Annotated in this window: 49 protein-coding genes and 1 pseudogene (2 of these 50 running past the window's edge); 30 read left to right on the top strand and 20 right to left on the bottom strand. The window is 70.0% G+C overall.

Annotated features, from left to right (window positions below):
* Together ABZU69_RS20135 and ABZU69_RS20130 are read left to right on the top strand one after the other, a co-directional pair.
* Positions 1 to 764: the 3' portion of a DUF427 domain-containing protein gene (locus ABZU69_RS20135; RefSeq protein ID WP_354965857.1), read on the top strand. Its footprint begins 1 nt before the window's first position; 764 of the gene's 765 nt are visible here — the last part of the coding sequence; the start codon is cut by the window's left edge — 2 of its three bases fall inside, at positions 1 to 2; its stop codon occupies positions 762 to 764.
* Positions 765 to 890: 126 nt separating this feature from the next.
* Entirely contained in the window at positions 891 to 1238 is a 348-nt protein-coding gene (locus tag ABZU69_RS20130) for a hypothetical protein (protein WP_354965856.1), read from the top strand.
* A gap of 86 nt (positions 1239 to 1324) precedes the next feature.
* Here ABZU69_RS20130 and ABZU69_RS20125 read toward each other — a convergent pair whose 3' ends face one another.
* Entirely contained in the window at positions 1325 to 2404 is a 1080-nt protein-coding gene (locus tag ABZU69_RS20125) for a hypothetical protein (RefSeq protein ID WP_354965855.1), read from the bottom strand.
* A 107-nt stretch (positions 2405 to 2511) separates the two neighbouring features.
* Between ABZU69_RS20125 and ABZU69_RS20120 the strand changes: the two genes are divergently transcribed.
* Positions 2512 to 3729 (top strand): low temperature requirement protein A, encoded by a 1218-nt coding sequence (locus ABZU69_RS20120; protein ID WP_354965854.1) that lies wholly within the window; start codon positions 2512 to 2514, stop codon positions 3727 to 3729.
* 29 nt (positions 3730 to 3758) lie between these two features.
* Here the strand turns inward: ABZU69_RS20120 and ABZU69_RS20115 are convergent, their stop codons facing one another.
* Entirely contained in the window at positions 3759 to 4418 is a 660-nt protein-coding gene (locus ABZU69_RS20115; protein WP_354965853.1) for a TetR family transcriptional regulator, read from the bottom strand.
* A 99-nt stretch (positions 4419 to 4517) separates the two neighbouring features.
* Between ABZU69_RS20115 and ABZU69_RS20110 the strand changes: the two genes are divergently transcribed.
* Positions 4518 to 5681 carry an FAD-dependent monooxygenase gene (locus ABZU69_RS20110; RefSeq protein ID WP_354965852.1) on the top strand — a complete coding sequence of 388 codons (1164 nt, stop codon included), beginning with the start codon at positions 4518 to 4520 and terminating at the stop codon, positions 5679 to 5681.
* Between the two features lie 167 nt (positions 5682 to 5848).
* On the opposite strand, the gene ABZU69_RS20105 is transcribed toward ABZU69_RS20110, so the two are convergent.
* On the bottom strand, positions 5849 to 8086 hold the full coding sequence (locus tag ABZU69_RS20105; RefSeq protein ID WP_354965851.1) for a hypothetical protein: 2238 nt from the start codon (positions 8084 to 8086) through the stop codon (positions 5849 to 5851).
* A 168-nt stretch (positions 8087 to 8254) separates the two neighbouring features.
* Between ABZU69_RS20105 and ABZU69_RS20100 the strand changes: the two genes are divergently transcribed.
* Together ABZU69_RS20100 and ABZU69_RS20095 are read left to right on the top strand one after the other, a co-directional pair.
* Positions 8255 to 8743 (top strand): hypothetical protein, encoded by a 489-nt coding sequence (locus tag ABZU69_RS20100; protein WP_354965850.1) that lies wholly within the window; start codon positions 8255 to 8257, stop codon positions 8741 to 8743.
* A gap of 39 nt (positions 8744 to 8782) precedes the next feature.
* On the top strand, positions 8783 to 8974 hold the full coding sequence (locus tag ABZU69_RS20095; protein WP_354965910.1) for a GNAT family N-acetyltransferase: 192 nt from the start codon (positions 8783 to 8785) through the stop codon (positions 8972 to 8974).
* Here the strand turns inward: ABZU69_RS20095 and ABZU69_RS20090 are convergent.
* Positions 8971 to 10239, bottom strand: a complete 1269-nt coding sequence (locus ABZU69_RS20090) for an MFS transporter (protein WP_354965849.1) — start codon at positions 10237 to 10239, stop codon at positions 8971 to 8973. The genes ABZU69_RS20095 and ABZU69_RS20090 overlap by 4 nt on opposite strands.
* A gap of 167 nt (positions 10240 to 10406) precedes the next feature.
* On the opposite strand from ABZU69_RS20090, the gene ABZU69_RS20085 reads away from it, so the two are divergent.
* Positions 10407 to 11642, top strand: coding sequence for a low temperature requirement protein A (locus ABZU69_RS20085; protein WP_354965848.1), 1236 nt, complete (start codon positions 10407 to 10409; stop codon positions 11640 to 11642).
* 103 nt (positions 11643 to 11745) lie between these two features.
* Positions 11746 to 12924, top strand: a complete 1179-nt coding sequence (locus ABZU69_RS20080; protein ID WP_354965847.1) for an aminotransferase class I/II-fold pyridoxal phosphate-dependent enzyme — start codon at positions 11746 to 11748, stop codon at positions 12922 to 12924.
* A 65-nt stretch (positions 12925 to 12989) separates the two neighbouring features.
* Here the strand turns inward: ABZU69_RS20080 and ABZU69_RS20075 are convergent, their stop codons facing one another.
* The gene (locus ABZU69_RS20075; RefSeq protein ID WP_354965846.1) at positions 12990 to 13652 is read right to left on the bottom strand and encodes a response regulator transcription factor; all 663 of its coding nucleotides are present in this window, start codon (positions 13650 to 13652) and stop codon (positions 12990 to 12992) included.
* On the bottom strand, positions 13640 to 14800 hold the full coding sequence (locus ABZU69_RS20070; protein WP_354965845.1) for a histidine kinase: 1161 nt from the start codon (positions 14798 to 14800) through the stop codon (positions 13640 to 13642). The genes ABZU69_RS20075 and ABZU69_RS20070 overlap by 13 nt, the downstream gene beginning before the upstream one ends.
* Before the next feature lie 130 nt (positions 14801 to 14930).
* Between ABZU69_RS20070 and ABZU69_RS20065 the strand changes: the two genes are divergently transcribed.
* The gene (locus tag ABZU69_RS20065; RefSeq protein ID WP_354965844.1) at positions 14931 to 15332 is read left to right on the top strand and encodes a DUF6069 family protein; all 402 of its coding nucleotides are present in this window, start codon (positions 14931 to 14933) and stop codon (positions 15330 to 15332) included.
* A complete protein-coding gene (locus tag ABZU69_RS20060) occupies positions 15329 to 15802 on the top strand; it encodes a hypothetical protein (RefSeq protein ID WP_354965843.1) in 474 nt (157 codons plus the stop codon). The genes ABZU69_RS20065 and ABZU69_RS20060 overlap by 4 nt, the downstream gene beginning before the upstream one ends.
* Before the next feature lie 6 nt (positions 15803 to 15808).
* Here the strand turns inward: ABZU69_RS20060 and ABZU69_RS20055 are convergent, their stop codons facing one another.
* Positions 15809 to 17656, bottom strand: coding sequence for a glycoside hydrolase family 15 protein (locus tag ABZU69_RS20055; protein WP_354965842.1), 1848 nt, complete (start codon positions 17654 to 17656; stop codon positions 15809 to 15811).
* 131 nt (positions 17657 to 17787) lie between these two features.
* Between ABZU69_RS20055 and ABZU69_RS20050 the strand changes: the two genes are divergently transcribed.
* The 4 genes from ABZU69_RS20050 to ABZU69_RS20035 all read left to right on the top strand — a co-directional run bounded on the left by ABZU69_RS20050 (position 17788) and on the right by ABZU69_RS20035 (position 22065).
* On the top strand, positions 17788 to 18222 hold the full coding sequence (locus ABZU69_RS20050) for a glutaredoxin domain-containing protein (protein WP_354965841.1): 435 nt from the start codon (positions 17788 to 17790) through the stop codon (positions 18220 to 18222).
* A gap of 144 nt (positions 18223 to 18366) precedes the next feature.
* On the top strand, positions 18367 to 19806 hold the full coding sequence (locus ABZU69_RS20045) for an APC family permease (RefSeq protein ID WP_354965840.1): 1440 nt from the start codon (positions 18367 to 18369) through the stop codon (positions 19804 to 19806).
* Positions 19803 to 20819: an acetamidase/formamidase family protein gene (locus ABZU69_RS20040; protein WP_354965839.1), complete on the top strand. Its 1017-nt coding sequence runs from the start codon at positions 19803 to 19805 to the stop codon at positions 20817 to 20819. Before ABZU69_RS20045 ends, ABZU69_RS20040 begins: the two co-directional genes overlap by 4 nt.
* A 73-nt stretch (positions 20820 to 20892) precedes the next feature.
* On the top strand, positions 20893 to 22065 hold the full coding sequence (locus ABZU69_RS20035; protein WP_354965838.1) for a hypothetical protein: 1173 nt from the start codon (positions 20893 to 20895) through the stop codon (positions 22063 to 22065).
* A gap of 28 nt (positions 22066 to 22093) precedes the next feature.
* Here the strand turns inward: ABZU69_RS20035 and ABZU69_RS20030 are convergent, their stop codons facing one another.
* Positions 22094 to 22939 (bottom strand): methyltransferase domain-containing protein, encoded by an 846-nt coding sequence (locus tag ABZU69_RS20030; RefSeq protein WP_354965837.1) that lies wholly within the window; start codon positions 22937 to 22939, stop codon positions 22094 to 22096.
* 125 nt (positions 22940 to 23064) lie between these two features.
* Between ABZU69_RS20030 and ABZU69_RS20025 the strand changes: the two genes are divergently transcribed.
* Positions 23065 to 24087: a S66 peptidase family protein gene (locus tag ABZU69_RS20025; RefSeq protein ID WP_354965836.1), complete on the top strand. Its 1023-nt coding sequence runs from the start codon at positions 23065 to 23067 to the stop codon at positions 24085 to 24087.
* 88 nt (positions 24088 to 24175) lie between these two features.
* On the opposite strand, the gene ABZU69_RS20020 is transcribed toward ABZU69_RS20025, so the two are convergent.
* Positions 24176 to 26014 (bottom strand): hypothetical protein, encoded by a 1839-nt coding sequence (locus ABZU69_RS20020; RefSeq protein ID WP_354965835.1) that lies wholly within the window; start codon positions 26012 to 26014, stop codon positions 24176 to 24178.
* Between the two features lie 211 nt (positions 26015 to 26225).
* Between ABZU69_RS20020 and ABZU69_RS20015 the strand changes: the two genes are divergently transcribed.
* Positions 26226 to 26597 carry a hypothetical protein gene (locus tag ABZU69_RS20015; RefSeq protein WP_354965834.1) on the top strand — a complete coding sequence of 124 codons (372 nt, stop codon included), beginning with the start codon at positions 26226 to 26228 and terminating at the stop codon, positions 26595 to 26597.
* 2 nt (positions 26598 to 26599) lie between these two features.
* Entirely contained in the window at positions 26600 to 29104 is a 2505-nt protein-coding gene (locus tag ABZU69_RS20010; protein WP_354965909.1) for a DUF4132 domain-containing protein, read from the top strand.
* A gap of 72 nt (positions 29105 to 29176) precedes the next feature.
* Here ABZU69_RS20010 and ABZU69_RS20005 read toward each other — a convergent pair whose 3' ends face one another.
* The 4 genes from ABZU69_RS20005 to ABZU69_RS19990 all read right to left on the bottom strand — a co-directional run bounded on the left by ABZU69_RS20005 (position 29177) and on the right by ABZU69_RS19990 (position 33100).
* Positions 29177 to 30103 carry a peptidase inhibitor family I36 protein gene (locus ABZU69_RS20005; RefSeq protein WP_354965833.1) on the bottom strand — a complete coding sequence of 309 codons (927 nt, stop codon included), beginning with the start codon at positions 30101 to 30103 and terminating at the stop codon, positions 29177 to 29179.
* A 36-nt stretch (positions 30104 to 30139) separates the two neighbouring features.
* Entirely contained in the window at positions 30140 to 30919 is a 780-nt protein-coding gene (locus ABZU69_RS20000) for a peptidase inhibitor family I36 protein (protein ID WP_354965832.1), read from the bottom strand.
* A 53-nt stretch (positions 30920 to 30972) separates the two neighbouring features.
* Positions 30973 to 31731 carry a peptidoglycan-binding protein gene (locus ABZU69_RS19995; RefSeq protein WP_354965831.1) on the bottom strand — a complete coding sequence of 253 codons (759 nt, stop codon included), beginning with the start codon at positions 31729 to 31731 and terminating at the stop codon, positions 30973 to 30975.
* 325 nt (positions 31732 to 32056) lie between these two features.
* Positions 32057 to 33100 (bottom strand): NBR1-Ig-like domain-containing protein, encoded by a 1044-nt coding sequence (locus ABZU69_RS19990; RefSeq protein WP_354965830.1) that lies wholly within the window; start codon positions 33098 to 33100, stop codon positions 32057 to 32059.
* 136 nt (positions 33101 to 33236) lie between these two features.
* On the opposite strand from ABZU69_RS19990, the gene ABZU69_RS19985 reads away from it, so the two are divergent.
* On the top strand, positions 33237 to 33653 hold the full coding sequence (locus ABZU69_RS19985) for a hypothetical protein (RefSeq protein WP_354965829.1): 417 nt from the start codon (positions 33237 to 33239) through the stop codon (positions 33651 to 33653).
* Positions 33654 to 33765: 112 nt separating this feature from the next.
* On the opposite strand, the gene ABZU69_RS19980 is transcribed toward ABZU69_RS19985, so the two are convergent.
* A complete protein-coding gene (locus ABZU69_RS19980; RefSeq protein WP_354965828.1) occupies positions 33766 to 35067 on the bottom strand; it encodes a vanadium-dependent haloperoxidase in 1302 nt (433 codons plus the stop codon).
* Positions 35068 to 35087: 20 nt separating this feature from the next.
* Here ABZU69_RS19980 and ABZU69_RS19975 point away from each other — a divergent pair, with 20 nt between their 5' ends.
* Entirely contained in the window at positions 35088 to 35483 is a 396-nt protein-coding gene (locus ABZU69_RS19975) for a TetR-like C-terminal domain-containing protein (RefSeq protein WP_354965827.1), read from the top strand.
* 532 nt (positions 35484 to 36015) lie between these two features.
* Here ABZU69_RS19975 and ABZU69_RS19970 read toward each other — a convergent pair.
* The 4 genes and pseudogenes from ABZU69_RS19970 to ABZU69_RS19955 form a co-directional block, all read right to left on the bottom strand.
* A pseudogene (locus ABZU69_RS19970) lies at positions 36016 to 36794 on the bottom strand (SDR family oxidoreductase).
* A gap of 88 nt (positions 36795 to 36882) precedes the next feature.
* Positions 36883 to 38676, bottom strand: coding sequence for a glycoside hydrolase family 15 protein (locus ABZU69_RS19965; RefSeq protein WP_354965826.1), 1794 nt, complete (start codon positions 38674 to 38676; stop codon positions 36883 to 36885).
* Positions 38677 to 38704: 28 nt separating this feature from the next.
* The gene (locus ABZU69_RS19960; RefSeq protein ID WP_354965908.1) at positions 38705 to 39082 is read right to left on the bottom strand and encodes a hypothetical protein; all 378 of its coding nucleotides are present in this window, start codon (positions 39080 to 39082) and stop codon (positions 38705 to 38707) included.
* Between the two features lie 44 nt (positions 39083 to 39126).
* Entirely contained in the window at positions 39127 to 39729 is a 603-nt protein-coding gene (locus tag ABZU69_RS19955) for a TetR/AcrR family transcriptional regulator (RefSeq protein WP_354965825.1), read from the bottom strand.
* A gap of 344 nt (positions 39730 to 40073) precedes the next feature.
* On the opposite strand from ABZU69_RS19955, the gene ABZU69_RS19950 reads away from it, so the two are divergent.
* The 4 genes from ABZU69_RS19950 (at position 40074) to ABZU69_RS19935 (ending at position 43394) form a co-directional block, all read left to right on the top strand.
* Positions 40074 to 40634 carry a hypothetical protein gene (locus ABZU69_RS19950; protein ID WP_354965824.1) on the top strand — a complete coding sequence of 187 codons (561 nt, stop codon included), beginning with the start codon at positions 40074 to 40076 and terminating at the stop codon, positions 40632 to 40634.
* A 1-nt stretch (position 40635) separates the two neighbouring features.
* The gene (locus tag ABZU69_RS19945) at positions 40636 to 42057 is read left to right on the top strand and encodes an NAD(P)/FAD-dependent oxidoreductase (RefSeq protein ID WP_354965823.1); all 1422 of its coding nucleotides are present in this window, start codon (positions 40636 to 40638) and stop codon (positions 42055 to 42057) included.
* A gap of 171 nt (positions 42058 to 42228) precedes the next feature.
* Positions 42229 to 42585, top strand: coding sequence for a DNA polymerase ligase N-terminal domain-containing protein (locus ABZU69_RS19940; protein ID WP_354965822.1), 357 nt, complete (start codon positions 42229 to 42231; stop codon positions 42583 to 42585).
* A 92-nt stretch (positions 42586 to 42677) separates the two neighbouring features.
* Positions 42678 to 43394: an alpha/beta hydrolase gene (locus ABZU69_RS19935; protein ID WP_354965821.1), complete on the top strand. Its 717-nt coding sequence runs from the start codon at positions 42678 to 42680 to the stop codon at positions 43392 to 43394.
* A 33-nt stretch (positions 43395 to 43427) separates the two neighbouring features.
* Here the strand turns inward: ABZU69_RS19935 and ABZU69_RS19930 are convergent, their stop codons facing one another.
* Positions 43428 to 43604, bottom strand: coding sequence for a hypothetical protein (locus ABZU69_RS19930; RefSeq protein WP_354965820.1), 177 nt, complete (start codon positions 43602 to 43604; stop codon positions 43428 to 43430).
* Positions 43605 to 44327: 723 nt separating this feature from the next.
* On the opposite strand from ABZU69_RS19930, the gene ABZU69_RS19925 reads away from it, so the two are divergent.
* The 3 genes from ABZU69_RS19925 (at position 44328) to ABZU69_RS19915 (ending at position 48908) form a co-directional block, all read left to right on the top strand.
* Entirely contained in the window at positions 44328 to 45566 is a 1239-nt protein-coding gene (locus tag ABZU69_RS19925) for an MFS transporter (protein ID WP_354965819.1), read from the top strand.
* A 172-nt stretch (positions 45567 to 45738) separates the two neighbouring features.
* A complete protein-coding gene (locus tag ABZU69_RS19920) occupies positions 45739 to 47277 on the top strand; it encodes an FGGY-family carbohydrate kinase (RefSeq protein ID WP_354965818.1) in 1539 nt (512 codons plus the stop codon).
* Positions 47274 to 48908: a fucose isomerase gene (locus ABZU69_RS19915; RefSeq protein ID WP_354965817.1), complete on the top strand. Its 1635-nt coding sequence runs from the start codon at positions 47274 to 47276 to the stop codon at positions 48906 to 48908. The genes ABZU69_RS19920 and ABZU69_RS19915 overlap by 4 nt, the downstream gene beginning before the upstream one ends.
* A 124-nt stretch (positions 48909 to 49032) precedes the next feature.
* Here the strand turns inward: ABZU69_RS19915 and ABZU69_RS19910 are convergent, their stop codons facing one another.
* Entirely contained in the window at positions 49033 to 50031 is a 999-nt protein-coding gene (locus ABZU69_RS19910) for a LacI family DNA-binding transcriptional regulator (RefSeq protein ID WP_354965816.1), read from the bottom strand.
* Positions 50032 to 50449: 418 nt separating this feature from the next.
* On the opposite strand from ABZU69_RS19910, the gene ABZU69_RS19905 reads away from it, so the two are divergent.
* The 4 genes from ABZU69_RS19905 to ABZU69_RS19890 form a co-directional block, all read left to right on the top strand.
* Positions 50450 to 53704 carry a DUF2961 domain-containing protein gene (locus tag ABZU69_RS19905; protein WP_354965815.1) on the top strand — a complete coding sequence of 1085 codons (3255 nt, stop codon included), beginning with the start codon at positions 50450 to 50452 and terminating at the stop codon, positions 53702 to 53704.
* Between the two features lie 80 nt (positions 53705 to 53784).
* The gene (locus ABZU69_RS19900) at positions 53785 to 55323 is read left to right on the top strand and encodes a sugar ABC transporter ATP-binding protein (protein WP_354965814.1); all 1539 of its coding nucleotides are present in this window, start codon (positions 53785 to 53787) and stop codon (positions 55321 to 55323) included.
* Complete coding sequence (locus tag ABZU69_RS19895; protein ID WP_354965813.1) at positions 55320 to 56384, top strand: ABC transporter permease; 1065 nt, start codon at positions 55320 to 55322, stop codon at positions 56382 to 56384. Before ABZU69_RS19900 ends, ABZU69_RS19895 begins: the two co-directional genes overlap by 4 nt.
* Positions 56385 to 56407: 23 nt before the next feature.
* Positions 56408 to 57249, top strand: partial view of a substrate-binding domain-containing protein gene (locus ABZU69_RS19890; protein ID WP_354965812.1) — the 5' portion only. The gene runs 163 nt beyond the window's last position; 842 of the gene's 1005 nt are visible here — the first part of the coding sequence; the start codon lies at positions 56408 to 56410; the stop codon falls past the right edge of the window.

Raw genomic sequence — 57249 nt, 5'->3', positions numbered from 1 at the left:
TGCCGGACTACCCGAAGGCGATCGCCCCGGACGACCGCGTTGAGCCGGTGCCCCGCCGCATCCGCGCCTACCTCGCCGGCGAACTGGTGCTGGACACCAGACAGGCGCGGTACGTGTGGGAGTGGCCCCTTTACCCCCACTACTACATCCCGGCCGCCGACGTGAACCGCAACCTCCTGATCGATGAGCACCGCACGGAGCAGGTCCGCTGTGGGACCGGACAGGTGCATGGGCTGCGGAGCGGCGAGACGATCCGTCCTTCGTCCGCCCGGTGGTACGGGGACGACGCGCTACCCGGGTTGGCGGACACCGTTCGGTTCGACTGGGCCGCCATGGACAGCTGGTTTGAAGAGGACGAAGAGATCTTCGTACACCCTCGGAACCCGTATGCCCGGGTGGACGCGATACGGTCCACCCGCCGCGTACGGGTGGAACTCGACGGGGTCGTGCTGGCCGAGTCGGCGTCGCCGGTGCTGGTCTTCGAGACCGGTCTGCCGACTCGCTACTACCTCAACCAGACCGAGGTGAACTTCGAGCACCTCGTGCCGTCAGAGACGACGAGCTCCTGCCCGTACAAGGGCCGGACCAGCCGCTACTGGTCCGTGCGTGTCGCGGGCACGGTCCACCCGGACCTGGCCTGGTCGTACACCTTCCCCACAAGCGCGCTCCTGCCGATCGCCGGGCTGATCGCCTTCTACAACGAGAAGGTCGACCTGATCATCGATGGGGAGCGAATGACCCGGCCGAAGACGCACTTCTCCTGATCGGGTCTGTCGACCACCGCCGACGGCCCCGACTCGCCACGTTCGCCTGATGGATCCCGCAGGTCTCCGTACGCTTGCTGTGAACTCAGAGCTGTACTCCTGAAGGGCCGTGGAAGGGGGATTGGCATGACCGACGACCAGGTCACCCGCAATCTGAAGGGCATGGATGAACTCGACTTCGTGGGATGGAACTCGGCCGACTGGCACGGAGTGTTCGCCCACCACCACACGGATGACGTTCTCGTGGACCTGAAAGGGCAACCGAAGACCCACGGCATCCAGGAGCACATCGACGCCATGGAGGCGTTCGCCGAGAGCACCGGTGGCACGCCAATCCAGATCAAGTCGCACCCCATCGGTTTCGGGTCGGGAGAGTGGACCTGCGTGGTGGGCGAGTTGGAAGACGGCAGCCGGATGGTGACGGTGGCGAAATGGCGCGACGGCGCCATCGCTGAGGAGTACATCTGGATGTAGCGGCCCCGTCACCAAGCTGCATTCCTGGTGACGCTCAACGTTCGGCGGTCCGCACCCACCACGAACTCACACTCTTTGTTGCGAGGTCAGCGGGTCTCGCCGGAACTGCGACTCACCATCAGTCCGGTGGCGTCGACAACCTCGAAGTCGCTGCCGCGCAGAGTGCCCAGCGTGTGCAGCGCGTCATTGTCCCATCGCCTGTCGGGCGTGCCGGAGATGAACCACGCCGAGCCGTGATCGGCGACGATGACGCCGTACCGCCGCATCGCCTCGGCGACGATCCTGGCCTGCCGGGGTAGCCGGGAGACGTCGACAGAGCGCTTGAGTCGCAGTCGCTGACCCAGCTGAGGCAACGAGGGCTCCTTGTTGACGGATGCGGAGTGCGACGCTGGCCAGGTCCAACCGCTGCGGGTGCGTGGCACGGTGACCCGGATCGCGTGGTCGATCCGTCCGGCGGCCACCTCGTCGTAGCGGACCAGACCGGCGAGGATCGAGAGTCCGGCGGCGTCGGCGGACGTCCAACCGGCCGGCCGCATGCGGTTGGAGCGCAGGTCGAAGACCGCCCCGGACCCTGCTCGCCAGCCTTCTCCGGCCGGGTGGGCGTCGAAGAGCTCGTAAACGCGGCACGCGTCGCGGTCCCAGACGATGACGTGCCGGTCACCGGCGCCGCGCGGCCCGCCCTCGACCGCTGCGTTCGGCGGGATCGGATAGGGCCCGGCGTCGCTCTCGTCGCCGTAGGAGAAGGTGACCGGCACCCGTCGCTGCCCGGCGCCGACGACGGTGACCGGGATGCCGATCGGTGCGCCCTGCCACGTGCCGGCGCCGAAGTCGGCGTGCACGGCGGCGGCCGGGCCGATGCTGCCGACGATGGCCGCGGAGCGGGAGTGCACGGGCAGCCGGGAGACGTCGGCGTGCCACACGTTGTCGGCGGGGAACACGGGGCACGCCGAGGCGGGCGGGCGCGGGCGGGCGCCGATGCCGGTCCGTGCGGACGGGCTCGCCGACGGTACGGTCGGCGCGGCGCTCTGCGCCGCCGCGGTGCCCGGGTCGGGAACGCTGGAGGTGGGTGCGGCCGTGGTCGTCCGCTGCGGGGTCCCACAACCAGCCATCAGGACGACGGACAGCGTTGCGACGACGCCGGCGCAGCGCGGGATCGGTGCGAGCATCTCGCGCATCCTGCCTCAACGGTGGTGACAGCGTCCATCGCGGTGCTCTCCGCGCCGCTGCCGTGGTACGACTGCTTCAGCGACATGCCGACGAAGCGGACGGGCCGGTGACGACGAACAGGGTGGCCAATCTGCTGCGTAGGCGTGAGAGTCCGCAGCGGCCGACGTTCCTGGAACTGTTCTTCGATCTGGTGTACGTATTCGCGCTCACCCGGATCGTGCACGAGTTGGTGCTGGACTACACCAGGGATCACGTCGCAGAGACGTTGACCACTTCCCTCGCGGAAAACGGCGAGACTCTGCTGCTGCTGTTGGCCGTCTGGTGGATCTGGACCCAGACGTCGTGGACGACCAGCAGATTCGACCCGTTCCAGCCGGCGATCCAGTTCGTTGTCCTCGCGACGATGCTCGGGAGTCTGTTTCTGGCGGTCGCGATATCCGGGGCTCTCGCCGAGACCGGCCTGCTCTTCGCGAGCACGTACGTCGCGATCCAGGTGGGCCGTACCCTCTTCTTCGTCGTCACCCTGCGGGGTGACGCCCTGCGCCGCGTCAACATGCTGGCGCTCGTCTGGTTCGGCGCGTCGGCGGTGCCGTGGATCGCCGGAGCCCTCGCACCGGGGGAGGTGACGCGCAATTCGCTGTGGACGCTGGCCCTGGCGATCGACTACCTGGGGGGCAGACTCGGCTGGCCGGTACCGGGGATGGGTCGCTCGCGGGTGTCCCCGTGGGCCGTCGCGGGCGAGCACCTGGCCGAACGCTACTGGCAGCTCGTCATCGTCGCACTTGGTGAGACGATCCTGACCTCCGGCTCGAGTCTTCTGCGCGGTCCGATCGTGGCGGAACGAACATTGGCCCTTACGTTGTCGTTCCTCACGACGGTGTTGCTGTGGCGGATCTACTTCTACCGAGCCGGCCAGATCCTGGGCGAGGCCATCGAAGCGTCCGCCGACCCCGGCCGGCTCGGTCGGTCGGCCGAGTTGTCCCACCTGCTCATGGTGGCCGGCATCCTCGCCACCTCGGCCGGTTCCGAGCTCGTCCTGATGGATCCATTCGACCACACCAGACCCGCCTGGGTCGGCGCCATCCTCGGCGGGCCCGCGCTCTTCCTAGCCGGGCGCTCACTATTCGAGTACGTGGCCTTCGCCCGCGTGTCCCGGCCACGGCCGATCGGGATCGTCGCCCTCGCGGCCATGGCGCCGGTGATGGTCGGCCTGCCGCCACTCTGGGTCGCTGCAGCAGCTGCCTCGGTCCTGCTCGGCATCGCCGTCTCGGACGCGATCCGAGCCCACGGACGCCCACTGGAGCAGGCCTCGCCGCCACGCTGACACCAGAGCGACGTGGTCAACGGCAACGCTTATGCGGAGGCTGTGTTGTTGTGACGTGGCCCGGTCAGCCCGTAGAGCAGCAGATCGGTGAGGGCGTCGATGACCTGTTCGTCATGGGCGTCCTTGCCCGTGGCTGGCATTGCGTAGCCGAGGGTGGCGAGCATCGCGCCGATGGCAGCCCCGATCAGCTGCGGATCACCGGGCAGGGAGTGGCCCCGCTCGCGCAGGTATTCCAGGTGATCGCGCAGGGGGGTGGTCTGGCCGGTCAGGTCGTGCCAGGCCCGGCCCGATGCGGGGTCGGCGGCGACCATGGACTGGAACAGGGCGATGCTGATCGGCCGGTGCTCGCGCATGACGGTCCAGGCGATTTCGAGGTGGTCGCGCAGTTGGGCGCGGTCGGTCAGGTCGTGGTCCTTGGGGTGGTCGTGGTCGGCGAGGTGTGCGTCGGCCGCGGCTTCCAGGTCGGCGAGGAGCGCCTGCAGCAGCTCGTCCTTGTCGGCAAAGTGCTCGTAGAACGAGCCGGTGGCCCGGCCTGCCGCCGCCGTGATGTCCGTGATCTTGGTGTTGAGGTAGCCGCGCTCCGCGAACACCTGCCGGGCCGCGTCCAGTAGCGCCTCACGGGTCTGCGCGGCCTTGATCTTGCGTACGCCGGTGCGGCGCTCGGTGGCGGTCGGCTTGCCTTGGCGCATCGGTGCCCCTTCCGCATGACCGGTTGACCACGTGAAGCATACCGAACATACTTTCACTGAATCTCGGTTCACTGAACGACCATTCAAGGAGTGATGGGTATGCGTGCGATCGTGATCGGCGGTGGCGTTGCCGGGGCTGGGGCCGCTCTCGCCCTGCGCGGCATCGGTGCCGAGGTGACCGTCTATGAGGCGTGGGAGGATCCGGCCGGAGACGTCGGCTCGTTCGTCAGTGTGGCCACCAACGGGCTTCGGGGCCTGGACGCGCTCGGCTGTCTGCCGCCGGTGCAGGCGGCGGGCGTGGACGTACCGCGGCAGCGGATGTGGTCAGCGGGCGGCTGGCTGCTGGGCGACGTGCCGCGGGGCAGGCGCAGCAGCGACACCCTGCACAGCGTCACCCTGCTTCGTGGACGGCTCGTCGGTGCGCTGCGCGACGCGGCCATCACCGCCGGCGCGCAGATCGTGACCGGCGAACGGCTCGTCGGCGTCACCGAAGCCCCTGACTGCGTCGCCGCCGAGTTCGCCAGCGGCAAACGGGACTCTGCCGACCTGCTGGTGGCCGCCGACGGCATCTGGTCGACGGTTCGCGGCCTGCTCGACCCGGAAGCACCGCATCCCGAGTACGCCGGGCTCTACGCCGTGTCTGGAATTTCTACGATGGACAACGTCGATCCCGGGGTGTTCAACATGACCGTCGCTCGCAACGGCGCCTTCATCCACATTGCCGCTGGCGACGGAGAGGTGTGGTGGTCGGCCCAAATCGCCGACGCCGTCGAGCCCGACCGCACCGGCGTGAGCGACGCCGAATGGGTGCACCGAACCGCGCAGCTCTACGAGGCCGAGACGGCGCCGTCGGCGGTCATAGCCGCCACCACCAGGCTGCACCCGACCGTCATCATGCACGCGGTCGACCCGGTCCCGACCTGGCACAGCGACCGCATCGTCCTGGTCGGGGACGCGGCCCACCCAGTCGGCGCCGGGCAGGGCGCGTCGATGGCGATCGAAGACGCCGTCGTCCTCGCCGCGGCATTGCAGGCCGAGCCGACGACCGCAGCCGCGTTGAAGGCGTACGACGCGGAACGCCGCCCCCGCATCGTCAAGCTCCTCGGCGCGGCCGAGGACAACCGCGGTGCCAAGAAGGCCGGACCGGTCAAGCGGCACCTGCAGGCGCTGATCATGCGCGTGTTCGTGCCATTGGTTTATGAAAAGGCCACCGCATGGCTGTACGACTACACACCCGGCACGCCCAAGCCCCAGAGGGCATAGCCGCCTTGACCGAGATTCGGCCAGCATGTGCCGGCCAGTAATCGACGCGGCGCTCAACGACCCGGCAGCCACCGTGCCCTACGACCGAATTCCTGTGCGCCTTCGCGTCCTCGGCGGACACAGCGGCGGCACCGGGAACGATGCCGCCGCTGTGCGAAACACGATCGCTAGCTGACGAAGATGCGCCGCCGCCGACGGGCCCGCCAGGTCAGAGCCGCGCCCGCGATGATCAGGGCGAGCGCGACGGAGACCAGCACGGGCACCGGAACGTTGTCGCCGGTGACCGGCAGGCCGCCGTCGTTGTCGCCGCCACCCGCACCGTCGGACGGCGGCTCGTCGGAGTCGTCGTCCGCCGGAGGCGTGGCAGTGTCGCCGGTCGTCGGCCTGGCCCTGGTGTTGCCGCCGAGCAGCAGCAGGTCGTCGCTCTCGGCGTCGTCGGTCATCGTCTGCACCGACGTCCTCGTGCTCCGCGGCAGGTACTGGTGCTGCGCCGTGAACTGCTGCTTCGACACGTTCTCCTTGGGCGACTTGGAGAAGTCGACGCCGCCCATCGTGTAGACGTAGACCTGCCCGCCGGCCTCCCACTCGAACGTGTAGTCGCCGTCGCGGAACGACTTGAGGTACCGCTGCCAGGTCTCGTTGAAGTCCCACTTCTCGCCGCGGATCGGCCACTTCGACGCGTCGTCGCTGTTGATGATCTTGTGGTAGTCGGTGGCCTTCTTCGCGTCCTGCAGCCGGATCCACTCGGCCGCTACCCGGGACGTGTAGACACGGCGCAGGTCGGCGTACGCGGCATCTTGATTGATCTTCTTCTCGACCGCCGGAACGATCAGCTTTTCGACGACCTTCTGGTTGTGCTCGATCTGCGCCTTGGTGGGCTCGCACGGGTCGCCGGGCAGGTCGAAGTCGACCTCCTGCGGCACCGAGTTGACCTTGAGCGGCGCGTCCAGAATGTAGATGCCGCCGTCCTGCTCACGCACCTGCGCGGGCTCCGGTTCGATCCAGTTGCGGATGCCGTGCAGGCAGGGCAGCCCGTCGGTCAACTGGTTCTCGTTCCAGAACTTCCTGCCCAGGTCGGTCTTCGGGTTCATGGCCGCGGCGAAGTCGTGCTTCATCTGCAGGTCGGCCTCGAGCAGCACCCGCCCGGCGTCGGTCTTGCCGAACTTGGCGTCCATCACGCGCTGCGGCTCGTCCGGGTTGAGGTTCACCCAGAACTTCTCCGGGGTGAGCGCCAGCCAGGTGAAGAACGAGTCGGAGATCAGCTGGGCCTTCTCCTGGCCGCCGAAGCCGGGGTTGGTGTCCGGGTCGGGCATCTTGTCGGCGGTGAACGAGTAGTCCAGGCCCTCGCCCTTGACCGGGGCGCCGACAAAACGCAGCTCGAGGGTGGAGAAGTCGACGCCGCCGGGGCCGCGCAGGCGCTGACCGGTGGTGTCGCCCTGTCGGATGCGCTCCATCTGCTGGCGCATGGTCTCCGGGGTCGGCTTCGACTGGTTGAGCATGTCGTTGAGGCCGCCGCGCGAGCCGGAGTTCGCCTGCGGGTTCGGGTTCAGCGTCGGGTCGAACTTGGTGTGTGGGCCGGGGGTGAACCGCACGACCGGGGTGGAGCGGTGCTGGTAGGTGGTGACCCGGGACTTGCCGTCCGGGTGCTGTCCGGCGTCGGCGCCGAGCTCGCGCAGCTTGGTGGTGCTGCGGGGCTCCGGCTCCTGGCCGTAGACGTAGCGCAGCGAATACTCCTTGAACCGCGGGTCCTTGAGCACCTGGCGGTCGTTGGGCAGCTGCTTGTCGACGATCCCGCCACCCGACTTGATCTCGACGAACTCCTTGGTCCTCTGGTTGACCGCGTCGTACCGGCGGATGACCTTGCCGTCCGCGTCCTTGACCTCGACCTCGCAGAGCCAGTCCGGGCCGACCAGGTTCAGGTCTTGCACAATTTTCTTGTGGAAGGCATCGCCACGCGTGCGGCGGGCGGCGTTGTCGATGTACGCGTCGTTGAGCCAGTCCTGGAACGTGCCCTTGTACGGGTTCGAGCTGAGCTGCCGGTAGTTGTAGCTGGCGTAGACCTTGCGCGGGTCGCCCTCTTTCCACTTCGTCGAGTCGACGCCGGCCTCCGCGAGGTCAACCGCTGTGGGCGCCGCCAGCCCGTCCATCGACTGCCGCTGATTCACGTAGTCGTACGTGTCCCACGCCGACTTGATCCGGCTGGCGTCACCGACCGGCAGCGTCCCCGGTTTCGACGGGTTGCCGGTCAGCTTGAACTTCACGTCGCAGCGCTTGCCGGTCAGCATGGGCGGCGCCGCCGCCGAGGCGACGGGCATGGTGCCGGCGGACAACAGCACGGCGCAGACGGCCGCTACCAGGCCGCGGAACAGCAGGTGCGCACGGAGCCGGACTCTGGGGTAGCTCATGTAGATCCCATCCAGGGAGGGAGACGCCGGTGCCTCCCCGTTCGTAGTCGTCTGGTCCCCGGCGCCGTGTGACACCATATGGAACGGCGTCGTATTGGCGTGCCCCGATGCAACCAATCGACAACTATGGGTATCTTTTCGTTATCAAATGCTGAGTGGAGACCGCGCATGAGCGACTGGGCCGACAACCCGCGGCTGAACACCTGGTTGGCGGCCCAGCAAACGGCCTTTCCGGTCTGGTCCCGTGAGACTGGGCAGGCGTGGGACTTCACCGTGGACTCCCTGGACCGCCTGGAGCAGCTGCTGCGTGAGCGGTTCGCCGGCTGGGACGACCTGCTCGCGGCCGAGGAGGCCGAGCAGCCCGCGGTCATGGTGCCGGGGTGGTACCTGGGCGAGGTGCTCAACCGCAATTACGGCACCGTGTGGCACCGCAACCCGGTCGAGCCCACCCACCCCGACCAGCCGAAAACCCCGTTCGTCCAGTTCTTGAAGGACCCCGGAGCGGAGGAGGAGTACGAGGACGAGGACGACTACGTGGACGAGGACAATCTCCCGCCGATCTGCAACCCGTTCATCGAGATCCGCGGCCTGTTCGTCCGCAGACCCAACGACCACCTGCGGGACGTTGTCATCCGATTCGAGCGGTACGAGCGCTAGGTCAGCTCTTCCAGAACTCGAGCAGGTCCCCGTCGAGCCCTGCCGTTCGTCGCCGAGATGGACGGGCACGTGGTCGGCGCAGCCTGGCTCCTCGTCGCGCAACGGGTGCCCACTAACGAGTCGCTGGACCGGTGGTACGGCGACATCCAGTCAGTCAAGGTCCGCGAGGAGTACCGCAACCGCGGTATCCCGCTCGACATCACCTGCGGCGATGCGACCGAGACAGCCTAGGGCGCACTCTGCCGATCGTGCAGTGGCCTTCCCGTCCGGGTAGGTGTGACCTGCCGCGTAGCTGCGGGGCTGGTGGCGGAACGGGCGGCGGTCGGCGCCGGCCCGGCGGCGCGACACCGCCGCGCGTCCAGGGCGAGCAGTGTGAGGGCGGCCAGCGTCAGCAACCCGCCGACGAGTGCCAGCGGGCGTGCTCCCGAGGTGGGCAGGAGGGCGCCGCCGAGCAGTGATCCGCCGGCGATGCCGGCGTTGAAGGCGGTGCTGACGCCGGCCGACGCGATGTCGGTGCTGCCCGGAGCCAGTTGCAGCATCCGGCTCTGCACGGCGGAGCCGAACGCCGCGTAACCGAGGCCTATCCCGGCGAGGAGTGCGACCGCGCCGGGCCGGAGCGCGCCGAGCGCGTACAGGCCGAACAGCGAGGCGGTGCCGATGCTCAGCGGCGCCAGCAGGGAAGCGATCGGCCGGGTGTCCAGGGTCCGGGCCGCGGCCAGGGTGCCGACGACGCCGGCCGCGCCGGAGACGAACAGCAGCGGCGCCAGCACCGCGTCGGCGAAGCCGCTGACGTCGAGCAGGAACGGTGTGACGTAGGTCTGCAGGGTCATGAAGCCGCCGATGCCGAGGGCGGTCGCGATCAACAGCAGGGCGAAGCGCCGCCCGTCCGGTGCGGTGCCCCGGGCGGCGCCGCCAGCGGCCGGCGGGTAGGAGGGAAGGAGGACGAGCACCGCGGCGGCGATCGCCAGACCGACCCCGGCCAGCACCGCGAACGCCGCGCGCCAACCGGCCTGCTGCCCGAGCCAGGTGCCCAGGGGTACGCCGAGCACCGGGGCGAGCGTCGCCCCGGTGGCGAACAGCGCTACCACCCGGCCGCGCACCGCGACCGGGAAGGGCCCGGTCACGGTCGCCGTGGCGATGGACCAGAACAGCGCCTGGGCCAGGGCGGTCACGAGGCGGGAGCCGGCCAGCACGGCGTACGTCGGCGCGAGCGCGGAGGTGGCGTTCGCGGCGGCGAACAGGAGCATCGTGCCGCCGAGCAGTTGACGCCTGGGTACCCGCTGGGTCAGCCGGGCCAGCGGCACGGACGCCAGCACGACCACGACGGCGTACCCGCTGACCAGCAGACCCACCTGCGTGCGCGACCGGTCGAGGTCGGGTGCGATGTGGGTCAGCAGGCCGACGGGCAGCAGTTCGGTCGTGATGAACGCGAACGCGGCGAGGGAGAGCGCGACGAGCACGGCCCTGGCCCTTCGCGGCGATACCTCCGGCGCCATGGCCCACCCCCTTCATGGTCACCGTAATCGAGGCCCGACCCCCGCTCAGCTCGCGGGCCTCAGCGGACCACACCGTGGATCCACCACAGCGAGGGGGACGCCCAAGGGGTTGACGCAACCCCTCGGGCGGCCGACTCGTTGGTGCGACGAGGGGGCGGAGGCGGACGATGGCGGCGGGACGCGGAGCCGATCTGCTGCGCCCTCCGGCGAGTTCGGGCCGCGCCACGTTTCTGGAGCTCTTCTTCGATCTGGCTTTCGTCGTGGCCCTCGCCCGGGTCTCGCAACGATTCGCCGACCTGAACGATGACACTGGTTGGGCGCTGCTCGAAGGTTTCGGTCGTACCCTGTTGCTCTTCCTGGCGCTCTGGCTGATCTGGTCGCACACCACCTGGATCACCAGTCGCTACGAACCAGAGCGGTCGATCATCCAGGCCGTCGTGGTCGGCACCATGTTCGCCAGCCTGGTGATGGCGGTGGCGCTGCCACGCGCGATGGAGGGGCGAGCGCTGCCGTTCGCGGTCGCGTACCTGATGGTGATGGTGGTGCGGCCGCTGGTGGTCGCCGCCGCGCTGCGTGGCCATCCGCGACGGCTGGTGCCGTTCCGGCTTGCCGGATGGGCGGCGATTTCCGCGCCGCTCTGGCTGGCCGGCGCGTTGGGCCCGGACCGGTTTCGCCTGCCGCTGTGGGCTGCCGCCCTCGCTGTCGACTACCTCGCCTGGGCTCTGGGCTGGCCGCTGCCGCGGCTCGGGGCTGCGGCGGTGAGCCGCTGGCGGATCACCGGGAAGCATCTGGCCGAACGTCACCAACAGATGTTCCTCATCGCACTCGGTGAGTCGATCCTCGTCATCGGCACGGTTTTCAGCGGCAGGGACTACTCGGCGGAGCGGGCCGTCGCGTTCGGGGTCGCGTTCGCCACCAGCGCGCTGCTGTGGCGGATCTACTTCCACCGCGCCGGGCTGCTGTTGACCGAGGCGTTGGATCGGGCGGGTATGCCCGGCCGGCTGGGTACGGCGTCGGAACGGACGCATGCGTTGATCGTGCTCAGCGTGCTGGTCACCTCGGTCGGCTACGAGCTGGTGATCGACCATCCGTTCGGGTCGCCGCGGCTCAGTTGGCTTCTGTTCGTGGTGGGCGGTCCGGTGCTCTTCCTCGTCGCCCGTCTGCGGCTGGAGTACGAGATCTTCGGCCGGGTTTCCGGACCCCGGATGATCGGCTTGGTGGCCCTGCTGCTGTGCACACCGGCGTTGGCCCGCTGGTCGCCGATGGTCGGGCTGAGCGTGGTGGCCGTAGTGCTGGCCCTGGTCGCGCTGCTCGACGCGCTGCGGAGCCGGGGACGGCCGCTGGAGGTTCCCGCGTCGCCGATCGGGCGGGAGACGCCCGGCGATCGCGACTTCGAGGCGTGACCGCGCGGCCGTGCACAGCGACCAGCCCCGACAGCCCGCACCGGGTGCCATCTCCACCCTCGGCCGTGATCGCGACGTGGCCGGAGCGGAATAGGCTTCAGCCATGAGTGCTGTGCTTCGTGGTGCCCGCAACGCGGTGAATCCGCTTCGCCAACTCACCATCGACCAGCTCCGGCAACGGACGAGCCTCAAGTGGCGGGAATACCCGGACGACGTGCTGCCGCTCTGGGTGGCGGAGATGGACGTGCCGCTGGCCGAGCCGGTCGCGAGGGCGATCACCGAGGCCGTCGCGCGCGGCGACACCGGCTACACCGCTGGCACGGCGTACCCGCAGGCGCTGGCGGAGTTCGCCCGGCGTCGGTGGGGTTGGGACGGGCTGGCCGTGGAGCGCACCGCGCTGGTGCCCGACGTGATGCACGGCATCGTCGAGGCGCTGCGGCTGGTCACCGAGCCGGGGGACGCGGTGGTCGTCAACTGCCCGGTCTACCCGCCGTTCTACGAGTTCGTGGCGCACGCCGGCCGCCGGATCGTGGAGGCGCCGCTCGGCGAGGACCTGCGGATCGACCTCGGCGCACTGGAGGACGCGTTCCGGCAGGCTCGGGCTGGTGGGCGGCCAGTTGCGTACCTGCTGTGCAGCCCGCACAACCCGACCGGCGTTCTGCACACCGCGGACGAGTTGGCCGCCGTCGCCAGTCTGGCTGAGCGGCACGGGGTGCGGGTGGTCGCCGACGAGATCCACGCTCCGGTGGTGGCTGGGGGAGAGCGGTTCGTGCCGTACCTCTCGGTGCCCGGCGCGGAGAACGGCCTGTCGCTGATGTCCGCCTCCAAGGGGTGGAACCTGGCCGGCCTGCGCGGTGCGCTCCTCATCGCCGGCCCGGCCGCGGTCGGAGACCTCGCCCGCGTTCCGTTCGAGGCCAGCGTCAGCACCAGCCACCTCGCCGTGATCGCCCACACCGCCGCCTTCCGCGACGGCGGCGAGTGGCTCGACGCCCTGTTGACCGGCCTGGACGACAATCGCCGGCTCCTTGCCGCGCTGCTCGCCGAGCACCTGCCGGCCATCCGTTGCCAGCCCGGTCAGGCCACCTATCTCGCCTGGCTCGACTGCCGTGCCCTGGGCCTCGGTGACGACCCCGCCACCGTGTTCCTCGACCGTGGCCGGGTGGCGCTCAACTCCGGTTCGGCCTTCGGCACCGGCGGCGGCGGCCATGTCCGGCTGAATCTGGCCACCGCACCGGAGTTGATCAGCGAGGCGGTACGCCGGATGGCCACCGCCGTCGCCTGAGAAGCCACTTCGGAGGGCCGCCGAGTCGCTGTCCTGTTCGTCGACAGGGTGGCCGCGCGTCCGGCTCAGGCCAGCCGGCCGTCGTGGGCGAGCAGGGCGATCTGGGTGCGGTTGTCGAGGTCCAGCTTGGTCAGGATGTGCGAGACGTGGGCCTTCACGGTGGTCACGCTCATCAGCAGCTCGGTGGCGATCTCGGCGTTGGAGCGTCCCTGCGCGATGGCCAGCACGACGTCGCGTTCACGGGGCGTGAGCAGGGCCAGCCGGGCACGCGCGTGCTCGTAGGACTCGGCGCCGGAGGCCACCCGCTGCATGAGGCGGCGCGTGACGCCCGGCGACAGCATCGGGTTGCCGGCGGCGACGGCGCGGACGGCCTGGCTGATCCGCTCCGGCGGGGTGTCCTTGAGCAGGAACCCGCTGGCGCCGGCCCGCAGGGCCCGCACCACGTGCTCGTCGGTGTCGAACGTGGTGAGCACGATGATCTCCGGTGGCCGGGGGCGGCGGCGCAGGCGCTCGGTGGCGGTGATGCCGTTGACGCCGGGCATCCGGATGTCCATCAGCACCACGTCGGGCATGTGCCGGTCCACCGCGGTGATCGCCGCACCGCCGTCGGCGGCCTCGCCCACGACGACGATCCCGTCGGCGCCGTCGAGCATCATCGTCAGCATTCCCCGTACCAGAGGGTCGTCGTCGACGATGACGACCCGGACCGGGCCCGTCACCTCGGCCACGGCAGCCACGCGGTGAGGTGGAACCGACCCGAGGCGTCGATGTGGTGGGCGACGCGGCCGCCGGTGAGGGTGGCCCGTTCGGCGAGACCGATCAGGCCCGCGCCGTCGTGCCCGGCGGCACCGCCGTCGGGCGTGGTCGGGTTGCTCACCGCGATGCTCAGGCCGGAGCCGGGAGCCCCGCCGACGGCGAGTCGGACCGGCTGCCCGGCGGCGTGCTTGCGGGCGTTGGTCAATGCCTCCTGCGCGATCCGGTAGGCGGTGCGGCCGACCGCCGGCGGGACCTCGGCCGGCGGGCCGAGCGGGTCGTCGACCTCGATGTGCTGCCCGGCCGCCCGGGCCTCCTCGACCAGGCGCGGCAGGTCGGCGAGGGTCTGCCCGGGTGGCGCGTCCGCCGGAGCCTCGGCGTCGTCGCTGCGCAGCAGCGTGATGACCTCGCGCAGCTCGTCGAGGGCGTGGTGCGCGCTGGCCCGGATCACCCCGGCGGCGGCGCTGAGCCGCTCGGGTGGCGCGTCCGGCCGGTACTCCATCGCGCCGGCGGCCGCCGCCAACAGCGACAGCCGGTGGGCCAGCACGTCGTGCATCTCCCGCGCGATCCGGCTGCGCTCGGCCGCCCGGGCCTCGACGACCCGGCGTTCCTGCTCCTGCTCCGCCCGCCAGGCCCGGTCCCGCAGCGCCGCCAGCAGGGCGTGCCGGGCCTGCGCCCAGGTGCCCCAGCCCAGCAGGGCTGCGTACGCGGCCGTCATCAGCACCAGCCGCCACCCGTACGGCAGGCTGGGCATCGGCCGCCACACCGCCTGCACCGCCTCGCCCGCCACGCCGACCGCCGCCACCACCGCGGCCTGCCGGAACGGCCGGTTGCGGGCGGTGAACAGCACCGCGAAGCTCGCCACCGGAGTGGCCACCGGCGAGAGCGCCACCAGCAGGCCCGCCAGCACGCCCGCGACCTCCGGGCGGCGGACGACCACCGGAACGAGGGCCAGGGCGGCCACCGCCAGCGCGACATCGGCGCGGACCAGGGCGGTCGACCCGGAGCGGGTGGCGGACCACAGCACGGTCGCGATGAGCACGCCCATCGCCACGGTCGTCACGCCCACCGGGGCGGAACGCCACGTCCGCGGCGGGTTTACGTCGCACGTCGCCGCATCCACCAGCGCAGGCTACTGGGCTCGCGGAGGGCCGGACCACCTCCTTTGGTAGTAGGCGGCGCCGCCGACGGATGTACGCGCCGCGGCGTCCGGACCGACGTGTCCGACCCGGGCCGGTCCACAGACTCAGGGCATGACGAACAACCTTCTCCTGCACCGAGCCGCGGTGGCGGCCGGCGCGATCCTGGTGGCGACGGCGGAGTTCGCGATCCTGCACTCGGCGGCCGGCGTCGACCTGGCGGCGGGCACCGGAAACGCGACCCGGCAGATCACGGTGGCCGCGGTCGTGGTGGCCGCCGCGGTCGCGGCACTGGCCGGCTGGGCGCTGCTCGCGCTGCTGGAACGCCTCACCAACCGGGCGCGCGTCTGGTGGACCTCGATCGCGGTCGCAGCCCTGCTGCTGTCACTGCTGGCCGGGCCGCCGAGCGGCGTCGGCGGGGAAGCGAAGGCGGCGCTTGCGCTGCTGCACCTGAGCGTCGGCGTCGTCCTCATCCTCGGCCTGTCCCGGCCGCGCCCGGAAGGGCTGAACCGATGACCGCGCTGACCGTACGCAAGCAGGACGGCGCCTTCGTCCTCGACTCCGGTGCCGGGCCGCGCGCCTCGCTGCGTACCGGCTGGACCTGGCGGTGCGGCGAGATCCGGACCGACGCGGGCCTCTGGACGGTCGAGCCGACCGACCGCCGGCGCATCGGGGTCACCGCCAAGGCCGAGCACGGCGCCGCGGTGCGGCTCGACCCGGGCCGGTCGCACGTGCCGGGGTCGGGTGGGGCGGCGCGCTGGGCGTCCGGTCGCTGCGGCGGTGAGCTGGTACGCGACGGGCACCGGCTCGCGGTGCGCCTTTCCGGCCGGCCGGGTGGGCCGATTCGCGTCGACGTCACCGGTGAGTGGGCCGAGGTGGAGCTGGTGGCGCTCACCGCCTGTTTCGCGCTGATGAGCCGACGGCGGCAGCGCACCCTGATCATGATGGCGGTCATCGGCGCCGCCGGTCGCGGCCCGATGGGTTGACCCGAGCTACCGGCGACGCCGGGCGTCGGCCTCGGCGTCGAGCAGGTCGTTCAGCGCCAGTGCCGAGTTGATCAGGGAGAGGTGACTGAACGCCTGCGGGTAGTTGCCGATCTGCTCACCGGTCGCGGCGATCTCCTCGGCGTACAGGCCGAGGTGGTTGCTGAAGGTGAACATCTTCTCGAAGGTGAGCCGGGCGTCGTCCAGGCGACCGGAGCGGGCCAGCGCCTCGACGTACCAGAACGTGCACATGTTGAAGGTGCCCTCGTGCCCGGGAAGGCCGTCGGGGGAGTGGACCGGGTCGTACCGGTGGACCAGGCTGTCGGAGACCAACTCGCGCTCGATCGCATTCAGGGTGGACTGCCAGAGGGGGTCGCTCGGCGTCATGAAGCCGACCGCCGGCATGGCGAGTAACGCCGCGTCCAGCACGTTCTCGTCGTACGCCTGCACGAAGCTGCCGCGTCCGCGGTGGTATCCGCGGGCCATGACCTGGTTGTAGATCTGGTTGCGCTGCTCCGCCCACCGGGTGGTGTCGCCGGGGCGCCCGGTGCGGGTGGCGAGGCGGATGGCCCGGTCCAGCGCGACCCAGGACATCACCCGGCCGAAGGTGTAGTTGCGGGGGTGGTGGCGGCTCTCCCAGATGCCGGCGTCGGCCTGGTCCCAGTGCTGGCAGAGCCAGTCGACGAGCCGTATGGTGCTCTTCCACACCTGGTGCGAGACACGGATGCCCTGCTCGTCGGCGAGGTGCATGGCGTAGAGGGCCTCGCCGTGGATGTCGAGTTGGATCTGGTCGGCGGCGCCGTTGCCGATCCGCACCGGTCGGGAGCCGCGGTAGCCCTCCAGGTGGTCGAGAATCTCCTCGTGCAGGTCGGAGGAGCCATCCACCCGATACATGATCTTCAGCGGGTCCTGGTGGTCACCGGCCTCGCGAATCCGCTCGTCCAGCCAGTTCATGTACTGGCTGACCTCCTCGGTGAAGCCGAGGCCGAGTAGCGCGTGCACCGAGAACGACGTGTCGCGTACCCAGGTGTAGCGGTAGTCCCAGTTGCGCGTGCCGCCGACCAGTTCGGGCAGCGCGGCGGTGGGCGCGGCGATCATCGCGCCGGTCGGCGCGTACGTCATGAGCTTCAGCGTGATGGCCGAGCGCTCGACCATTTCCCGCCACCGCCCGGTGTAGCGGGAGCGCTCGACCCAGCGCCGCCAGTAGTCCCGGGTCCACTCCAACATCCCCTGGACCTCCACCGGTGGGATGATCCGTGGCTCCGTGCCGGCCGTGTCCAGGACCACCCCGCCGGTGTCACCCTCGTTCAGGGTGCCGTACGCGACCAGGTCGCCGTTTTCCAGGCTGATGTCGCCTCCCTGCGAGATCAGCTGCCGTACGGGGTCGACCGGGTTGAAGGTGAGCGCCGCTGACTGGCTGCGGAAGACGTACCCGTGGCGGTGGCGCTCCAGTTGGTGCGTCTCCCGGGCGTAGTCGAACCGGGGTCGGCACTCCACCCGGAACCGCATGCTGCCCCGGACCATGTTGACCATGCGGACCAGGCGGTGCGTGTCAGTTGCCCGATCGCCGGTGACTGGCATGAAGTCCATCACCTCGGCGACGCCGTCCGCGCTGATGAATCGGGTGATCAGGATCGGAGTGCCAGGCAGGTAGAGCTGCTTGGTGACGTACCGGACGTCGTGCGGGGCGATGCGGAAGTAGCCACCCCGCTCGCGGTCCAGCAGCGCGGCGAAGATGCTCGGCGAGTCGAAGCGCGGTGCGCAGAACCAGTCGATCGTTCCGTCGCACGTCACCAGCGCGGCGGTCTGCAGGTCGCCGATGAGCCCGTGATCTTCGATCGCCGGATAGCTCTCCACGTCGCCTCCCGGTCTCGACAGCCTCCTCCGCAGTAACCTAAGGTACGAATTGTCGAGTTCGTCTCGTATTCGTGGTCAGCCACCCTCTCGCGCGCCCTGACGCGCGCGGGCTCCTTGGTAAGGTCCTCGGCGTGCTGCGGCGGTGGACTCTGACGATCGTGATGGCGGCGTGCGGCGTGCTGGTCCTGGTGGCGCAACTGGCCGCCGGTATGTCCGCCGTCGGCGGCGTCGAGTTCCTGATCTTCTTGGCGCTGGCGCTGCTGCTGTCGCCGTGGGCCTTCCCCCGCTCGGTGGACGCCGCCGAAGCGCAGCGGGCCAGCGCGGCGGACGGCCGGCCGATCGTGTACTGGCGCCCCGGCTGTCGCTACTGCCTCCAGCTCCGGTTCTCCCTTGGCCGGCTCGCCCGGCGGGCGCACTGGGTGGACATCTGGCGCGATCCGGCGGGTGCTGCCGCCGTCCGGGCGGTGGCCGGCGGCAACGAGACCGTGCCCACCGTCGTGCTCGGCGGCCAGGCTGTCGTGAACCCCGACCGGGCCTGGTTCCGCGAGCAGCTCCGCTCGTCCTGAGCACGCACGTCACCCGCCGAGGGTCGATGGACCTGACTTTTTCTGAGTCGCGAATTCGCGATGCTCTCAATCCAGCCACATAGATCTAGCTGTTCGTCGATGGCTGGACTAACGTGCGGCCTGAGCAGATCAAGGAGGCGTGCCATGACTCAACCTCCCGACCCACCCCACACAGTCACCAAGGTCGAACAGTTCGGCTACCGGCAGGAGCTGAGTCGGACCCTCAGCTTCACCGACCTGCTGATCTACGGACTGATCTTCATGGTGCCGATCGCACCCTTCGGCATCTTCGGCAGCGTGTACGCCGGCTCCGGCGGCATGGTCGCGCTGGCCTACATCATCGGCATGGTGGCGATGATGTTCACCGCCATGTCGTACGCGCAGATGGTCCGCGCGTTCCCCATGGCCGGCTCCGTCTACAGCTACGCCGGTCGCGGCATCGCACCGCCCGTCGGCTTCCTCGCCGGCTGGGTGATCCTGCTCGACTACGTCCTCGTGCCGGGTCTGCTCTACCTGGTGGCCAGCGTGGCCATGCACTCCCTCGTGCCCGGCGTGCCGGTGTGGGCGTGGCTGGTGGCCTTCGTCGTGCTCAACACCGTCGTCAACTATTTCGGCATCCGGATGACCGCCCGGGTCAACCGGGTGATGCTCGCCGCCGAGCTGGTCATCCTCGTGATCTTCCTGGTCGTCGGCGTGGTCGCGCTGGCGCAGGGCAAGGGTGCGGGCTTCTCGCTCCGGCCGCTGTTCGACGCGGACACCTTCTCCTGGCCGCTGGTCTTCGGCGCGGTGTCGATCGCCGTCCTCTCGTTCCTCGGCTTCGACGGGATCTCCATGCTGGCCGAGGAGAGCCGCGAGGAGGCCCGGCAGATCGGCCGGGCGATGGTCGCGGCGCTGCTGCTGGCCGGTGCCCTGTTCGTCGTGCAGACGTGGGTCGCGGCCCTGCTGGTGCCGGACGCGCCCGGCCTGCTCGACAACGGCGACCCCGAGGGAACGGCGTTCTACGACGCGGCCCGGGCGGCCGGCGGGGGCTGGCTGGCCGGGCTGACCGCCTTGGCCACCGCGATCGCCTGGGGCTTCGCCAACTCCCTGGTCGCGCAGGCCGCGACCTCCCGCCTGCTGTACGCGATGGCCCGCGACCGGCAGATGCCGCGCTTCCTCGCCCGGATCAACCCGAAACACAAGGTGCCGGCCAACGCGACCATGCTGGTCGCCGCCATCTCCCTGGCGCTCGGCCTCTACATGGCCAGCCGGGACGACGGCATTTCGCTGCTGTCCACACTGGTCAACTTCGGCGCGATGACCGCCTTCCTGGCGCTGCACGTCTCCGTCGTGACCCACTACGTGGTGCGCAACGGCAGCCGGGACTGGTTGCGGCATCTGGTGGTGCCGGTGATCGGGTTCCTGATCCTGCTCTACGTCGTCATCAACGCCAAGGTCGCCGCCCAGGTGCTCGGCTTCGTCTGGTTGGGTGTCGGGCTTCTGGTCCTGCTGGCCTTCTACCTGACGGGCCGGCGTCCCGAACTCGCCGCGCTCGTCGAAGTCACCCACGACAGCACCGACGAGCCGGTGAAGGAGCCGCAGTGAACACGGACGTGGTGAAGTACCGGCCGGAGCCGGACGAACTCTCCTACACCTTCGGCGGGCGCGAGGCGGTGCGCCGGGTGCGCCCGGGCACGATCCTCGAGCTCTACACCGAGGACTGCTTCGGCGGCCGGGTCCGCAGCACCGACGACCTGCCGTCGCAGGTCTGCCAGTTCCCGTACCTCAACCCGGTGACCGGGCCGATCCACGTCGAGGGGGCCGAGCCCGGGGACACCCTCGCCGTGCACTTCATCTCCATCGAGCCGGCCCGGGACTGGGCCGTGTCCACCACCTTTCCGCACTTCGGCGCGCTCACCGGCACCCACACCACGGCGACCCTGCAACCTCCGCTCGACGAGGTGGTCTGGCGGTACGACATCGACGTCGCCGCGGGCACGGCGACGTACCAGGCACGCCGGGGCGACTACACCGTGGCACTGCCGCTGGATCCGATGCACGGCACCGCGGGGGTGGCGCCGGGTGCCTTCGAGGCGCGGATGACGATCACCCCGGACGCGCACGGCGGCAACATGGACACCCCGGAGCTGCGGGCCGGCGTCACCGCGTACTTCGGTGTGAACGTGTCGGGAGCGCTCTTCGCCCTCGGTGACGGGCACTGCCGGCAGGGTCACGGCGAGGTGTGCGGCACCGGCATCGAGGCGGCCATGAACACCACGGTCGTGGTGGACGTCGTCAAGGGGGTCGGCACCCCGTGGCCGCGGCTGGAGTCGGACGACGCGCTGATGTCCACCGGCTCGGCCCGTCCGCTGGAGGACGCCTACCGGATCAGCCAGCACGACCTGGTCACCTGGACCGCCGAGCTGGTCGGGCTGGACCAGCTCGACGCGTACCAACTGGTCAGCCAGGCCGGTGAGGCCCCGGTCGGCAACGTGTGCGACTCGAACTACACGATGGTGGCGAAGGTGGACAAGCGCTATCTGGGCGGGGTCGGCGCGTACGAGGGGGTGCACGCCCGGCTGCGTGAGACGGCCCGCCACTATCAGACCCACTGCTGACCGCACTGTCTATTCTGTTGAAGGGCGCGCCATGAGATTCGGACGACGAGGGCTGCCACGAACAGTGGCCACAGTGCTGCTCGTTCTCGGAGGGGTCGGCGTGCCCGTCGGTTCCGCCTCGGCGGCACAGGCGGGTGCCGACCTCACCGTCGACCTGGCCGGAGCGACGATTCCGCTGGGCGTCACGAGCAAGATGCTCTACCTGAAGATCGGCAACCAGGGACAGGAGACGCCGACCGAGGTCACCGTCCGGATCGACGCGTCCGAGCTGGACGGTTACAGACAGAGGGTCACACTCTGGCCCACCGGCGGTGTAGGCGAGTGTGACGGCGATACCACGGGGTGGTACTGCAGTCTGCTGCCGGACCAGCTTCCCGGGCCCGGCGAGACGGTGGAGCTTCCCGTCACCGCCACCGTCCAGACCAAGGAGCCCCTTGAGGGCAGGATCAAGGTAACGGTCGATGTGAGACCGGATGACACGAATCCGGCCGACAACACCAAGTGGTTCCCCATCGAGGTCGTGGACCATCCCGAGGCCGACCTTTCCGTGGTCGCGCCGGACGTGACGCAGTCGGTGCGGATCGGTGCCGGCGGCAGCATCGAGCCCACCGGGACGTTGAATCCGGGCGAGACGGGTGCGGTCCGTTACACCATCGCCAACCAGGGACTGAAGCCGGTCAGTGGCGTCAAGGTCGAGCTACGTCTGCCTGAGGGCGTGACCTTCACCAAGCCTCTGGATGAGTGCGTTCTTGGTGACGCTCGACGGTCGGCGGTCTGCACCTACGACGAGCTCACACTCATTCCTGCCGACCAGGACACCGACCCGAACGACAAGCGGCACTCCGCCGTCGAGCTGTACAACCTGGTGACGGTCTCGGCCTCCGTGACAGCGCCCGCCACATTGAGAGACGGGAAAGTGCACGTCGAGGGCTTGGGCGATCAGCGGTCAGACGGCTCGGACGCGGCGCGGACCGAACTTCCCGCGAACGCCGTCGCCGTACGCGCCGCCGACGTGGACGACAGCGACAACCAGGACGGATTCGCCGTCGTCCTGGCCGCGAACAGCAGCGGTGGAGGCGATGGCGGCGACGGTGGCGATGACGGCGGTAGTGATGGCGGCGGTGGTGGTTTGCCGATCACCGGGCCGCAGACCGGGCTGACCTTCGGAATCGGCCTCGTCATGCTGGCGGGTGGGGCCGTGCTGTTGCTGCTCACCCGGCGGGTCAGGAGGCGGACAGCCGACTGACCGGCCCCGGGCGCGTTCGAGACGGCGTTCATGCGTCTGCCTCGCGTGCGGTCGGTTTGCGGGCGAGGATGCGCTCGATGGTGCCGGCCTTGAGCCGTACGGTCTCGGCGATCTCGAATCCGGCGACTTCCACCAGGGGCAGTTGACGGCGGGTGAAGTGCTCCCCGCCCGCCCGGATCGTCATGCGTTCGAGCAGCCACTGAGCTGCCCGGAGAGGCTGCCAGCTGCTGGCGATGTGGTCCACCAGCAGCAGTGTGCCGCCTGGTACCAGGACCCGGTACATCTCGGCGATCGCGGTACCGGGGTCGGGGATGCTGCACAGCGACAGCGCACACACCACCGTGTCGAACGACGCTCCGTCGAAGGGCAGATGCTCGGCGTCGCCTTCACGTAGCTCGACCGGACTGTCCAGAGCGGCGGCGCGCCGTCGGGCGATGGCCAGCATCGCCGGGCTCAGGTCGATGCCGGTGAGGGACGTGTCGGACGGGTAATGGGGCATGTTGCGGCCGGTGCCGATCGCGACCTCGAGGACCCGGCCGTGCGCACGTCGGCCAAGCCACTCGCGTCCACCGGCGAACCAGATCTTCTCGAAGAGAGCGATCTGCTTGTCATAGCCGGGTGCCATCGTGTTCCACACCCGCTTCTGCCGAGCGGTCGGGGTTTCGCCCGTCTGGGGTCCTGCCGAACTGGTCATGGCATTCCTTCCACGCGTGCGGGATGGGGGCCGACTGGGCGGCCCGTCGGCCAGCTGCACCACCGCTTTCTCGGCGAACACCCGAACGTCCGCATCAAGCGCCTCGTCTGATGCCAGCAGTACAGCAGCGAACGTACAGCAGCCGTGCCAAGCGAAGCCGAGCCGAGCCGAGAAGGGCATCAGCGGCCGTCTGCCTCGTATCAAGCCCGAACCAGCCGCCTCGCCGAGGGTTCACACCGAAGAGGCACTGGTTCGATCCCAGTGTCGCCCACATGGAGCGTTGCGAGTGTTGGGACACTGCGCCGGTGACCGGATCCGTACTGCCTCTACCGCTTCGACCTCGTGCCCTGAGGCCCGGAGATGTCGTCGTTGTCGCATCGCTGTCCGGGCCGCTCCATGCCGCTTACGAGCCCGACCTCGAGCAGGCGGTAGTCGTGCTCGAGCGGATGGGATTCCGCGTGCGTCGGGCACCGCTACTCGTAGCAGGGCGGCACCATTGGTGGAGCGCGGCCACGCCGGCGGAGATCGCCAGGGAATTCAACGCTCTTCTGCGTGATCCCGAGGTACGCGCCATCATCGCGCACGACGGCGGCCAGACGGCGCTCGGCTATCTCGACCTGATCGACGTTGAGGCGATCACTGCCGACCCCAAGCCGATCCTCGGCTACAGCGACATCTCACTGCTGCATCTGGTGCTCTACGCACGCACGGGTCTGGTCGGGTTCCACGCCGACTTGGCCACGCCTGGACTCGGCGGGGCGTGGCAGGCCGCGCCCGTAGCGCGTCGGGCGGAACTTGAAAAGCTCTACTCGGCGTTGCTGACCGGTACGGAGGCGATCGGTGCGCTGCCTGCCACCCCGTCATGGGAGTGCTGGCGTGCCGGTCGTGCCGAAGGCCGGCTGATCGGCGGGGTGCTCAATCGCATCGTGCTGGCGCAGGCGACGCCTTACGCGCTGCCGCTCGAGTGGTTCGACGGTGCGGTGCTGTTCTGGGAGGAGATGGGCGGCCAAGCGTCGTACGTGTGGAGCTATCTGCAGGTGCTGCGGCACTGCGGCATCCTCGATCGGATCTCCGGCATGGTCGTGGGCGTCCCGTACGCGATCGACGGGCTCGGGGCGCCGGACGCGTCCCCCACCCTGCCCGAGATAGTCCTCGACGTCCTCGGCGATCGTGACATCCCGGTCCTGGGCAATGTCGAGTTCGGACACGCCGGCCCGAATCTGCCGATGCCGGTCGGCATCCGCGTCGGCCTCGATGCGCAGCAGCGGACGCTGTCGCTGCTCGAACCGGCGGTACGACCGCACACGACAACGGGACCGGTCGGCTGAGCAGCGCGAACCCTGCCCACTTCAGCGCGCCGTACGCGGGCGTTGCCAGGTCAGGCCGTTGGTGCATCGGTGGACCTGACCGTGGAGGTCAGTCGTTGTGGCGGCGGCCGGTGGAGTGGAGTGACCGGTGATCCCTCTCTTGATCCGGCTCGTGGTCCGCCACCGGCTTGCCCAGCCGGGTCACCCAGTCGACGAACTCCGCGTCCTGACTCGGCAGCGGCTCGCCGTCCGCCGGTGTGCCCGCGCCGTCCCCGTCGGCCCGGGACCTGTTGCGCCGGAACAGGCCCAGCCGGCCGCTGGCCCGCCCGCTGTCCCGTCCCGACTCGACGACGGGTGCCGGGGCAGCCGGCGCGGGGACCGCGGCGACCGGATCGGTCCCGGTGGGGCTGGCCGACGCGGGGTCGGTCGTGGGCCGGGGCCCAGCGCGCTGGGCGGTCGCGAGGGCGTCCCAGTTCGCGGCCCGGTTCAGGTTGGGCAGGGGCGGCCGGTGCCGAGGGTGGAGCGCCGGTTCGAGCCTCTCCGGCGTGCCGGCCGAGTGGGTCGCCTCGGCGCCCGGCGCGGGCTCGGCCGAGGGCGGCACCCGCCGCGCCGGAACGACCTGCCGGGTCGCCTGAACCGGCGTCCGGTCGGTCTTCGGCGGCTGGTACATCCGGCTGGTCCCCGGGGCGACGCGTGCCCCGTCGGCCTCCGCCTCCGCCGTCCCGGAGCCGTCCCCGCCGGGTCCCGCGGGAAGGTGGGTCGCCGTCGCGGGGGCCGGTTCCGATGTCGGCGGGGTGTCGGCGGGCGCGGCTGGCGCGGCGGTGACAGCCGGTGCGGGGGTCCGCGTCGCGGCGTCGGCCGGTACGGCGTTGGCGTCCCGATCGCCAGCCGGCGCACCGAGACCGAGCGGTTCGGCCGCGGTCGGGAGCTTCGCCGCGATCGCGCCGGCGAGCGGCCTCGTGCCGACCAGGTCGACGGGCTCCGGCTCGTCGGTCGCACCACCGGCGGCCGGCGTGATGGCCTGCGGCGCGGCGGGGCCGGCGGACAGCGGACGAAGGACGTCGGTCGGCTCGACGACCCGCGCTTCGGCGGTGCGCGGCAGGAGCGGCCAGCGGAACGACGCGGCGGCGGCCGAACCGAGCACACCGGCGGCGACGGCGAGCAGCGCGCCGTAGTACGGCGTGATCTGGTACCGGTCGACCGCGTCGCCGGGACCGGCGGTCAGGTAGGCGAACGCGACCAGCACCGTGCCGGCCATGCCGGTCGCGAGGTTGACCAGCGGCGGATGCCCGCGCCAGCGGGCCAGCCCGCCGGTCACCGCGCCGATGAGCAGGGCCACCGCCGGCAGAACCAGGATCGCCAGCCGGCTCGCCGCGTCGGCGTTGAGCCCGGCCGACTCCAGCACACCGAGCCGTACGGCGGGCAACGGTCCGGCGGTTGCGAGCGACGGGACGACCGAGACGAACGCCAGCAGCCAGACCACGCCGCCCACCGCCGTCATGCTCCAGCCCAGCGGCGGCTTCACCAGTACGGCGATCGCGGCACCCGCGCCGACCAGCGCGCCGAGGGTCGCGCAGATGCCGACGGCCCAGATCTGGTCCACAGAGAAGCGCTCGGCGGCCTGGGCCGGCCGGACGCAGAGCGGGGCCACGACGGTGGCACCCAGCGCGGCGGCGGCGGCGATGGCCGCCAGTCTGCCCGTGCTCCCCAGCAGCCCGTGCCGGCGGGCCAGGCGTGCGGTGACGACGGTGCCGGCTACGGCGGCGTGTGCCGCGAACCAGCCCACCCAGACGAGCTGGGCGGGCCACTGGTTGACGGTGGCGCCGGCGGAGGCGCTGGTGAGCTGGACGATGCCGAAGCTGAATGCGACTCCGAGCTGGCCGGCAGCGGCGAGCACGCCCATCCCGAGCGCTGTGAGCAAAAGGTTATGCCAGGTACGAGAAACCATGTCCGGCACGTTACGCATCTATCGCACCCGTTTACCCCGAAATGCCGGATTCCATGTCGGACCGCCGTGCTGAGTTGGCTGAGCGTCGCGATTAGCGCCGCCGAGGGAGTGATCGATACTTTGATGCTCGGGTTGCGGTCGACAGGATGGACGCGTGTCGGTGTTGCAGGTGAAGGTGCGTGCGGTGGTGTCCGGCGCGGATCGGGACGGCATGCCGGACGTGCTGGTCGAGCTCGCGAGCGAGCGTACGACGGTGGGTGAGCTGATCCGCAGGGCGGTTGAGGAGCAGATCCGGTCGTTGGGCGTCGACGTCCCGCGTTGCCGCACCGTGCTCAGGCGCCAGTATCTTTCCGCAGCGGAGATCCGGGCACAGGCATCCACCGGCATGGTCCGGACGCCGTCGCCGCGGCTCGATCCGCCGGACGTCACGGAGGAGGTAGCTCGGGCGTATCGAGCGTTCGAGCGAGACGTGTTCGTGTTGTTCGTGGGAGGACGCCAGGTCCACCGGCTCGCCGAGGAGATCGTGCTCCGTCCCGGCGAGCCCGTCGTGTTCCTGCGGCTGACCGCTCTGGTCGGTGGGTGACCATGGTGGATGTGCCGGAGATGTTTGCCGACGAGGTCCGTCACCAGCGAGACGCCCTGTGGCGGATGGTCGACGAGGCCTCGGCCTTGGCGAAAGCCGGTGACCTGCCAGGTCTGCGGGCCTACGCCGACTTGATCCGGCGTGCGCTGGAGGCCGGCAACAGCATTGACCGCACCGGTGGGCATCTGGACTCGAACGTCGGTGACGTCTACGCGGCGTTGAATGACATCTACGATGCGGCGCTTCCCGTGCAGAGGCCCGATGATCCGACAGACGTCCTGGATGCCCCATGGCCGACCGCCAGCCGGACGGCCCTGTTCGCCTCCATTGTGGACCACGAGGGTTGGCGCGAACCGCCACTCGAGCCCCTGGCCGACCGGGCCATCGACGCCGGCGATGTGCACCTGCTGCGGCTGCTGATCCGCACTCCGCTGGGCCGCGCACGTCGGGAAACTGTGGTGCGGGTCCTGGACGCCCTGCACGGGGTGGGGGCGCTCGATGTCGAGATCATCGAGCGGGCGTTCACCGACGACATGTACCTGGGAAATGCCATCGTCGGACGCTCCCCGACGGACAGCGCCGCGCGGTTGACGCCCGCTGCCTGTGCGCCCGCCGTGCGCGACTACTTCGACGAGCTGGCTTGGCGCCTGACCTCGCCGTCCGAGCCCGAGTGGGCCGCGCTGCCCGAGGTGCTGGTGCCACGAGGCCTGCGGTTCGTGCTTCGGGCCGTGGAGCGACGAACGGATCGCCGGATGGCCGTGCGCCTCGGCGCCGCCGAGCTGACCGGTGACGAGCGGACTGCTCTGGTGGAACACCTGCGGGACCGCCCAGCCGAGCAGCAGCGATACGCCTTCGACCTGCGACTGCCGGCGGGAGACGCCGAGGTGCTGCTGCCACTGCTCGGGCTGCCCGGGGCGGCGCCGTTGCTGCGGTTGGTGCGGGCGACCTCCACAACGGAAGCCGTACGGCAGGACCGGAGCGCGATCCTCGCCGCCGTGCGGCAGGCCGGCGTCGACGGTGCGCGCTCGCTGCTGCAGCTCTGCCCGAGCGAGATCGTCTCCGCCGCTCTGGGCTGGAACCGCCCAGCCGTCTCCAAGCGAGTCAAGCACAACGCCCTGGCGGCCATCGCCGCTTTCGGCCTGCTGCCGCTGGCCGACGACGAGACGGTGCTCGACCGCTATCTGGCGCTGCGAGAGGTGGCAAAGCGGGGTCTGAAGCTGGGCCCGAACCGCAGGCACAGCCACGCCGCCGCGGTCGCGGTGGCCCTTGATCATCTCGCCCAGGTGGCAGCTTTCCCGGACGCCAGTCGCCTTGAGTGGGACTGTGAGGCGCGCATCGCCGCCGAGGCGCCCGGCGACTGGCACGTCGGCGACTACACGGTCGCGCTGCGGCTGTCCGGCGCCGAGCCGCTCATCACGGTCAGCAAGGCAGGCAAGCAGCTGAAGTCGGTGCCGGCCGCCGTACGCACCGACCCGCGGTACACCGAAGTCCGCGAACACCAGGAACGGGTACGGGACCAGGCTCGCCGCATGCGTACCGGGTTGATCGAGCGGCTCGTCGCCACTGGTGGCACGGTCGCCGCCGACGAGCTCGCCCGCCTGCGCAGCCTGCCGGCCGGCGCGGTGCTGCTCCCTGCACTGATCTGGGAGGACCAGGCGGGCATGATCGGCCTGCTCGACCAGGTCGACCTCGACGGTCCGGTCACGGTGGTGCATCCGTTGCGGTTGTACGAGCGGGGCCTGCTCGCCCACTGGCAGGCGAAGGTCGTCCGGCACCGGATCCGGCAGCCCGTGAAGCAGGCGTTCCGGGAGTTGTACCTGTTGACTCCGGCTGAACGCGACGCTGTCGACGTGTCGAGGCGGTTTGCCGGACACACGGTCGACGGCAAGGTTTCGGGCCAGCTGCTGTCCGGGCGCGGCTGGTCGACCCATGACCAATATGACGAGCACCAGGCAACCAAGCTGATTACCACCGACATCACCGCCGCGCTGGTCTGCGACCTGCGTGGCTACTTCGGCGGGGGAGAGGTGGTCGTCGGCGAGTTGCGTTTCCTGACCGCCGGCTCGGTAGTTCCCCTGGCCGACGTGCCGCCGGTGGCGTTCTCCGAAGTCATGCGGGATCTGGACCTCGTCGTGTCGGTGGCCGGGATCGACCCGGCGGGGTACGCCTCGCCGCCACAGGCGGCGAGCCGGGTCCAGTTGCTGGCCAGCCTGATCGACGATCTCGGGCTGGAGCGAGTGGCCGTCGACGGCACGTCGGCCGTGGTCCGTGGTTCCCGGGCCACCTATCGCGTGCACCTGAACAGCGGCAGTATCCACGTCGAGCCCGGCGGCTACCTGTGCGTGGTTCCCGCCTCGTTCGGTGGCACCGCCCATCGGAGCCTGTTTCTGCCATTCGCCGACGAGGACCGGATGACCAGCGTCATCCTCAGTAAGGTCCTCCTGCTCAATGAGGACGAGAGGATCACCGACCCGGCGATCCTGGCGCAGCTCGACGCACGGGGCTGACGGGTCGCGCCGTAGCCACGAGCGCGCCGCCCGCCGCGGATCTGCGGCGGGCGGCGCGGTTGGTGCGTGACGTCAGGAAACGTTCACGTCTCTGTAGTAGTAGCGCAGAATCGCCTGGTAGTTGTTGCCCGCGTTCGCGAGATCACGCGAGCCGTACTGCGACAGCCAGTCCCCGTCCACCCAGCCACCGCAAGCGGTCGTGGTGGCGCAGTAGTGCGCCCGCAGAATGTTGCCGCTGCGGGTCAGCCGGGTTGACCAGGTGCGGTCCACCGCGGCGGACGTCAACGCCTGCGCCGACGACGGCCGGTAGACCTGGTCGCCGGTGTCGTCACGGACGTCGTAGCACTGTCCGCCGGAGGTCTTCCGGGTCGAGTGCAGCGCCCAGTACCAGCCGTAACTCTTGACGGCCATGGCACCGGCCTCCAGCGAGGCGGCCGGCCAGCTGGTCACCCACTCGTTCGGGAGGACGTTCTTGACGTACGTCTGGAAGTCGACCCGGTCGACTCGCCCGAGACTGACCCGGTAGACCAGGATGGTGGTCGGCAGCTTGCTGTTGGTGCCGTCGGTGCTACAGCCCGTCGGCCCGCTCACAAGTTCGTGCGAGGCGTTGTTGTTCTTCAGCGTGGCGTTGAGGTTGCCCTTCGCCCCGGCCGCGAAGTCCTGGCTCGCACCGGCGAAGTTGCTGTTGAAGTAGACCCGCACGGTCTTGCCGGTGCGGTTCCACACCGACGCGGCGTTGTTCTTCACGCACAGGCCCTTGCCAGCGCCCGTTCCCTTGAAGTCGTAGCAGGTTGGCTGGGTGGTGCCGTAGTCGTCCAGGGAGTCGGTGAAGTCGGAGACCGAGCCGGCCTGGTTGCTGTTGTAGTAGTAGCAGAACTCGCCGCTGTCGCAGCCCCCGTCGCGATCGGCGGCGGACGCCGCACAGGGCGCCACCGCGACGCCGACGAGCGCCGCCACCACGACGGCCAGAAGGCCCGGAACTCTTCTCAGGATGGTCATCCGCGGCCGTCGATCAGAAGTGGAGTGCATACCCGGTCACCAGCCGCTCGGAACGTAGGCCCAGCCCAGGTAGTCGGACCGATCCCGGAACGTGCTGGTCTGGTAGACGGTCGGTCCGGTGCTGATGGCGCTGTTACCGCCGATGGAGAGCATGACGTGCCCCGCCGACGTGGTGGACGTGAAGAACACCGCGGTTCCGGCCGGCGGCACCGAGCCGGTGTGAATGCGCCCGTTGTCCTTCTGCCACTGGTAGTGCGTACGGGCCGTGGCGAACCGGCCGCTGGTGCCGAAGGCCCGCTCGACGAACAGCTCGCACTCGTTGTTCCAGTCGGAGTGCCCGAGGCGGGCCTTGGCGAACGCGACGGCCTCGGCCGCGCGCGGGTCGGCCGGGTTGGTGCCGCTGGTGCCGCCGATGTTGTGCGAGGCGTTGTTGTTCTTCAGCGTCGCGTTGAGGTTGGCCTTCGCCCCGGCCGCGAACGACTGGCTCGCTCCGCCGTAGTTGCTGTTGAAATAGACCACCACGGTCTTGCTGGTGCGGTTCCACACCGACGCGGCGTTGTTCTTCACGCACAGGCCCTGGCCATTGCCCGCGCCCTTGAACTCGTAGCAGGACGGCTGGGTCGTGCCGTAGTCGTCGATCGACCCGGTGAAGTCCGAGATCGAGCCGGCGTAGCCGCTGTTGTAGTAGTAGCAGAACTCGCCACTGTCGCAGACCCCGTCCCGCGACGCCGCCTGCGCCGGCGAGGCGACGGCCAGGATGGACGTGGTCATGGCGAGCGCGGCGCCCGCGACGGCGAGGCTCTTACGGATGCTCATGGTGCCCTCTCGTGAACAGTGAGTGCTGGTTGATGGATCGGTTCGGGTGCGGGTCACTGCCCGCGCTGGTACTGCTCCCAGGTTTTGATCGGAATCCGGGGACCGTCGTCCGGGCCCTGGTTGGCCAGGCCGTTCAGGCCGAGGTAGTAGTCGCCGGTCTGGTGCTGCGCCTGGCTGGACAGGTCCGTGTCGCTGATCGCCGCGGCGTGGATGTGCCACGGCCAGTCACCCTGACTCGGGTTCCGGACCCAGGCGGCGAAGCCGACCTGGCGTAGAGCCCGGACGACGGCGGTACGCCTGGCCGCGGTCATGCCGGTGACCGCGATGTCCACCACACCGCCGCCGTCGTGCGTACCGGCCGAGGTCGGGTCGCCCCCGGGGTTGTACGAGCCCTGCTCGAGCACCAGGGTGTAACCGAGCAGACGCTGCGCCTCGGCCAACATCGCCTGCGTACGGGCGTCGACGACGTACCCGTCCCGCTGGACCTTCGCGCCCGGGCCGATCGTGTTGCCGACGGTGTACCGGTTCCGCCCGAGCTTCGTCAGCGACGTCGTGCCGGGCAGCCCGTTCGCGGCCAGGCCGGTGTAGCCGAGCGAGCGCTGGTACGCCGCGTACGCCGAGCTGGTCTCGGTGCCGAAGTAGCCGTCGACCCACTGCCCGTTGAGCAGGTTCTGAGCCTGGAGCGCCTGCTCGACGGCAAGCATGGAACTCTTCGCGCCCGGGGTCAGTGTGTGGTCGGCACGGCGGGGGTCGATCTGGGCGGCCAGGACGGTGGCCTCCATGTCCACGACCGGCAGCGCGGCCGTGGACACCGTTCGCTGCGCTGTGGCACCGGGTGTCGCCGCCCACGCATGGGCCGGGACGCCGACGGCCGCACACAGCGCGGCGAGCCCGACGGCTAACCAGGGACGGCGCATGGTCGATCCTCCTCGTAGGTGGTGAGTCGCGTTCGGAACGGACATCACCCTGCGAGAAGCGGCCTGTTGTTCGGTACCCCGCCGTCCTGTCAGATCTATTGGGTCGTCACCGACCTCGATGGATGCGGTGTTGTCAGATCGGGTGGCGCCCAGGTCTGACATGGAGCGCTCGCGCCTGACGCCGGTGGGGCGGCCCGGGACCCGTTGCCGCCAGGCCTGCTCAGATGACGGTCACCATGAAGTACGCCGGCCGGCGACTGGGAAAGTAGGCCTTCCCGTGCTCGTCGACCATCTTCCAGCTGACCCAGCATTTCCCGGGGCGGTTCGGCGCGGTGACCGCAACACTGATCATCACCTGCCCGCCGGGCGGCGTGTCGCCGACCGCCACGCGATCCGGCACCCGGCAACCGTCATCGTCACCGGTGGGGTTCGTCCGCGCCAGGAAGCGGTTGTGCCAGTCGACCGATCCCGTGTTCTTGAGCGCCCACACCTTCACGAAGTGGGCGTTCACCTTCACCTGCGTACCGTCGGGGATGGTGACGTCGGCGACGAACTGGGTCGAGTCCCCGGGAATCAACGCGTCCGAGAATCCTGCCGATGTCGGCGCCACCGCGACGGCGTCGGCGTCGTCCAGGGACGACCGGTCGCGGACGGTGGCGCCCAGAACGGCGACCATCGCCGCCACCGCCACCACTGCGGCGGTGGCGAGCCACGGCATTCGATGCCGTCGCGCGCCCGTGACCTCGTCCTGCGCAACTGCCTGTGGGTGCTCGGCCGCCCGCAGCGCGCGTTGGCCCTGCGGCGCGAGGTCCGAAGATGCGGCGACGCGGGACACCAGGGGCCTACCGGCCGCCGGTGTGGCCACGGCGTCGAACGTCTCGGCGCCCACGGCGCCGGTTGGCACAGTGTCCAGGGTGCCGGGCGTGTCGACCCCGGCCGGGGAGTCGGTGCTGACCGGCGCCAGGTCGCCGTCCGGGGCAGCGTGGTTCGCCCCCCGGCGCTGAGCGTCCTCCCATCCGCGCCGCCACTGAGCCTCGTCCGCCTCGCACGCCCGGACGAACTCGCGCGTGGTCTCCCACGAGGGAAACCTGGTCCCGGCGGCAGCCTCGTGCAGCGTCGTGTGCGAGATCCGGCCCGACCGCCCAGCCATCTTCCGGAATGACGGGTTGCCTGCGGCGGCCCGCAGCGTCCGCAACTGTTCGGCAAATGTCTGGGTGGCCCCGCCGTCTTGACTCGACTCGTCGGCAGCAGGCTGGGTTTCCATCTATCCCCAATGTCAGACGTCGTCGTCAGGCGTGGTCAGAGCGTGTAAGAGGGTACCGAACGGACCTCCACGGCGTTCACCGTGATCGATGACGACACCGGGCGCGACGGTCCCGGTGCATTGAAGGAGGTCACCGATGAAGAGCCTTTCCCGACGTGGCGTGCGCATCCTCGCGGCCGCCGGGCTGGCTGTGCTCGCGGCGCTGGCGGTCTCCGGACCCGCCTACGCCGAGACCAACCCGCACTGCGCGGGCTCGGTGCAGATCGGCGCGACGGCGTACGTCACCGTCGGCGGGCAGACCGCCGCATCGGTCAAGCAGTACAAGGGCTGCGGCAAGAACTACGCATACACGTACGTGTGGCAGCAGTACCGGGCGACCCACGGCTCGTACCAGGTCTGTACCTCGATCGTGACCGGGCGTACGCTGCGCGACCTGCAGTGCTCGAGTGGCCCGGACGTCTGGTCCTCGGGTGCCAACACGCTGGCGGAGTGCACCCGGGCCCTCGGCGGAATCTCCGACGTGGCGCAGAAGGAGACCGGCGAGCGCTGCTGACCGGCGACGCGTTCCTGTCCCGCCACCTCCGCCGGGCCTGACCGGTACCGGCGTCCGGCGCGAGGCTGGGCGCCGGTACCGGCGACATGTGCGGATTCGTGGCGGCGACGGGCTACCTCAGGGGGCGGAAGTAGTGCCGGACCGCGTAGCGGTAGACCTTCTCACCGAGTTTCGCCCCCTCGACGTCAGCGGTGCGGAAGTGGACGCCGCCCCAGACGCGCGCGCCGATGAGTTCGTTGAGCGCTTGCGAGAAGCTGTTGAATTCCCTGGTGGTGCCGGAGTCGACGCTGGATCCGCTGAACGTGATGTCATCTCGGCCGAAGAAGTGCCGGTACAGCGACATCCGCGCACCGGTGCCGCAGGCGTGGCCGGAGGGGTACTCGGGGAAGGGAGGCGTGACGAGCAACGGCTGCCAGCCTGGGTCGGCGGTCGTCCTCGGGTTATCGTCCGTGTCGGCCAGTTGGACCGCCGTGACCGGACGCCAGTAGCTCCAGAAGTCCTTCTGGCTGAAGCACGCCACTCCTGAGTCGGCCACGATGAGGTCGGTCATCGCGAAGAAACGCGCGGTCTGCAGGGGGTCCAGCTGCTGGGTGGTGGCGAGCTGGCGCTTGATCTCCCAGGAGCCGGAACGCCGGTCGTGCCACCAGATCGCGGCCTCCGTCTGATCCCGGGTGCGCACCGTGCTCGTCGCCGAGCCGACTTCCTTCACCTCGTTGAGGTCGCGGGTGTACGCGCTGCTGGTCAATCGTGGCGGCTCGGGTGTGCGGAACATCGACGTACGGGGGATGAGGAACGGCCGCATGTGTCCGGTCCATGCGCCCTGGGACAGGAACAGCGGCGGCGTGGGTCGCCACTGGCCGGGCCTTGTCCCGTTCCTCCATTGCTGGTCCCCGAAGGCGCCGTCGTCCTGCCGTGCGGTGACCATCGTGGCCGCGGCTCGTGCCCCGATCGTGATGCCGCGCTGCTTCGACCGTCCGTCGGGAATCACGGCGAGAGCCGTGTCGTACTGTGCCCGAAGCCGCTCCTGCTGATCGGGGAAGAGGGCGGCGAGTACGTCGTGGGCGGCGGCGGCGACGGCAGCGTCCACCGACTCGGTCCCGATCGACGGCGGTGCGGCAAGGTACGGCTGGTACGGGGTGCCGGCGATCGCGTTCAGCGCGTCGTAGACGGCCCCGCTGACCATCGCGAAGCTGCGCACCTGCTCGTTCGGTTGCTGAGCCGCGACGTCCCAGATCGCCGTCTGAGCATTGATGTCCCATGTGACAACCGGATTGGCGGGGCCGGTGCTGGAGATCGCGGCTGCGGCGCGGGGCACCGGCCCGGTCATCGTGGACGCGACCAGCGAGCCCAGCGCGATGGTTGCGGGAATGACGCGTGACCAGATCGTACGGCGTGTTTGGTTGCGACTCGTCATGATCTCCCCCGTCGGGATCGATGACTATCGAAAATAGCATTGTCGGACCTCGATGGCTGCCCGTCCGGTCACCCCCTGAACATTGCCGAGTCCGGAGTCCGCGAGCCGCGGGCCACTTTGCCTACAACTATTTCGGCGCTCGCCCGGCGGTTCGACGTCAACGTCCCGAGCACCCGGGCCGCTATGCCGCGGCCCGGCTCCGGCTCGGTCCGGAAACGGCGGCCGCCGGCGCTGGCGTTCGGCACGCGCAGATGGCCAGGGCGATCCTGCGGGGCTACGAGTTGGACGAGCCGGATGCGACGCACGCGGTCCGGATGCTGGGCAGCGTCTTCCACGGGTACGTCAGCCTGGAGCTGGCCGGTGGTTTCGAACGCAGCGCCCCCGGTGCTCAGGAACTGGGTCGTGGATTCGCTTGACGCGCTGTTACGCAGCCGCAGCACCCCCTGACCCGACAACGGCCGCACCGCCGCGAGATGTTCGCCGCGCGGCGCGGCGATGAAGCCGAGATTTCGGTCGAGAGGCTTGAGGTAATGACCACTGAACATCCCTGCATCACCCCGGTCACCGCTGACCTCCTGCGCGGCTTCGTCGGCGTGGAGACGACCGCGCGGGGGGCGGGACCCTGCGGTTCAAGGCTACGGGTGATCCGGCCGAGCGCACCGCCGGGCGGCTGACGCTCAACGTCATCCGTGCCGAGCTCGCCGGGATCGTCGAACAGCGCGCGGCCGACGACCCGAACCTGCACTACCTCGACGGACGCGACCTGTACGGCGAGGCGGACTATGCCGAAATCCCGCTACCCGACGAGGTCCACCCCGACCCTGCTGGGCATCGCCGCATCGCTGAGAACTTCGCGCGGCTCGCGTTCGGCGACGGTGGCCCCTTCGCCACCAGGACGGGCTGACCGTTTGTTGGCGTGGCCGTTCTTGTGGTGTTCCTTCGAGTGGCCTACGCGCCCTGTCCCTGGTTCTGCATCAGCCCGCCGTCCATGAAGTACGTCGAGCCGGTGACGTAGTCGGCGTCGTCGCTGGCCAGGAAGACGGCGAGCTTGGCGATCTCCTCCGGCTGCGCGGCCCGCTTCCACGGGATGGACTGCACCTGCTCTTCCAGGAACTTCGGGTCGTCGATCGCCTGCTGGTTGAACGGGGTGAGCACCATGCCGGTCCGATGTTGTTGACGTTCATGTGCATCGGGGCGACCTCCAGGGCGATGCTCTTGGCCAACTCCAGCATGCCGCCCTTGCTGGCGTCGTAGTCGGAGCCGCCGGCCCGGGCCACCTCCTGATGGACGGAGGTGATGTTGATGATCTTCCCGTGTCCGCCCTGGTCGCGGCGGTGCTGGATGAACCGCCGGCAGCAGAAGAACATCCCGTGCAGGTTGGTGCGGATGGCCCGGTCCCAGGTCGCGGTGTCCAGGTCGGCCACCGGGGTGCCGGAGGCGTCCACGCCCGCGTCGTTCATCAGAATGTCCAGCCTGCTGAATTCCGCAAGGGCCTCGTCGAACATCGCCTCCACCTGGTGCTCGACGCTGATGTCGCCCTGCACCACGACAGCCCGTTGGCCGGTCCTCTCGATCTCGGCCTTCGTGTGGTCCGCGCCCGCGTGGTCGTGCAGGTAGTGCACCACCACGTCGGCGCCCTCCCGGCCGAATTCGATAGCGGTGGCCTGCCCGATCCCCGAGTCGAAGCCGGTGATCAGGGCAGTCCTGCCCGTCAGGCGTCCGGTCATCAGCACGCTCCCTCCGTGGCTGTCACGTCGGCGGGCTTACCCGCTTGCCGTGGCCCTAAGCGAACGGGAGGTGGCGCTGCCGTCCGCCTTACGGTTTGCTGCCGGACTGGACTTGATCGATGACCCAGGCGGCGTTGATGAGACCGATGTGGGACAGCGCCTGGGGAAAGTTCCCGATCAGGTTGCCGTCGCGGTGGTCGATCTCCTCCGACAGCAGACCAAGATCGTTTGCCCGGGCGGTGACGCTCTCGAAGATTCGTTTGGCTTCGTCGACCTGCCCGGCCAGGGCCAGAGCCTCCACAAGCACGTACGAGCAGATGATGAAGGCGCCCTCCAACCCCGACCCCGTCCAGCGCTGCAAGAGGCCGTCCCGCCCCACTCCCAGTTCCCGCCTGATGGCGTCCATGGTGGCGAGGACCCGGTCGTCGTCGCCGGGGAGAAACCCGACGGTCGACATGACGAGCACCCCGACGTCGAGGTGGTCGGACCCGAACGCGCCGGTGAACGTCCGGGCCTCGGCGCTCCAGCCTTCGGTGAGGATCGCCGCGCGGAGCTGCTTCATGGCCTGCGACCACCGCGGGACGTGCGCCTCCGCGTCCATGGCCTGCGCCAGCTTGATGGCCCGGTCCAGGGCTACCCAGCACATCAACTTCGACGTCAGGTAGTGCCGCTCGCCCTCGCGCCCTTCCCAGATGCCGGCGTCGCGCTCCCGCCAACTGTCGGCGGCCCGGTCGGCCAGTGATCGCAGCAGGCCCGAGGCGGCGGGCGACAGATCCGCGAGTTCGTTCCGCAGGACCCAGGCGCACTCCAGGATCTCGCCGAGGACGTCGAGTTGCTTCTGCTGCCAGGCGTCGTTGCCGATCCGCACCGGTCGGCTGCCCTGGTAACCCTCCAGGTGCTCCAGGGTGTGTTCGGTCAGGTCCCGCTCGCCACCCGCGCCGAACATGATCGGCACGTGGTCCTCCGCGTCCACCGACCCCATGGAGGCGGCCATCCAGTCGAAGAAGCGGTGTGCCTCGTCGGGACAGGCCGCGACCCACAGCGCCTTGAGGGTGAAGCTGCCGTCGCGGAGCCAGCCGAACCGGTAGTCCCAGTTCGCCGCGCCGCCGACCTCTTCCGGCAGCGAGGTGGTGGCTGCCGCGATCACCGCACCGGTCGGCTGGTAGGTCAACGCCTGAAGGACCAGGGCGCTGCGCCGGACCTGCTCCCGATAGGCTCCCTGGTAGTCCTGGTGGAGGTGGTCCCAGGACTGCCAGGCGGCGACGGTGTCCCGCAGCGCGGCGCGCCCGTCGATCGGCACGGTCAGCGGGTCGGCGGCCCGGCGGTGGTGCAGCGCGAACACGGCGCTGTCGCCCGCTGCGAGAGTGAATCGCCCGGTCACCAGCGAACCATCGACGGCAAGATCACGATCAGCGGCCAGGACCAAGCGGTCGCCACCTCCGGATATCTCTATCCCCACCGGAGTTTCGGCAACCGTGGGACTGACCAGTCCGTACTCCGGTCGGGCCGCGACCTCGATCGCCACCTCCACTGCGCCGGCGACGACCTCGACCTGCCGTAACAGGACGTGCGGGGACGTGTAGCCGATCCGGTGACCGCGTTCCCCGGCACCGAGGCTGAGGGCGTCGGTCAACCGCAGCACGCCGCTCTGGGTGTGGAACTCCGTGCGGAGCACCATCGTCCCATCAAGGTAGTGACGGGAGGTTGTGTACGGCCCGAGCGGTCGGATCGACCAGAAGCCGCCGGCAGAGCCGAGCAGACGCGCGAAGATGCTCGGCGCGTCGAACCGGGGCGGGCACCACCAGTCCACGGACCCGTCCGAGGAGACCAATGCCGCGCCCTGACAGTCGCCGAGAAGTGCGTAGTCACTGATCACAGCCACGCCCGGCTCGTACCCGCGGTGGCGCTCCCTACGCCCGGCGGTCCCCGCCAGCGACACACCCGCGGGTACCGGACATCCCTTCTGCCTGCGGCCGGCCTGAGACCTGCCGCTCGCTCATCACCGCCCAATCGTGGTGGCCAACGTGTCGCGTGGTGTGTAGAGCATGATCCCGTGATCTCGTTCGGGATCGTGGAGAACCTCGGTGTCGAAGGTCAGCCACCCGCGGGTCGGGTGGTGCAGGCGCTTGACGGCCGACCGCCACGCACTGATAGACGATGTTGCGCCGATACCGCCCGGAGGCCGAGAGTTGTCCGAGCAAGTCAGCGGCGGCGGCGTTGTAGGCCAGCAGGTCGAGGCGTCCGTCGTGGACGCTGATCGGCATGGTGTCGTCGAGGATGCGGAGCAGCCCTGGAACCTGCCGCCGCGACGTCCGCGCACGCTGTCGTGGTGCTAGCGGGGGGATCCGTGGCGCTCGGCATTGATCCGGAGGAGTCCTTCGACTCCGCGGAGGAAGGTCTCGGACACCAACGCGGGGTCGAACAGGCAGCCGGCTGCCATGGCGCCGTCGCGGAGCATGACGAAGTGGCGCGCGGCAGGGTCCGCCGTTTCCTCGTGGACCTGCGCCATCAGTGTGGTGAGCGTGTCCAGGAACCATTGGCGGTGGGCGATGATCTCCTGGCGCACGGGATGGTCGGTGTCGGGATACTCCGCTGCGGCGTTCAGGAAGGCGCATCCCCGGAACCCGGGGGACTGGATGCCCTGAGTGATGGAGTTGGCGATGGCCAGGAGGGGGTCGACCGGCGACGGGTTGGCGGCGATGGCCGCGTCGACCGCGGCGCGATCCATCTGATGGACTTCCCGCAGGTAGGCGAGAATAAGGTCTTCCTTGCTGGGGAAGTGCCGGTAAAAGGTGGCCCGGGTCACCTTTGCCTCGGCGATGATCCGGTCAACGCCGACGGAGTGGATGCCCTCGGCGTAGAAGATCCGGGTTGCCGTGGTGAGGAGCCGGAGTCGCGCCTCAGAGGGCCTGGTGTCGGGTCCGATGCGGGTCATACCACCACCTTAGCGATAGAACGTTCGGTCTGACATGCGTGAACGGCCTCCGCGGTGCACTCCGCGCGCCGCTGGCTGGGCGGCTGCGTCGACGACCTCGCCGAGCCTGACACCGTCGCCGACTCGCTCGCTCAGCCGCCCCCGAGGTTCAGGCCGTGGACTCGAACCGGCAGGCCTGAGGCCTTCCGCAGCCTGGGGGAGAACGTTCGGTCTTGACATCGCGCGGCGAGGCTGAGATGCTGGGCTAGACAGAACGTTCGGTCTTGACGACGCGCGGTGTGAGTCGCCAATGCTGAACGTGACAGAACGCCCGATATCCCCACGCCTCCACTGGAAGGGTCGCCGTGACCACCATCGCTGCTTCGCCCGCTATCTCCCAGACCGCCTCCGCACTGCGGCGGCTGTACTTCACCCGCTTCGCGTTCGCCATCGTGTGGGCACTCGTGACGATCGCGACCGCCAAGGAGATCAGTCCGCTCACGGTGGTGCTTTTCGTGCTCTACCCGCTGTTCGACGTGGGCGCCGCCATCTACGACCTTCGCTCGTCGCGGGCCACCAGCTCGCCGGCCCTGCTGTACGTGAACATCGCGGTCAGCCTGGTCGCCGCCGTTGGCGTGGGCGTCGCCAGCGCGTCCGGCATTCCGGCGGTGCTGCGGGTGTGGGGTGCCTGGGCGGTCGTGGCCGGGCTGGTTCAGCTTATCGTGGGTGTCACTCGTCGCAAGATGGGCGGGCAGTGGCCGATGATCATCAGCGGAGGCATCTCGGTGCTGGCCGGTGGGTCCTTCATCGCCGGTGCTTCCGTGGACAACCCGTCGCTGACCAACGCGGCTGGTTACGCCATCCCCGGCGCCATCTTCTTCCTCATCGCCGCCTTCCGCCTCGGCCGCAGCGCGAAGGCCAACTGACATGACCACCACGGAGTACGACGTCGTCGTGATTGGCGCCGGCCCGGTCGGGGAGAACGTCGCCGACCGGGTGGTGCAGGGCGGTCTGACCGCCGCGATCGTCGAGCGGGAGTTGGTCGGCGGGGAGTGCTCGTACTGGGCGTGCATGCCGACCAAGGCGTTGCTGCGTAGCGCGTCCGCGTTGCGGGCGGCGCGGCAGGTGCCGGGTGCCCGCGAGGCGGTGACTGGTGACCTCGACGTGGCGGCGGTGCTGAATCGCCGGGACTCCTTCGTGTCGCACTGGAAGGACGACGGGCAGGTGTCGTGGCTGGAGTCGGCCGGGATCGCGTTGTACCGCGGCCAGGGGCGGATCAGCGGCGCCCGGGTCGTCGAGGTGACCGGTGACGACGGTGTCACGACGAGGTTGACCGCGCGGCATGCGGTGGTCGTCGCGACGGGGAGCAGTGCGTTGCTGCCGGATATCCCGGGTCTGCGAGCGGCGGCGCCGTGGACCAGCCGCGATTCCGCCTCGGCCGGGTCGGTTCCCCGCCGCCTCGCCATCATCGGTGGCGGCGTGGTGGCGACCGAGATGGCAACCGCGTACTCCGCGCTGGGATCCGCGGTGACGCTGCTGGCCCGTGACGGTGTGCTGCCGCTGGTGGAGCCGTTCGCCGGTGAGCTGGTGACGAAGTCGTTGCAGGCAACCGGTGTGTCGATACGTCTCGGCGCGGAGGCCGTTTCCGTCAACCGCGACAACAGCGGAACCGTCCACATCGAGACCGCCGACGGCGAGCGGGTCGAGGCCGACGAGGTACTGGTGGCGATCGGCCGTACGCCGAACACCCAGGACATCGGCCTCGACAGCGTCGGACTGGCGCCGGGTGGCTGGCTGCCGGTCGACGACACCCTGCGCGTCGCCGGCGGTGGGGAGTGGCTGTACGCCGCCGGTGACGTGAACCGGCGGGTGCTGCTGACCCATCAGGGCAAGTATCAGGCGCGCGCGGTGGGCGACGTGATCGTGGCCCGGGCGAAGAGTGAGAAGGTCGAGGACGGCCGGTGGGGCCGGCACGCGGCCACGGCCGACGTGCGTGCGGTGCCGCAGGTGGTCTTCACCGACCCGGAGATCGCGTCGGTGGGGCTGACCGCGGCCGCGGCCGCGACGGCCGGACTGCGGATCCGGGTTGTGGACTACGACCTGGGCGCCGTTGCCGGATCTTCCCTCCAGGCCGACGGCTACAAGGGCCACGCCCGCATGGTCGTCGACGAGGACCGGAAGGTGATCGTCGGCTTCACCCTCGTCGGCCCGGACGTCGCGGAACTGATCCACGCCGCGACGATCGCCATCGTCGGCGAGGTCCCGCTGGACCGACTGTGGCACGCGGTCCCCGCGTATCCGACCGTCAGCGAGGTTTGGCTGCGGCTGCTGGAGACATACGGCCGCTGACGGTGAACCGAGCCCTCGTCCCGCCGCGGCGCCGTCGTGGGCGCGACCGCGCTCGCCCTGCTCGGTGCCGAACCGGCCAATCGGTGCGGCGGCGGGCGGAACGGGTCCCCTGATCGTGTCCGTCGTCCGCCGCGGTAGCGAGAGGGTGGGCGGGCGCCGACAATCGGAGGAGTGTCACTCGCCTTCGTGCTGCACCACCACCGCAAGCCACGACCGCACTTCGACCTGCGGCTCGAAGAGGGCGGTGTGCTGCGTTCCTGGGCGGTTCCCCGCGGCCTGCCGGACAATCCCAGCGACAACCGGCTCGCGATCGCGGTGGCCGACCACCACCTCGACCACCTCACCTACGAGGACGCTGACAAGTCGATCGCCGACATCGGTACGTGGGAAGAGCACGACCGCACCGAGCGTCGACTGCTGTTCACGTTGCACGGCCGCGCCGGCCGCCGACGGTACGCGCTAATCCGTACGGGCGAGGGGTGGCTGCTTCACCTGACGAAGGAGCAGCCCTCGGACGAGCAGCGATAGGGGCGGAATGTTTCACCCTCGCGTAACGGGTATTCGGGCGTACCGGCGCGGCCGGCGGGTGAACAGCGTCACGGAGTGAGGGAGCGCGTGTCATGCCCGATCCGCAGACCACCGTCGTCCTCGTGCACGGCGCGTTCGCCGAGTCGGCGAGCTGGAACGGTGTGATCGAGCGGCTGGGCGCCGCGTACGACGTGGTGGCCGCCGCCAATCCGCTGCGGGGCGTCGCAGGCGACGCCGCGTACGTGCGGGACGTGATGCGGGGGATCGGCGGCCCGGTCGTCCTCGTCGGCCATTCGTACGGTGGCATGGTGATCACGCAGGCCGCGGCTGACGAAACGTCGGTGCGGGCCCTCGTGTACGTCAATGCCTTGTGCCCGGACACCGGCGAGTCGGCGCTGTCGCTGTCCGGGAAGTTCCCCGGCAGCACGCTCGCCGACACGCTGGTGCAGTACCCGGTGCCGACCGGTGGCAACGAGGTGGCGATCGGCCAGGACGCCTACCATGCGCAGTTCGCCGCGGACGTGCCGACCGACCTTGCCGCGCTGATGGCCCGGACCCAGCGGCCGATCACCGAACAGGCCTTGAGTGACACGCTCTCCGGCGATCCCGCCTGGCGATCGCTGCCCAGCTGGTTCGTGTTCGGGGACGCCGACATGAACATCCCGGTCGCCGCGCATCGGTTCATGGCCGAACGGGCCGCCCCGCAGGGCCAGCGTGAGGTCGCTGGGGGCTCGCACGCGATGGCGGTGTCCCGGCCGAGCGAGGTCGCCGAGACCATCATCGAGGCGGTCCGGGGGGTGAGCGGCTGACGGTCGCTGGTCCTCAGCTGAGGTCGTGCAGCCTCACAGCCGGGATCTCAGTACCGCGACCTCGGGCCACGGGTCGAAGCCGTGCTCGACCAGCCAACGGACCGCCAGCAGGCTTCGCAACGACCACCACGCGCGGATCACGTCGAGGTCGACGTCGGTGCCGTAGCCAGCGACGACGTCGCCAAGGTGGTCCTCGTGTCCAAGCGTCAAGCTGGCGAGGTCGTACAGGGCATCGCCCCTGGCCCGCCTCGGACCAGTCGACCACGCCGGTGATCTCGTCAACATCGACGAACACATGGGCCACCTGCAGGTAGCCGTGCGTGAACACCGGTGTCCACGGCCGGAGCGCCGCCTCGGCAACCGTCGGTTGCGCGTGACCACGTCGGTGGGAAGGACGTCGTTCCTAACGAGCCACTCGCATTCGCCGTCGAGGTGCGATGCGATCTCGTCGAGGCTCCGGCCGGGCCATGGCGGCAGCGGCGCGTCGTGCAGCATCCGTGCGGCGGCACCCGCCGCGGCCCAGGCCGCCGTCGACGCGATCGACGGCTCGCCGAGGCGGCCGAGTGCCGTGCCTGGGAGGGCGGCGAGCGCGAGCACGGGCGGCTTCCGCCACAGGACCTCCGGAGTCGGGATCGGCGCCATAACCATCGCCTCGACCTCGACATCGGTGCGCATCTGGTCAGCGTCGATCTTCAGGAACACGTCGCCGACGCGCAGGGTCGCGCGCTCGTGATAGGGCGACGACGACCTCGACCTTATTCACCTTGGTCATTATCGCGGGATGACCACCGACGTCACCCGGTTTATCACGTGCGACTGCGCGGCTGACGTCGTGCTGCCCGGCGGCCTCGTGCACGACACCGGCCGTGACGAGTCGAGTCCGCATCGGTGAGGTCGACTCCTTCCCCACCCACCACTATAGTCAGTTCCATTATGAGACTTACTGTCTTCTGGCGTTGGTGGGTCGCCGGCACCACCAGTCACCTCGGCTCGGCAGTCGGCGCGGTGGCCCTGCCGCTGACCGCACTGACCGTGCTGGACGCGTCGGCGCTCGAAATGGGTCTGATCACGGCGGCCGGCTATCTCGCGTACCTGTTGATCAGCCTGCCGGCGGGGGTGATCGTTCAGCGCGTGCCACTGCGCGGCATGCAGGTCTCCCTGGATCTGATCCGGGCCCTCGCGATCGCGTCCGTCCCCCTGGCCTGGTGGTTCGAGGCACTGACGGTCGCCCAGCTGATCGCGGTCGCCCTGGTCGTGAGCTTCGCCAACGTGCTGTTCGACGTGGCGAACCAGACCTTCCTGCCGGAGATCGTGCCCGCCGCGCAGCTGCAGGCGCGCAACAGCCTCAACTCCGGTACGCACGCCGCCACCCAGCTGGGCGGGCCGTCCCTGGGCGGACTCGCGGTGCAACTGCTGGGTGCGGTGCCGACGCTGTTCGTGGACGCCGTCAGCTATCTGGTCTCCGCCGTGCTGCTGCGCACCCTCCCGGCCCGGCGGGTGCAGCGACCGGCCGAGCGGCCACCGATGGTCACGATGATCCGCGAGGGCTGGCACTTCGTACTCCGACACCCGATCATCGGGCCGGCCATGTGGGACGCCACCGCGACGAACTTCGTCTGCGGCGCGATGCTGGCCCTCTTCCCGTACTACCTGGTGCGCGAGCTGCACGCGTCGCCGCTCATGGTCGGGCTGCTGCTCGCCGCCGACGGCCTCGGCACGCTAATCGGCGCCGCGCTCACCACCCGGTTCACCGATCGGGTCGGCACCGCACGCGGCCTGATCGTCGCGGCCTTCGTCGGCGTGGCCGGCGCACTCATCATCCCGCTGGGCACAGGCACCGCCGCCTACCTCGCCTTCGCCGCCGGCAACCTCATCTTCGCCGGTTCCTCGGTGGTGCTCAGCGTGACCACCCGCACCTACCGGATGCTCGCCAGTCCGCCGGAGCTCCTGTCGCGGGTGATCGCCACGGTCAAGTTCGTCTCCTGGGGCGCCATCCCGCTCGGCAGCCTGCTCGCCGGCGCCCTGGCCGGGCCGATCGGTGCCCGCACCACTCTGCTGATCTTCGGTGGGCTCACCGTGCTGTCCCCGATCATCTACCTGTCGACCCCGATCCGCCGGCTGCGTGACCTGCCGCTCGACGCACCTCCGCAACCCGCCGAAGCTCGGGTGTGAACCGCACCGGCACGGCCTGCTGATCGGTTAACGATTTCTCGCTGAGCCTGCTCGAAGCCCGTTCCGTGGACCGGGTGTGGGTCGACGAAGGTTCGGCCTGGCGCCGGTGGCCGGAGAGATACGTGAGCGGCTCGGCCTTGATTCGGAAATCGATTGCTGGAACAGTGGCGCCATGAAGGTCGCGGCTGTCCTCGGCGTGGACATCGGCACATCGAGCAGCAAGGGCGTGCTCGTCGACATCGATGGCCGGGTCCTGCGGTCGTCCATCCGGACGCACGAGGTGAGCCGGCCACGGCCCGGGTGGGTCGAGATGGACGCCGACGTCTGGTGGCAGGAGTTCGTCTCGCTCAGCGGCGACCTGCTGGCACCCGGCGACGCCGAGGTCGTCGCGGTCGGGGTGAGCGGCATGGGCCCGTGCGTACTGCTCACCGACGCCGCGAACGTCCCGCTCCGCCCGGCGATCCTGTACGGCGTCGACACCCGCGCGACCGAGCAGATCGACCGGCTCAACGAGCGGTTCGGCGCGGACGAGATCCTGCGTCGGTGCGGCTCTGCGCTGTCCAGTCAGGCGGCGGGCGCGAAGGTGGCCTGGGTGGCCGACCACGAACCGGACCTCTTCCGCCGCGCCCGTCGGCTGTTCATGCCCAGCTCATGGCTCGCCGTCAAGCTCACCGACGAGTACGTGCTGGACCACCACTCGGCGAGCCAGTGCACGCCGCTGTACGACACCGACGGCCACGACTGGTACCACCCGTGGGCCGCCGAGATCGCCCCCGGGTTGATCCTGCCTCCACTGCGCTGGCCCGGCGATGTGGCAGGCCGGGTGACGGCGGAAGCGGCGGCGATGACCGGACTGCCGCCGGGCGTCCCCGTGATCACCGGAACCATCGACGCCTGGTCGGAGGCGATCAGCGTCGGCGCTCAGGGCGTCGGCGACCTCATGCTGATGTACGGCACGACCATGTTCCTGGTGCACACGGTCGCGGCCCGGGTCACCGACCCGGCGCTGTGGGGGACCGTTGGCGCCCTGCCCGGGACCCGCAATCACGCCGGTGGCCTGGCGACGTCCGGGGCGATCACGGCGTGGCTGCGCGAGCTGTTCGGCTCGCCGGACTATCCCGACCTGCTCCGCCTCGCCGAGGCCTCGGGTCCGGGCGCCCGAGGGCTGCTCATGCTGCCGTACTTCGCCGGCGAACGTACGCCGATCCTGGATCCGCAGGCCCGGGGCATCCTCGCCGGCCTCACCGTCTCGCACGACCGCGGTGACCTCTACCGAGCCGCGCTGGAGGCGACCGGCCTCGGCGTACGCCACAACATCGAGACCATCGAGGCGAGCGGCGGTGACATCCGGCGCGTCGTCGCGGTCGGCGGGGGCACCCGGGGTGGGCTCTGGACGCAGATCGTCTCCGACGTCATCGGACGCGCCCAGGTGATCCCCGCGCAGACCATCGGAGCCAGTTACGGCGCGGCGTTCCTGGCCGCGCAGACGGGGTGGACCGTCTCGATCGAGGCGTGGAATCCCGTCACGGAGGTTTGCGAGCCACGGGCCGAGTTCGTCGCCGACTACCACGAGCTGTACGGGCTGTATCGCGAGCTTTACACGAGTTCCAAGCGGGTCGCTCACGCGCTCGCCGCACGTCAGGTCCGTTTCCTGGCCGCCGCTCGGACGGACGCCAGCGAAGAGCAACGCACAAGAGGAGTCGCCCCATGACTAGTTACACGCTGCCCGTGCCCGCCAACCCGCCGTCGGCGGCACCCGGCACGGTCTACACGGTTGCCAGCGGCGATCTCCGGCTCAGCGCGAACGTCACCTGCTGGCCCACCCAGCAGAAATTGGAGGCGGACCTCACCGCAGCGGTCAACGCGCTCGGCTGGAAGGTCGAGCGCGGGCACGGCGTCGACGCGGGCAAGGGACACGGCTTCATCGACAGCCAGCGCGCGGGCATCGAGGTCTTCAAGCGGATCCCCGCCGACGCGCCACTGATCGTGGTCGAGGCCGTCTGGCAGTACAGCCACCACGTCCTGGCCGGGCTGCGCAGCCACCGCGGGCCGATCCTCATCGTGGCGAACTGGAGCGGCGAGTTCCCCGGCCTGGTCGGTCTGCTCAACCTCACCGCGAGCCTCACCAAGGCCGGCGTCCGGCACTCCGCGTTGTGGAGCCGGGACTTCACCGACGAGTGGGCGGTCGACGGGCTGCGGACCTGGCTCGAGACCGGCGAGCTGCGCCACGACACCAGCCACGTACGCGACCTGCCCGCCCTGTCCGGCGACCCGGAGGTCGCGCTGGGCCGGTCGCTGGCCGTCCAGCTCGCGACCGAGAAGGCGATCATCGGCGTCTTCGACGAGGGGTGCATGGGGATGTACAACGCCATCTTCGACGACGAGTTGATCAATCCGCTTGGCATCTACAAGGAGCGGCTGTCGCAGAGCGCCCTGGTCGCTGAGATGGCGCGGGTACCCGACGAGGAGGCCCGAGCGGTCCGCCGGTGGCTGGACGACGCCGGGATGACCTTTCACGTGGGCACCGACGAGGCCAGCGAGCTGACCGAGGCGCAGCTGCTCAGCCAGTTCAAGATGTACGTCGCCGCCCTGCGCATCTCCGACGACTACGGCCTGGACGCGGTGGGCATCCAGTACCAGCAGGGCCTGAAGGACACCGTCCCGGCGAGCGACCTCGCCGAGGGCCTGCTGAACAACGTCCAGCGGCCGCCGGTGCTCAGCCGCGACGGGAGCCGCGAACTGTACCCGGGGGCGCCGTTGCCGCACTTCAACGAGGTCGACGAGGGGGTGGCGGTCGACTCGCTCGTCACCAACCGGATCTGGACGGCGATGGGTCTCGACCCGGCGACGACGCTGCACGACATCCGGTGGGGCGAGCGGTACGGCGACGACTTCGTCTGGGTGTTCGAAATCTCCGGCTCGGTGCCGGCGTCACACAACGGTGGCTACGACAGGTCGTACAGCATGCGCCAGCCGCCGATGTTCTTCCCGTTGGGTGGGGGCACCCTGAGCGGGGTGTCGAAGCCGGGGGAGATCGTCTGGTCCCGGGTGTTCATCATGGACGGCGCGCTGCACGTGGACCTGGGCCGCGGCACCGTCGTCGAGCTGCCGGCCGAGGAGACCCAGCGCCGGTTGGACGCCACCACCCCGCAGTGGCCGATCATGCACGCCGTCCTGCACGGGGTCGACCGGGACCAGTTGATGGCGCGGCACAAGGCCAACCACGTCAACGTCGCCTACGCGCCGGATGCGGCGACCGCCGACAAGGCGCTGCGGGTGAAGGCGGCCATGTTCGCCGAACTCGGCGTCCGGGTGCACCTGTGCGGTGAGGTCAACCTCTGACGGCGGGCGCGTCACCTGAGTGACGGCGAGGGAACGGAGCCCGGTGGATGACGGGCGGGGAGCCTGACGGGCCAGTGGGGGCAGGCTCTCCGCCTCCACCGCGGGCGGCTGGCCACCCGCTCCGTCACCTCGGGCGGCTGGAGCTCTCGCGTACCTGGAGGCCTGTGCTGAGGGTGACGGTCGACGGCGGTCGCGCCGGGTTGGCGATCCGTTCGGTGAGCAGCACCCCGGCCGCCCGCCCCAGGTCGTATGTCGGCTGGGAGACGGTGCTCAGCGATGGTCTGACCAGGTGGGCCCAGGGGATGCCGTCGAACCCGACCACCCCGAACTCGGCCGGCACCTTGACCCCGCGGTCGACGAGACACTCGACCGCGCCGACGGTCATCAGGTTGTTCGTCGCGAAGACGCTGTCGGGCGGGTTGTCACTGTCGAGCAGCGAGGCCATGGCCCGATAGCCACCCTCCTCGCGGAAGTCCGCGTACCGCACCAGGTTGTCGGTCGCCTCCCGCTCGTGCGACCGCAACGCCCGCTGGTAGCCGCGGAGTCGCTGCGCGGCGGTGGAGATCCGGCGTGGACCGGTGATACAGGCGACCCGCTGGTAGCCGTTGTCGAGAAGGTGGGTGGTCGCCAGCTCGGCCCCGTGCACGTTGTCGACGAGTACCGTGTCGATGCTGACGCCACGCAGTTGACGGTCGATCGCCACGACCGGGATGCGCGCCTCGACGAGCCGGTTGATGACGGTCGGTCGGCCCGACGTGGAGATGATGACACCCGCCATCCGCTCGGCCAGAGCGGCGGCGATGTACCGGGACTCCTTCTCCGGGTCCTCGTCGCTGTTGCACAGGACCACGGAGTAGCCGGCGCCCTGCGCGACGTCTTCGACCCCTCGCACCATCGAGGTGAAGAAGGGGTTTCCAATGTCGGAGATGATGACCGCCCAGAGGCTGGTCTGGCTCAGGCGCAGGTTGCGGGCGACGGCGTTGGGGCGGTAGTCGAGCTCCCGCATCGCCTGCTGCACCCGCGCCGCCATGACTGGATCGACCGTGGTCCGTCCGTTCAGCACCCGCGATACCGTCGCGGGTGAAACCTGAGCCTGCCGTGCCACGTCATAGATCGTCGCCATGCGCCTCCATCCGCCTCCATTCGCTCGACTGGTCCGCCGCGGTGCTTCGGCGCGTCCGCCGAGCGCGCTCCGGTGCCGGAACCCGGCATCCTACGGGGGTCTGCGACGGTCACGGGTTGACGCTGAGCCGCAGGGTGTCACCGCGATCCACCACCACCTCGACTCACCGCAACGAGAATACGCCCGTGCGCCACGTGGTGCTGTGGCGTGCTCGCACGATCGAAGAAATCGTTTGCTCGTCTGAGCGAGGACGATAAAAGCAGGTTGGGTCGCTGTCAACAGCATCGGCCGTCGACACCGATCGAGGATTGACCGTCGCGTGGAGGCGTGCCTACCCTGATCGCTGTTGCAGTGAGAAATCGATTCCTTGCTCCACTGCACCGCGATCCGCCCCACCCACCGACGTGGAAGGCGATTCATGACACCCACCACCCCCGCACCGCGTACCTCCGCTCGCCGCCTGCTGCGCGCCGCGTTCACCGCGGCGCTGGTCGCCGGAACCGCCCTGGTCGGCCCAGCCGTGCCGGCCTCGGCTGCGGCGCACAGCCCCTCCGACAACGGTCCCACCGGATGGGACGTCTACCGCAGGCTCGACCGCCTCGCCGAACTTCCCGACGGACCACGGGCCTACCAGTTCTCGAGTTTCGACCGCGGTGGCGGCAACGACGACGGCTTCTCCGGCCAGTACTCGTGCCTGCGCACCGGCGCCGAGGGCTGCGTCCTCGCCGAGGCTGCCGGCGCCGGTGAGATCGACTCGATCTGGTTCACCCGCGACGAGGGCAACGTCTCCGCCACCGGCACCATCAAGGTCGTGCTCGACGGTGTGACCGTGCTCGACGCCAAGCTCCAGGACGTCGTGGACGGCAAGCTCGGCGCGCCCTTCGTCTACCCGGTCGTCGGCAACGCGGCGCAGAGCTCCGGCGGTGTCTACATCAAGGCGCCCATGACCTACCGCAGCTCGATGCGGGTGACGACCGAGAAGAACCCGATCTTCTACCACGTCACCTACCGCAGGTTCACCACCGCCGACGGGGTGCGCACCTTCGACCCGTCGGACCGCGCGTTGGACGTCATCGACCAGCTCAAGGCCGCCGGGACCCGCGACCCCAAGCGCCCGGAGCCCGGCGCGACCACCGCCGACCGGCAGTTCAGCGTCCCCGCCAAGGGCGCGGTGACCCTCGCCAGCGGCGTCGGCCCCGGCGCGATCAGCGCGTTGCAGCTGCGGATCCCGCAACTCGTCGGGCCGCCGACGCCGGTCGCCGATGACGGGCGCGCCTACGGCTCCGGCGGCGGCAGCGAATTCCGGGTGGCCGTCGACCCGGCGAACGCCGGAGTACGGCTGACCCGCCGGCTGGACCCGCACATCGGGCACCAGCGGGCGCAGGTCGTCGTGGATGGCGTGCCGGTCGCCGAGTGGCCGGCCAACGACCCGGTGCCCTTCGGCACCTGGCTCGACCAGACCGTCGACCTTCCGGCGAGTGCCACGGCCGGCAAGTCCACGATCACCATCCGGAACCAGTTCATCTCCTCAGACCTGGACGTCAACGAGTTCACCTACTGGGTCGACAGCCTCGTCGCCGGCACCGCCAAGCGGACCGACACCCTCGACCTCGGCCCGTCCCACACCGACGCCGAGGCCGCCCACAGCTACCGGATCACCACCCAGACCTGGCAGGGCAGCAACACCATGAGCTACCCGGCGGACGCCGACCGCAAGGCGGCCGTCGCGGCCTCCGACGCGGTGCTGCGGGACAGCCGGCTGCGCATCACCTTCGACGGCGAGACCACCGTGGACGCGCCACTCGGCGAGTTCTTCGGCACCGGCCTCGGGCTGCACCCGGTGCGATCGCTGATGTTCGGTGTCGATCCGGCGACCGCGACGTTGTCGGCCTGGTGGCCGATGCCCTACCGGTCACGGTTCAGCATCGAGTTGCGCAACGGATCCAGCGTGCCGATCACAACGTCGGCGGCCTCCGTGACCACCGCACGCTCCGCGCACTGGGCGCCGGCACTGCGCCCAACCGGCACGGCGGGACACTTCCGGGCCACCGCGACGAGCGCCGACACCACCCCCGGCGCCGACCACGCCTTCCTCGACGTCGCCGGCCGTGGAAAGTTCGTCGGTGTCACGCACACCATGGAGGGGCACATCCCCGCGGGCAACCAACGCAACTACCTCGAGGGCGATGAGCGGGTCTACGTGGACGGCGCGCAGAGCCCGAGCATCCACGGCACCGGGACCGAGGACTTCTACGAGAGCGGCTGGTACTTCAACCACGGCACGTTCTCGGCGCCCACCAACGGCAACCCGGCCCACGAGGTCAGCGACTACGGCTGCCAGTACGACTGCACCGGCGCGTACCGGCTGATGCTCGCCGAGGCGGTGTCATTCGCGACCGACCTGCGTTTCGGCATCGAGCACGGTCCGGGCGACCAGGATCCAGCCCGGTACGGCTCGACCGCCTACTGGTACGGGCAGGACACCGTCGCTCAGCGCTGGACCGACACCGTCGACGTCGGCGACGCCGGCAGCGAGTCGGCGCACGCGTACTCCTCCGGCGGCGAGCGCCAAGTCCTCACCGCGACCTTCGAGGGCGACGACGGCGCACCCCGGCCGGTCACCGACGACACCCGCGCCTCGGCCACGCCGATCCGGTTCCGGGTGGCCCTGGACCGGGACAACACCGGTGCCGTCCTGCGCCGGGTGGGGGACCAGTCCACCGGGTACCAGTCGGTGGCCGTGCAGGTCGACGGGCGGGACGCCGGCACCTGGTCGCAGCCGCTGGCCAACGGTTCGCACCGCTGGCTGGAGGACGAGTTCCGGCTTCCGCCCACGCTCACCCGCGACAGGTCGACGGTGACCGTCACGTTGAGGCCGACCGCCGGCGCCCCGACCTGGTCCGCGGCACGGTACGCGGTGCTGAGCGAGGTCACCCCCTTCGTCGACAGGACCAGGCCCAGCCAGGTCACCGGGCTCACGGCCACCAGCGCCACCACCAACGCGGTGGCGCTGGCCTGGCGGCCGGCCTCCGACGACGTGTACGCGCCGAGCTACCAGGTGTTCGCCTCGCGGAAGGCCGGGTTCACGCCCGGACCGGACAACGAGGTGGGCACCACGACACGGCCGAGCTTCGAGCACAGCGGTCTGGGCCTTCGTGAGACCTGGTACTACCGGGTACGCGCGGTGGACGCCGCGGGCAACCTCGGCGCCTACTCGGCGCCAGCGTCGGCCGCCACCGGCGACACGCTGCGGATCGAAGCCGAATCGCTGCTGCCCGCGGTCTCCGCCGACGCACCGGCGGAGGTGCAGGGCGACTGCTGCGGCATCCAATGGTCGCGGAGCGCACAGCTGTGGTTCCGACCAAACGCGCCGAACCGGAGTGTGACGGTGGCGTTCGAGGTGCCCACGACCGGCACCTACCAGCTGTGGCTGGTGCAGACGCTGGCGGGGGACTACGGCACCAACACGGTGGCGATCGACGGCACCGGGATCGGCGAGGCGTTCGACGCGTACCACTCGCCGGGGGTGATCGTCAGCGACCCGCTGGACTACGGCCAGCGGGAGCTGACCGCGGGCCGGCACACGCTCACCCTCACGGTGACCGGCAAGGCCGCCGCGTCGAGCGGCTACCTGGCCGGCCTCGACTACATCGAGGCTCGCCTAACCTCGTGACCGGTCGGAGTCGGAGGCCCAGAGCGCGGGTCTCCGACTCCGTCCAACCCAGATCCCGCAGACGAGCCACGAGGTGCCGCATGACAGATCGGCCGCTGGTCCGGATGACCGGCATCGGCAAGCGGTTCGGCGGCGTGCACGCCTGCCGCGACATCGACCTCACCGTCACCGCCGGTGAGGTGCACGCGCTGCTCGGCGAGAACGGAGCCGGCAAATCCACGCTGATCAACGTTCTCTCCGGTGTGATCACCGAGTACGACGGGACGATCGAGGTGGACGGGGAGCCGGTGAGCTTCGGCGGCCCGGCCGATGCGCAACGCGCTGGTATCGCGACCATCCACCAGGAGCTGGACCTGGTGGCCGGGCTGTCCATCGCGGAGAACATGTTCCTCGGGCGGGAGCCGCGCACCCGCCTGGGTACCGTCGACATCCGGGAGATGCGCCGGCAGGCCGCGGCGCACCTGCGGACACTCGGCGCCGACCTGGACCCGCGCCGGCTCGTGGGGTCACTGCGCGTCGGCGAGCAACAGCTGGTCGAGATCGGCCGGGCCCTGTCGCTGCGCGCGCGAGTCCTGATCATGGACGAACCGACCGCGGCACTGGCCGACGCCGAGGTCGAACGGCTCTTCGCGACGATCGCCGAGCTGCGCCGAGCCGGAGTCGGCATCGTCTACATCTCGCACCGGATGGCGGAGATCGAGGTCATCGCGGACCGGGTCACCGTGCTGCGCAACGGCAGCGTCGCCGGCACCGTCGACCCACGGGTCGCCTCCCGCGACGACATCATCCAGCTCATGGTCGGCCGGTCGGTCGACGCGCTCTTCGGCGAGGGCCGCAACGAACCCGGTGACGTGCTGCTCGACGTACGAGGGTTCGCCGTGACGCCCCGCCGGCCGGTACCCGGGCGGACCGAGCCGGCCGGCGTGGACCTCACGGTGCGCTCCGGAGAGATCGTCGGCCTCGCCGGGTTGATGGGCGCCGGGCGTACCGAACTGCTGGAGACGTTGTTCGGCGCGGGCGGCTCCGGCCGGCACACCGGCCAGGTGCTGATCGGCGACCGACCGTACCGCCCGGGTGGGCCCCGGGCGGCACTGGCGCACGGGGTGGCGTTCGTGCCCGAGGACCGGCGCGGCGCGGGGCTGATGCTGGAGCACTCCGTGGCGGACAACGTCGTGCTCTCCGCGCTGTCGTCGCTGACCACACTCGGGCTGGTACGCCGCCCGCTGCTGCGCCGAACGGTCGCCGCACAGCTCACCACCCTGGCGGTGAAGGCGGCGTCACCGTCGATCGCCGTGGCCACCCTCTCCGGCGGAAACCAGCAGAAGATCGTGTTCGCCAAGCAACTGCTGATGCGTCCGCGACTGCTCCTGCTCGACGAGCCGACCCGAGGGGTGGACATCGGCGCCAAGGCCGAGATCTACCACCTGCTGCACCGGCTCGCCGACTCCGGCATGGCGATCCTGCTCGCCTCGTCGGAGCTGCCGGAGCTGCTGAGCCTCTGTGACCGGGTGGTCGTCCTGCACCGCGGTCGCACGGTTGCCGTGCTGCCCCGCGCCTCCGCCACCCAACAAGCCATCCTCGCCGCGGCCAACGGGGACGACGTCAAGGAGTCTCGATGAATCCGCCCACCCCCACCAGCCTCGCCGAATCGCCGCCGGAGACACCGCCCCGCCGCCGGGCGATCCGACTGCCGAACGACCGGCAGGCGATCGTCGACAACTTCTTCCGATTCCAGAGCCTGTTCGGGCTCGTCGCTGTCTTCCTCATCGCGATCGCCGTGTCGCCGTCCCGCAACGGCGAGAACGTCTTCCTCAGCTCCGGAAACCTCGCCAACATCGTCCGGGCGGTCTCGGAGATCGGCATCATCGCCGTCGGCATGACGTTCGTCATCCTGATCGGCGGCATCGACCTCTCCGTCGGGGCGGTGCTCGGGCTCGCCGCGGTCGGGTCGGCCACCCTGATGGTCGACAGCGGCCTGGGCATCGCGCCGACGGTCCTGATCGTGCTCTTCATCGGCACCGCGTTCGGGGCCACCCAGGGCGCGATCGTCGCCCGCCTCGGGATCCAGTCCTTCATCGTCACCCTGGCCGGCCTGCAAGCGGCCCGGGGCATCGCCCGGATGTGGTCGGGCGGGCTGGGCATCCCGATCGCCTACGGCGACGGGCCGCAGGAGGCGCCCGAGACGTTCTCGCTGCTGAGCGGCTCGATCAACGGGGTACTACCGGTGCCGGCCCTGCTCTTCCTCGCCATCGGCGTCGGCGCGCTCCTCGTGCTGCGCAGCACCGCCTTCGCGCGACACGTCTACGCCATCGGCGGCAACGAAAAGGCCGCCCGGCTCTCCGGCGTGCCCGTACGGCGCGTCCGGGTCACCGTCTTCGCGATCTCCGGCCTGCTCGCCGCGCTGGCCGGGATCATCCACGCCGGTCAGCTCAACCAGGGCAGCCCGAACGACGGTGCCGGCTACGAACTGGACGCGATCGCGGCCGTGGTCATCGGCGGGACGAGTCTCGCCGGTGGCAGTGGATCCATGGGCGGCACGATCGCCGGCGCCCTGCTGCTCGGGATCCTGAACAACATCCTCGCCCTCAACAACATCGACGCGAACGTGCAGCTGGTCGTCAAGGGACTAGTCATCGTCGCTGCCGCCGCGTTGCAGAGGCTTCGTCCCCGCATCGCCTGACCCACCACCACCATGGAGGAAACATGCGCTACGCCCGAAGAGCCATCACGATCCTCACACTGGCCGCGCTCGCGGTCACCACGGGATGCAGCGTCGAGAAGGACGGCGGCGACGGTGGCACCGACGCCTCCTCCCAGTGCGGCAGCGGCAAGGAGTTCCTGATCGGCATGTCGCAGGCCAACAACGCCGAGCCGTACCGGCAGGTCATGAACGACGACGTGACCACCGCGGCGAAGGCCGTGCCCGGGTTCCGTGTCGTCGTCTCGGACGCGGCCCAGGACAACAGCAAGCAGGTCGCCGACGTGGAGAACTTCCTCTCCCAGCAGATCAACCTGCTGATCATCTCGCCGAACGAGGCGAAGCCGCTCACCGGCGTGGTGAAGAAGGCGTACGACCAGGGCATCCCGGTCATCGTGCTCGACCGCAAGGTCGAGGGTGACGCGTACACCGCGTTCATCGGCGGCGACAACGTGGCGATCGGCAAGGCGGCGGGCGAGTACTACGCCAAGACGCTGCTGCCGCAGGGCGGCAAGGTCGTCGAGATCTCCGGCCTGCCCGGCTCCACCCCGGCCGCCGAGCGCGCCCAGGGCTTCCGAGACGGCATCGCGAGCAACCCGAAGATCGAGATCGTTGCCACCCAGACCGCTGAGTGGCTGCGGGAGAAGGGGCAGAGCGTGATGGACGCGATGCTCAAGGCCCAGCCGGACATCGACGCGGTGTACGCGCACAACGACCCGATGGCGGAGGGCGCCTACCTGGCGGCGAAGGCCGCCGGCAAGGAGACCGCGATCAAGTTCACCGGGATCGACGCGTTGCCGGTCCCGTCCGGCGGCATCAAGGCGGTCGAGCAGGGTCGCCTGCAGGC

The organism is Micromonospora sp. NPDC005206 (assembly GCF_040608175.1).
In the GTDB taxonomy this organism is placed as follows: domain Bacteria; phylum Actinomycetota; class Actinomycetes; order Mycobacteriales; family Micromonosporaceae; genus Micromonospora.
This window is presented reverse-complemented; position numbering and strand designations above follow the sequence as displayed.

What these genes read in the sequence shown, in the direction of transcription:
- ABZU69_RS20130 (WP_354965856.1), top strand. Translation starts at nt 891, where the DNA reads ATGACCGACGACCAGGTCACCCGCAATCTGAAGGGCATGGATGAACTC.
- ABZU69_RS20125 (WP_354965855.1), bottom strand. Translation starts at nt 2,404, where the DNA reads ATGCTCGCACCGATCCCGCGCTGCGCCGGCGTCGTCGCAACGCTGTCC.
- ABZU69_RS20115 (WP_354965853.1), bottom strand. Translation starts at nt 4,418, where the DNA reads ATGCGCCAAGGCAAGCCGACCGCCACCGAGCGCCGCACCGGCGTACGC.
- ABZU69_RS20110 (WP_354965852.1), top strand. Translation starts at nt 4,518, where the DNA reads ATGCGTGCGATCGTGATCGGCGGTGGCGTTGCCGGGGCTGGGGCCGCT.
- ABZU69_RS20105 (WP_354965851.1), bottom strand. Translation starts at nt 8,086, where the DNA reads ATGAGCTACCCCAGAGTCCGGCTCCGTGCGCACCTGCTGTTCCGCGGC.
- ABZU69_RS20100 (WP_354965850.1), top strand. Translation starts at nt 8,255, where the DNA reads ATGAGCGACTGGGCCGACAACCCGCGGCTGAACACCTGGTTGGCGGCC.
- ABZU69_RS20090 (WP_354965849.1), bottom strand. Translation starts at nt 10,239, where the DNA reads ATGGCGCCGGAGGTATCGCCGCGAAGGGCCAGGGCCGTGCTCGTCGCG.
- ABZU69_RS20085 (WP_354965848.1), top strand. Translation starts at nt 10,407, where the DNA reads ATGGCGGCGGGACGCGGAGCCGATCTGCTGCGCCCTCCGGCGAGTTCG.
- ABZU69_RS20080 (WP_354965847.1), top strand. Translation starts at nt 11,746, where the DNA reads ATGAGTGCTGTGCTTCGTGGTGCCCGCAACGCGGTGAATCCGCTTCGC.
- ABZU69_RS20065 (WP_354965844.1), top strand. Translation starts at nt 14,931, where the DNA reads ATGACGAACAACCTTCTCCTGCACCGAGCCGCGGTGGCGGCCGGCGCG.
- ABZU69_RS20060 (WP_354965843.1), top strand. Translation starts at nt 15,329, where the DNA reads ATGACCGCGCTGACCGTACGCAAGCAGGACGGCGCCTTCGTCCTCGAC.
- ABZU69_RS20045 (WP_354965840.1), top strand. Translation starts at nt 18,367, where the DNA reads ATGACTCAACCTCCCGACCCACCCCACACAGTCACCAAGGTCGAACAG.
- ABZU69_RS20030 (WP_354965837.1), bottom strand. Translation starts at nt 22,939, where the DNA reads ATGCCCTTCTCGGCTCGGCTCGGCTTCGCTTGGCACGGCTGCTGTACG.
- ABZU69_RS20020 (WP_354965835.1), bottom strand. Translation starts at nt 26,014, where the DNA reads ATGGTTTCTCGTACCTGGCATAACCTTTTGCTCACAGCGCTCGGGATG.
- ABZU69_RS20015 (WP_354965834.1), top strand. Translation starts at nt 26,226, where the DNA reads ATGCCGGACGTGCTGGTCGAGCTCGCGAGCGAGCGTACGACGGTGGGT.
- ABZU69_RS20010 (WP_354965909.1), top strand. Translation starts at nt 26,600, where the DNA reads ATGGTGGATGTGCCGGAGATGTTTGCCGACGAGGTCCGTCACCAGCGA.
- ABZU69_RS20005 (WP_354965833.1), bottom strand. Translation starts at nt 30,103, where the DNA reads ATGACCATCCTGAGAAGAGTTCCGGGCCTTCTGGCCGTCGTGGTGGCG.
- ABZU69_RS20000 (WP_354965832.1), bottom strand. Translation starts at nt 30,919, where the DNA reads ATGAGCATCCGTAAGAGCCTCGCCGTCGCGGGCGCCGCGCTCGCCATG.
- ABZU69_RS19990 (WP_354965830.1), bottom strand. Translation starts at nt 33,100, where the DNA reads ATGGAAACCCAGCCTGCTGCCGACGAGTCGAGTCAAGACGGCGGGGCC.
- ABZU69_RS19985 (WP_354965829.1), top strand. Translation starts at nt 33,237, where the DNA reads ATGAAGAGCCTTTCCCGACGTGGCGTGCGCATCCTCGCGGCCGCCGGG.
- ABZU69_RS19980 (WP_354965828.1), bottom strand. Translation starts at nt 35,067, where the DNA reads ATGACGAGTCGCAACCAAACACGCCGTACGATCTGGTCACGCGTCATT.
- ABZU69_RS19975 (WP_354965827.1), top strand. Translation starts at nt 35,088, where the DNA reads ATGACTATCGAAAATAGCATTGTCGGACCTCGATGGCTGCCCGTCCGG.
- ABZU69_RS19955 (WP_354965825.1), bottom strand. Translation starts at nt 39,729, where the DNA reads ATGACCCGCATCGGACCCGACACCAGGCCCTCTGAGGCGCGACTCCGG.
- ABZU69_RS19945 (WP_354965823.1), top strand. Translation starts at nt 40,636, where the DNA reads ATGACCACCACGGAGTACGACGTCGTCGTGATTGGCGCCGGCCCGGTC.
- ABZU69_RS19935 (WP_354965821.1), top strand. Translation starts at nt 42,678, where the DNA reads ATGCCCGATCCGCAGACCACCGTCGTCCTCGTGCACGGCGCGTTCGCC.
- ABZU69_RS19925 (WP_354965819.1), top strand. Translation starts at nt 44,328, where the DNA reads ATGAGACTTACTGTCTTCTGGCGTTGGTGGGTCGCCGGCACCACCAGT.
- ABZU69_RS19920 (WP_354965818.1), top strand. Translation starts at nt 45,739, where the DNA reads ATGAAGGTCGCGGCTGTCCTCGGCGTGGACATCGGCACATCGAGCAGC.
- ABZU69_RS19915 (WP_354965817.1), top strand. Translation starts at nt 47,274, where the DNA reads ATGACTAGTTACACGCTGCCCGTGCCCGCCAACCCGCCGTCGGCGGCA.
- ABZU69_RS19910 (WP_354965816.1), bottom strand. Translation starts at nt 50,031, where the DNA reads ATGGCGACGATCTATGACGTGGCACGGCAGGCTCAGGTTTCACCCGCG.
- ABZU69_RS19905 (WP_354965815.1), top strand. Translation starts at nt 50,450, where the DNA reads ATGACACCCACCACCCCCGCACCGCGTACCTCCGCTCGCCGCCTGCTG.
- ABZU69_RS19900 (WP_354965814.1), top strand. Translation starts at nt 53,785, where the DNA reads ATGACAGATCGGCCGCTGGTCCGGATGACCGGCATCGGCAAGCGGTTC.
- ABZU69_RS19895 (WP_354965813.1), top strand. Translation starts at nt 55,320, where the DNA reads ATGAATCCGCCCACCCCCACCAGCCTCGCCGAATCGCCGCCGGAGACA.